Origin of the sequence: Bradyrhizobium sp. NBAIM01 (assembly GCF_020194115.1) — a bacterium.
Classification (GTDB): domain Bacteria; phylum Pseudomonadota; class Alphaproteobacteria; order Rhizobiales; family Xanthobacteraceae; genus Bradyrhizobium; species Bradyrhizobium yuanmingense.
Genome location: NZ_JADYVU010000001.1, coordinates 791921 through 847193, shown reverse-complemented (window position 1 = coordinate 847193; position 55273 = coordinate 791921). Strand labels below are relative to the sequence as shown.

The 55273-nt window shown below is 65.0% G+C and carries 59 protein-coding genes (2 of these 59 cut by a window edge); 48 read left to right on the top strand and 11 right to left on the bottom strand.

Annotated elements, in window-relative coordinates:
• Window positions 1-403, bottom strand: partial view of a peptide ABC transporter substrate-binding protein gene (locus I6F31_RS03915; RefSeq protein WP_225146801.1) — the start only. 1385 nt of this gene lie to the left of the window's left edge; 403 of the gene's 1788 nt are visible here — the first part of the coding sequence; the start codon lies at window positions 401-403; the stop codon falls past the left edge of the window.
• 333 nt (window positions 404-736) lie between these two features.
• Here I6F31_RS03915 and I6F31_RS03910 point away from each other — a divergent pair, with 333 nt between their 5' ends.
• From I6F31_RS03910 to I6F31_RS03875, 8 genes are all read left to right on the top strand, one after another.
• Window positions 737-1519: a MetQ/NlpA family ABC transporter substrate-binding protein gene (locus I6F31_RS03910; RefSeq protein ID WP_036027487.1), complete on the top strand. Its 783-nt coding sequence runs from the start codon at window positions 737-739 to the stop codon at window positions 1517-1519.
• A 160-nt stretch (window positions 1520-1679) separates the two neighbouring features.
• A complete protein-coding gene (locus I6F31_RS03905; RefSeq protein ID WP_225184709.1) occupies window positions 1680-2717 on the top strand; it encodes a putative FMN-dependent luciferase-like monooxygenase in 1038 nt (345 codons plus the stop codon).
• 38 nt (window positions 2718-2755) lie between these two features.
• Window positions 2756-3355, top strand: a complete 600-nt coding sequence (locus I6F31_RS03900) for a CMD domain protein (protein WP_225185128.1) — start codon at window positions 2756-2758, stop codon at window positions 3353-3355.
• Between the two features lie 11 nt (window positions 3356-3366).
• Window positions 3367-3942 (top strand): alkylhydroperoxidase domain protein, encoded by a 576-nt coding sequence (locus I6F31_RS03895; RefSeq protein WP_225184708.1) that lies wholly within the window; start codon window positions 3367-3369, stop codon window positions 3940-3942.
• Between the two features lie 57 nt (window positions 3943-3999).
• Window positions 4000-5157 (top strand): ABC transporter substrate-binding protein, encoded by a 1158-nt coding sequence (locus tag I6F31_RS03890; RefSeq protein WP_225184707.1) that lies wholly within the window; start codon window positions 4000-4002, stop codon window positions 5155-5157.
• A 54-nt stretch (window positions 5158-5211) separates the two neighbouring features.
• Window positions 5212-7035, top strand: a complete 1824-nt coding sequence (locus I6F31_RS03885; protein WP_225184706.1) for an ABC transporter permease — start codon at window positions 5212-5214, stop codon at window positions 7033-7035.
• Entirely contained in the window at window positions 7035-7883 is an 849-nt protein-coding gene (locus I6F31_RS03880; RefSeq protein ID WP_225184705.1) for an ABC transporter ATP-binding protein, read from the top strand. The genes I6F31_RS03885 and I6F31_RS03880 overlap by 1 nt, the downstream gene beginning before the upstream one ends.
• The gene (locus tag I6F31_RS03875) at window positions 7880-8617 is read left to right on the top strand and encodes an ABC transporter ATP-binding protein (protein ID WP_225184704.1); all 738 of its coding nucleotides are present in this window, start codon (window positions 7880-7882) and stop codon (window positions 8615-8617) included. The genes I6F31_RS03880 and I6F31_RS03875 overlap by 4 nt, the downstream gene beginning before the upstream one ends.
• 261 nt (window positions 8618-8878) lie before the next feature.
• Here the strand turns inward: I6F31_RS03875 and I6F31_RS03870 are convergent, their stop codons facing one another.
• On the bottom strand, window positions 8879-10393 hold the full coding sequence (locus I6F31_RS03870; protein ID WP_225146806.1) for an ATP-binding protein: 1515 nt from the start codon (window positions 10391-10393) through the stop codon (window positions 8879-8881).
• 240 nt (window positions 10394-10633) lie between these two features.
• Here I6F31_RS03870 and I6F31_RS03865 point away from each other — a divergent pair, with 240 nt between their 5' ends.
• Window positions 10634-11218 carry a LysE family transporter gene (locus I6F31_RS03865; RefSeq protein WP_128263913.1) on the top strand — a complete coding sequence of 195 codons (585 nt, stop codon included), beginning with the start codon at window positions 10634-10636 and terminating at the stop codon, window positions 11216-11218.
• Between the two features lie 22 nt (window positions 11219-11240).
• Here the strand turns inward: I6F31_RS03865 and I6F31_RS03860 are convergent, their stop codons facing one another.
• The 5 genes from I6F31_RS03860 to I6F31_RS03840 all read right to left on the bottom strand — a co-directional run bounded on the left by I6F31_RS03860 (window position 11241) and on the right by I6F31_RS03840 (window position 17666).
• Window positions 11241-12305: a 2-dehydropantoate 2-reductase N-terminal domain-containing protein gene (locus tag I6F31_RS03860; protein ID WP_036006955.1), complete on the bottom strand. Its 1065-nt coding sequence runs from the start codon at window positions 12303-12305 to the stop codon at window positions 11241-11243.
• Between the two features lie 1024 nt (window positions 12306-13329).
• Window positions 13330-13965, bottom strand: coding sequence for a MarR family transcriptional regulator (locus I6F31_RS03855; RefSeq protein WP_036006959.1), 636 nt, complete (start codon window positions 13963-13965; stop codon window positions 13330-13332).
• An 814-nt stretch (window positions 13966-14779) separates the two neighbouring features.
• Window positions 14780-16105 carry a flagellar protein export ATPase FliI gene (gene fliI, locus I6F31_RS03850; RefSeq protein ID WP_225146807.1) on the bottom strand — a complete coding sequence of 442 codons (1326 nt, stop codon included), beginning with the start codon at window positions 16103-16105 and terminating at the stop codon, window positions 14780-14782.
• Between the two features lie 40 nt (window positions 16106-16145).
• On the bottom strand, window positions 16146-16874 hold the full coding sequence (gene flgF / locus I6F31_RS03845) for a flagellar basal-body rod protein FlgF (RefSeq protein ID WP_225134438.1): 729 nt from the start codon (window positions 16872-16874) through the stop codon (window positions 16146-16148).
• A gap of 3 nt (window positions 16875-16877) precedes the next feature.
• Window positions 16878-17666, bottom strand: coding sequence for a DUF1217 domain-containing protein (locus I6F31_RS03840; RefSeq protein ID WP_036006968.1), 789 nt, complete (start codon window positions 17664-17666; stop codon window positions 16878-16880).
• 143 nt (window positions 17667-17809) lie between these two features.
• On the opposite strand from I6F31_RS03840, the gene motA reads away from it, so the two are divergent.
• The 37 genes from motA to I6F31_RS03655 all read left to right on the top strand — a co-directional run bounded on the left by motA (window position 17810) and on the right by I6F31_RS03655 (window position 48494).
• The gene (motA, locus tag I6F31_RS03835; protein WP_225184703.1) at window positions 17810-18706 is read left to right on the top strand and encodes a flagellar motor stator protein MotA; all 897 of its coding nucleotides are present in this window, start codon (window positions 17810-17812) and stop codon (window positions 18704-18706) included.
• On the top strand, window positions 18703-19644 hold the full coding sequence (locus I6F31_RS03830; RefSeq protein WP_036006973.1) for a FliM/FliN family flagellar motor switch protein: 942 nt from the start codon (window positions 18703-18705) through the stop codon (window positions 19642-19644). The genes motA and I6F31_RS03830 overlap by 4 nt, the downstream gene beginning before the upstream one ends.
• Complete coding sequence (locus I6F31_RS03825; RefSeq protein ID WP_036006976.1) at window positions 19625-19939, top strand: hypothetical protein; 315 nt, start codon at window positions 19625-19627, stop codon at window positions 19937-19939. Before I6F31_RS03830 ends, I6F31_RS03825 begins: the two co-directional genes overlap by 20 nt.
• A gap of 76 nt (window positions 19940-20015) precedes the next feature.
• Complete coding sequence (gene fliN, locus I6F31_RS03820; RefSeq protein WP_036006979.1) at window positions 20016-20390, top strand: flagellar motor switch protein FliN; 375 nt, start codon at window positions 20016-20018, stop codon at window positions 20388-20390.
• A gap of 2 nt (window positions 20391-20392) precedes the next feature.
• Window positions 20393-21433, top strand: coding sequence for a flagellar motor switch protein FliG (locus I6F31_RS03815; protein WP_036027431.1), 1041 nt, complete (start codon window positions 20393-20395; stop codon window positions 21431-21433).
• A gap of 13 nt (window positions 21434-21446) precedes the next feature.
• Window positions 21447-22532, top strand: coding sequence for a flagellar biosynthesis protein FlhB (gene flhB, locus I6F31_RS03810; RefSeq protein ID WP_036027429.1), 1086 nt, complete (start codon window positions 21447-21449; stop codon window positions 22530-22532).
• Window positions 22533-22596: 64 nt separating this feature from the next.
• Entirely contained in the window at window positions 22597-22998 is a 402-nt protein-coding gene (flgB, locus tag I6F31_RS03805; protein ID WP_225146808.1) for a flagellar basal body rod protein FlgB, read from the top strand.
• Window positions 22999-23009: 11 nt separating this feature from the next.
• Window positions 23010-23426, top strand: coding sequence for a flagellar basal body rod protein FlgC (gene flgC / locus I6F31_RS03800; protein WP_036006988.1), 417 nt, complete (start codon window positions 23010-23012; stop codon window positions 23424-23426).
• A 2-nt stretch (window positions 23427-23428) separates the two neighbouring features.
• Window positions 23429-23758, top strand: a complete 330-nt coding sequence (locus I6F31_RS03795; protein ID WP_036006990.1) for a flagellar hook-basal body complex protein FliE — start codon at window positions 23429-23431, stop codon at window positions 23756-23758.
• Between the two features lie 18 nt (window positions 23759-23776).
• Window positions 23777-24565 carry a flagellar basal-body rod protein FlgG gene (gene flgG / locus I6F31_RS03790; protein ID WP_036006992.1) on the top strand — a complete coding sequence of 263 codons (789 nt, stop codon included), beginning with the start codon at window positions 23777-23779 and terminating at the stop codon, window positions 24563-24565.
• 13 nt (window positions 24566-24578) lie between these two features.
• Window positions 24579-25055, top strand: coding sequence for a flagellar basal body P-ring formation chaperone FlgA (flgA, locus tag I6F31_RS03785; RefSeq protein WP_225146809.1), 477 nt, complete (start codon window positions 24579-24581; stop codon window positions 25053-25055).
• Entirely contained in the window at window positions 25052-26182 is a 1131-nt protein-coding gene (gene flgI / locus I6F31_RS03780) for a flagellar basal body P-ring protein FlgI (protein WP_036007006.1), read from the top strand. Before flgA ends, flgI begins: the two co-directional genes overlap by 4 nt.
• A 67-nt stretch (window positions 26183-26249) precedes the next feature.
• Window positions 26250-26996 carry a MotE family protein gene (locus tag I6F31_RS03775; RefSeq protein WP_225146810.1) on the top strand — a complete coding sequence of 249 codons (747 nt, stop codon included), beginning with the start codon at window positions 26250-26252 and terminating at the stop codon, window positions 26994-26996.
• A complete protein-coding gene (gene flgH / locus I6F31_RS03770; RefSeq protein ID WP_057030122.1) occupies window positions 26997-27704 on the top strand; it encodes a flagellar basal body L-ring protein FlgH in 708 nt (235 codons plus the stop codon).
• 42 nt (window positions 27705-27746) lie between these two features.
• A complete protein-coding gene (locus tag I6F31_RS03765) occupies window positions 27747-28190 on the top strand; it encodes a flagellar basal body-associated FliL family protein (RefSeq protein WP_225146811.1) in 444 nt (147 codons plus the stop codon).
• Window positions 28187-28927 carry a flagellar type III secretion system pore protein FliP gene (gene fliP / locus I6F31_RS03760; RefSeq protein ID WP_225112060.1) on the top strand — a complete coding sequence of 247 codons (741 nt, stop codon included), beginning with the start codon at window positions 28187-28189 and terminating at the stop codon, window positions 28925-28927. The genes I6F31_RS03765 and fliP overlap by 4 nt, the downstream gene beginning before the upstream one ends.
• Window positions 28928-29182: 255 nt before the next feature.
• Window positions 29183-30091 (top strand): flagellin, encoded by a 909-nt coding sequence (locus tag I6F31_RS03755; protein WP_057030125.1) that lies wholly within the window; start codon window positions 29183-29185, stop codon window positions 30089-30091.
• Between the two features lie 271 nt (window positions 30092-30362).
• Complete coding sequence (locus tag I6F31_RS03750) at window positions 30363-31277, top strand: flagellin (protein ID WP_057030126.1); 915 nt, start codon at window positions 30363-30365, stop codon at window positions 31275-31277.
• Between the two features lie 296 nt (window positions 31278-31573).
• Window positions 31574-33199 (top strand): flagellar basal-body MS-ring/collar protein FliF, encoded by a 1626-nt coding sequence (gene fliF, locus I6F31_RS03745; RefSeq protein WP_225134443.1) that lies wholly within the window; start codon window positions 31574-31576, stop codon window positions 33197-33199.
• The gene (locus I6F31_RS03740; RefSeq protein WP_036027422.1) at window positions 33196-33891 is read left to right on the top strand and encodes a hypothetical protein; all 696 of its coding nucleotides are present in this window, start codon (window positions 33196-33198) and stop codon (window positions 33889-33891) included. The genes fliF and I6F31_RS03740 overlap by 4 nt, the downstream gene beginning before the upstream one ends.
• Before the next feature lie 6 nt (window positions 33892-33897).
• Window positions 33898-35211 (top strand): MotB family protein, encoded by a 1314-nt coding sequence (locus tag I6F31_RS03735; protein WP_225146812.1) that lies wholly within the window; start codon window positions 33898-33900, stop codon window positions 35209-35211.
• Entirely contained in the window at window positions 35208-36386 is a 1179-nt protein-coding gene (locus I6F31_RS03730; RefSeq protein WP_225146813.1) for a chemotaxis protein, read from the top strand. The genes I6F31_RS03735 and I6F31_RS03730 overlap by 4 nt, the downstream gene beginning before the upstream one ends.
• Entirely contained in the window at window positions 36383-37726 is a 1344-nt protein-coding gene (locus I6F31_RS03725; RefSeq protein WP_225146814.1) for a flagellar hook-length control protein FliK, read from the top strand. Before I6F31_RS03730 ends, I6F31_RS03725 begins: the two co-directional genes overlap by 4 nt.
• Complete coding sequence (locus I6F31_RS03720) at window positions 37677-38258, top strand: transglycosylase SLT domain-containing protein (protein WP_057030130.1); 582 nt, start codon at window positions 37677-37679, stop codon at window positions 38256-38258. The genes I6F31_RS03725 and I6F31_RS03720 overlap by 50 nt, the downstream gene beginning before the upstream one ends.
• Window positions 38259-38364: 106 nt before the next feature.
• Window positions 38365-39597 (top strand): flagellar hook protein FlgE, encoded by a 1233-nt coding sequence (locus I6F31_RS03715; RefSeq protein ID WP_225146815.1) that lies wholly within the window; start codon window positions 38365-38367, stop codon window positions 39595-39597.
• Between the two features lie 34 nt (window positions 39598-39631).
• Window positions 39632-41107 carry a flagellar hook-associated protein FlgK gene (gene flgK, locus I6F31_RS03710; protein WP_057030131.1) on the top strand — a complete coding sequence of 492 codons (1476 nt, stop codon included), beginning with the start codon at window positions 39632-39634 and terminating at the stop codon, window positions 41105-41107.
• 3 nt (window positions 41108-41110) lie between these two features.
• The gene (locus I6F31_RS03705) at window positions 41111-42157 is read left to right on the top strand and encodes a flagellar hook-associated family protein (RefSeq protein ID WP_225146816.1); all 1047 of its coding nucleotides are present in this window, start codon (window positions 41111-41113) and stop codon (window positions 42155-42157) included.
• A gap of 68 nt (window positions 42158-42225) precedes the next feature.
• On the top strand, window positions 42226-42570 hold the full coding sequence (gene flaF, locus I6F31_RS03700) for a flagellar biosynthesis regulator FlaF (protein WP_036007043.1): 345 nt from the start codon (window positions 42226-42228) through the stop codon (window positions 42568-42570).
• Entirely contained in the window at window positions 42570-42980 is a 411-nt protein-coding gene (flbT, locus tag I6F31_RS03695; RefSeq protein ID WP_036007045.1) for a flagellar biosynthesis repressor FlbT, read from the top strand. The genes flaF and flbT overlap by 1 nt, the downstream gene beginning before the upstream one ends.
• A gap of 15 nt (window positions 42981-42995) precedes the next feature.
• Entirely contained in the window at window positions 42996-43415 is a 420-nt protein-coding gene (flgD, locus tag I6F31_RS03690) for a flagellar hook assembly protein FlgD (RefSeq protein WP_036007048.1), read from the top strand.
• Window positions 43412-43678 carry a flagellar biosynthesis protein FliQ gene (gene fliQ / locus I6F31_RS03685; protein ID WP_025034323.1) on the top strand — a complete coding sequence of 89 codons (267 nt, stop codon included), beginning with the start codon at window positions 43412-43414 and terminating at the stop codon, window positions 43676-43678. Before flgD ends, fliQ begins: the two co-directional genes overlap by 4 nt.
• Window positions 43679-43753: 75 nt before the next feature.
• A complete protein-coding gene (gene flhA, locus I6F31_RS03680) occupies window positions 43754-45835 on the top strand; it encodes a flagellar biosynthesis protein FlhA (RefSeq protein ID WP_225146817.1) in 2082 nt (693 codons plus the stop codon).
• Window positions 45832-46584, top strand: a complete 753-nt coding sequence (fliR, locus tag I6F31_RS03675) for a flagellar biosynthesis protein FliR (protein ID WP_036007054.1) — start codon at window positions 45832-45834, stop codon at window positions 46582-46584. The genes flhA and fliR overlap by 4 nt, the downstream gene beginning before the upstream one ends.
• A 7-nt stretch (window positions 46585-46591) precedes the next feature.
• Window positions 46592-47011: a hypothetical protein gene (locus tag I6F31_RS03670; protein ID WP_036007058.1), complete on the top strand. Its 420-nt coding sequence runs from the start codon at window positions 46592-46594 to the stop codon at window positions 47009-47011.
• On the top strand, window positions 47008-47487 hold the full coding sequence (locus I6F31_RS03665; RefSeq protein WP_225146818.1) for a rod-binding protein: 480 nt from the start codon (window positions 47008-47010) through the stop codon (window positions 47485-47487). The genes I6F31_RS03670 and I6F31_RS03665 overlap by 4 nt, the downstream gene beginning before the upstream one ends.
• A gap of 39 nt (window positions 47488-47526) precedes the next feature.
• Window positions 47527-48039 carry a flagellar biosynthesis protein FlgN gene (locus I6F31_RS03660; RefSeq protein WP_225146819.1) on the top strand — a complete coding sequence of 171 codons (513 nt, stop codon included), beginning with the start codon at window positions 47527-47529 and terminating at the stop codon, window positions 48037-48039.
• Window positions 48036-48494 carry a hypothetical protein gene (locus tag I6F31_RS03655; protein WP_225146820.1) on the top strand — a complete coding sequence of 153 codons (459 nt, stop codon included), beginning with the start codon at window positions 48036-48038 and terminating at the stop codon, window positions 48492-48494. The genes I6F31_RS03660 and I6F31_RS03655 overlap by 4 nt, the downstream gene beginning before the upstream one ends.
• Before the next feature lie 233 nt (window positions 48495-48727).
• Here the strand turns inward: I6F31_RS03655 and I6F31_RS03650 are convergent, their stop codons facing one another.
• Entirely contained in the window at window positions 48728-49498 is a 771-nt protein-coding gene (locus I6F31_RS03650; protein ID WP_192893304.1) for a response regulator transcription factor, read from the bottom strand.
• 820 nt (window positions 49499-50318) lie between these two features.
• On the opposite strand from I6F31_RS03650, the gene I6F31_RS03645 reads away from it, so the two are divergent.
• Window positions 50319-51275: a hypothetical protein gene (locus I6F31_RS03645; protein ID WP_225146821.1), complete on the top strand. Its 957-nt coding sequence runs from the start codon at window positions 50319-50321 to the stop codon at window positions 51273-51275.
• Window positions 51276-51287: 12 nt separating this feature from the next.
• Here the strand turns inward: I6F31_RS03645 and I6F31_RS03640 are convergent, their stop codons facing one another.
• Window positions 51288-51866, bottom strand: coding sequence for a MarR family transcriptional regulator (locus I6F31_RS03640; RefSeq protein ID WP_036007089.1), 579 nt, complete (start codon window positions 51864-51866; stop codon window positions 51288-51290).
• Window positions 51867-52482: 616 nt separating this feature from the next.
• Here I6F31_RS03640 and I6F31_RS03635 point away from each other — a divergent pair.
• Complete coding sequence (locus I6F31_RS03635; protein WP_225151329.1) at window positions 52483-53370, top strand: dienelactone hydrolase family protein; 888 nt, start codon at window positions 52483-52485, stop codon at window positions 53368-53370.
• Between the two features lie 55 nt (window positions 53371-53425).
• Here I6F31_RS03635 and I6F31_RS03630 read toward each other — a convergent pair whose 3' ends face one another.
• Together I6F31_RS03630 and I6F31_RS03625 are read right to left on the bottom strand one after the other, a co-directional pair.
• The gene (locus I6F31_RS03630) at window positions 53426-54694 is read right to left on the bottom strand and encodes a serine hydrolase domain-containing protein (protein ID WP_225146823.1); all 1269 of its coding nucleotides are present in this window, start codon (window positions 54692-54694) and stop codon (window positions 53426-53428) included.
• Window positions 54695-54816: 122 nt separating this feature from the next.
• Window positions 54817-55273, bottom strand: partial view of an SDR family oxidoreductase gene (locus tag I6F31_RS03625; RefSeq protein WP_225146824.1) — the 3' portion only. The gene runs 392 nt beyond the window's last position; only the last 457 of its 849 coding nucleotides appear in the window; the start codon falls outside the window, past its right edge; its stop codon occupies window positions 54817-54819.

The window sequence follows — 55273 nt, the reverse complement described above, 5'->3', positions numbered from 1 at the left end:
TCAGCTTCCAGATCACGCTCATGCCGTCGGCCGCAAGGCCGCCGTTCGCCTTGGTCGGCGCCTCGGCGGCGAGGCAGGGGATGAGGTTGCCCTCCTTGTCCCAGCCGGCGAGCGGCTCGAAGAAGATGCGCGAGGCGATCTGGTCCTTGGTGCCGAGCGCGAAATGCGGATTGAGCAGGGTGGGCGCCTGCCAGAGCAGCATCTTGAGCGTGCCGCCGCCGCCGGCCTTGGCCGGCTTGTACGGCAACGTGGCGTCAGCCATCGCCACATCGTGCCAGACCAGGATTTGGCTGGCGATCGGCGCCGCGATTCCGACCGCGGCCATTGTCCTGATGAATGAGCGCCGCGACAGCGTGCCTTGCTTCACTTCTGCGACCAGATTGCGGATTTCGTTCTCGTTCATTGGATGATCCCCACTTCGTCGCCACCGGCTCAGTGCGCGCTAACTCAGCACGTCGGGCGTGGTGGAGTCAAAGAGAAGGACGCTGGCCCGGCTGCGGATGGAACGAAAGTGCAATCCGGGATTCTTGCCACGAGCGGCAGCAGCCCTGCTTGCGCGGCGCTTCATCCGGGTTACGCGCGCGCACTTTGTCGCACTCTGCATTCGTTTTCCGTTTGCGGCCGAATGGAGAAAGGCTGGCCCCGAGCCGCGGACAATATGGATTTCCATTTCATTGATTTCGCACCGCAGAAAAGGGAATACGGGTCCGTTGCCGCAAGACCCAAGGAGACCAAGATGCCGTTTCGCCTTCCCCTGATTCTCTCTGCCGTGCTGGCCGCATGGTCCGCCGCAGCCGCGGCCGAGACCATCAAGATCGGCGTGACGCCGGGGCCGCATGCGCAGATCCTCGAAGCGGTGAAGCCGATCGCCGCCAAGCAGGGCCTCGACATCCAGCTCCTGGAGTTCTCCGATTACGTGGTGCCGAACGCCGCGCTCGATGCCGGCGAGATCCAGGCCAATTCGTTTCAGAACCAGCCTTACCTGGACAACCAGAAGGCCGACCGCGGCTACAAGATCGAATCCGTCGGCCTGACCGTGAACTTCCCGATCGGCGTCTATTCGAAGAAGCACAAGGCCTTCGGCGATATCCCCGCGGGCGGCAAGGTCTCGATCCCGAACGATCCGACCAATGGCGGCCGCGTGCTGCTGCTGCTGCGCGACAAGGGCGTGATCAAGCTGAAGGACGGCACCGGCTTCAAGCCGACCGTGCTCGACATCACCGACAATCCCAAGAAGCTGAAGTTCATCGAGGTCGACGCGGCGCAGGCCCCGCGCGCGCTCGACGACGTCGATGCCGCCGCGATCAACACCAACTATGCAACCCAGGCGGGCCTCGATCCGGTCAAGGATCCGATCCTGCGCGAGGACCCGAAGGGGCCCTATGTCAACCTGATCGCGGTGCGCAGCGCCGACAAGGACAAGCCTTGGGTCAAGATCCTCGTGGACAGTTACCACACGCCTGAGGTCAAGGAGTTCGTCCTGACCAAGTTCAAGGGCGCGGTGCTGCCGAGCTGGTAGGCAATCTGCCCGCCCAGAGTCCACATCAAGGCGATCCGGCGGGCAGCCTTGCGATCAGCCTTGCGCAGGAATCTTGCGTATGTGCCCTGCGTAATGCCCGCTTGTCGGGAACTGCGGCAACCGACATCATCGGGGCCCATCCTCGCCCGACAGGGATCGTATGAAACGCTTTGCCAACCTGAAACGCCTGGGCTTCTTCACGCGGCTGCTCGACGAGGCGCCGGCGGCGGACCGCTATCGCTTCGCCGCCGAGCAGATCGTGCGCGCCGAGAAGGCCGGGCTCGATTCCGCGTGGATCGCGCAGCATCATTTCCATGAGCGCGAGGGCGGCCTGCCGTCGCCCTTCACGTTCCTGGGTTATGTCGCCGCGCAGACCTCGCGCATCCGCCTCGGCACCGGCATCGTCACGCTGCCGCTGGAGAACGCGGTGCGGGTGGCGGAGGATGCCGCGGTGCTCGATCTCCTCTGCAACGGCCGCTTCGAGCTCGGCGTCGGCACCGGCGGCAACCCGTCCGCCTTCGCCGCTTTCGGCCTCGACAGCGCCCAGCGCAACGAGATCTTTGCCCGCAATTTGGACATCGTCCGCAAGGCCTTGACCGGCAAGCCGCTCGAGGGCGGCGATACGCTTTATCCGCAGCGGCCGCAACTGGATAAGCGCATCTGGCAGGCGACGTTCTCCGTTGCCGGCGGCGCCCGCGCCGGCAAGGCCGGCGACGGCCTCCTGCTCTCGCGCACGCAGCCACGGGCCAAGGACGCGCCGAACGCGACGCTCGCCGAGATCCAGAACCCGATCATCGATGCCTATCTCGCCGCGCTGCCGCCGGGCTGCGAGCCGCGCATCATGGCCTCGCGCAGCATCTTCGTTGCCGACGACCATCGCGAGGCGCTGCGCCTCGCCGATATCGGACTGCGCCGCGCGCTGCCGCAATTCATGAAGGGCGGACATCCCCCTCCGGGCGAGACGCTGGAGGAGATGATCACCGCGTTCGACACCCATGTCGGCGATGCCGACCACGTCATTGCCTCGCTCCGCACCGACGCCACGCTGGAACGGGTGACCGATCTCGTCTTCCAGGTGCATTCGGTCGATGCGCCGCATCCTGACGTCCTGCGCTCCATCGAGCTCGTCGCCGACAAGGTCGCCCCAGTGCTGGGCTGGACCCGGACGGCCGCCAAAGACATTGCCCTCGCAGGTTAGCCGGAATGAACGAAAAACGCGTTGCACGAGGCTGAATGATGGGAACGCAAGACATCATCGACACGCTCGCCGGCATCGAGCCCGGCTCCACGCTCGACGCCATCCGCGCGCGCCGCCTGCAGGCGCGCGAGAATGCGCAGAAGAGCTATCTCGCTTTGGTCGAGCCGATCGAGGCCGGCGATTTTTCGCTTGCCGAGCGCGCGGTGGTCGCGGCCTTCGCGACCGGGCTCCATGGCGAGTCCCCCGTCGCCGCCTTCTATCGCGACAAGCTTGCCGCGACTGCGGATGGCGCGCCTCTGCTCGATGCGATCAACGCCGAGATCGAGCGCGGCAAGACCTCCGGCCCATACGGCGCCTATCCGGCCGGTCCGTTGTCGATCGAGAACAAGGCCGGCTTGATCTATCGCGTCAGCGCGGAGCGCAAGCCTGTCCTCGGCGCCAGGCTGGTCGCAGCATTGGAGCACGCGCATCTGCTTCTCTTCCACCCGCGCGATGCCGCGTCCGCCGACATGAAGGCGCTACTGGCTGCCGGCTGGTCATCCACCGGCATCGTCACGTTGTCCCAGCTCGTTGCGTTCCTGTCGTTCCAGGTGCGCGTCGTCAGCGGCCTGCGCACGCTCGCCGCAGCGAACGCGTAGGAGGTCCAATCATGAGCACCGTCAATCCGCCCGTCGCCTTCACCCAGGACGAGCTCGGCTGGGTCTCGTGGATCGACCCTCTGCCCGAGGCCGAGCTGACCGAGCGGCACTACGCCGGCCTCGTCGACCGCGCCCGCGCCAAGTCGGAATATTTTCGTCTCTTGGTGCGCGATCCCGAAGTTCTGGAGGCCCGCACCAAGACCGACAAGGACATCTTCTACAACGTCGCCGACGGCCTGCCGCGCGCCGAGCGCGAGCTCGCCGCTGCCGCGACCTCGCGCTACAACGGCTGCATCTATTGCGCCTCCGTGCATGCGCGCTTCGCCAGCACCTATTCCAAGCGCCGCGACGACGTGCAGCGTCTGCTTGACGAGGGCGTTGGGGCCGATCTCGGTGAGCGCTGGAATGCGGTGGTCAAGGCCTCGGTGGCGTTGGCCGCAACGCCGATCGCATTCGGGCCTGACAATATCGCCGAGCTGCGCCGCGCCGGTCTCGACGACGCCGAGATCGTCGACGTCATCAACGGCGCCTCGTTCTTCAACTGGGCGAACCGGCTGATGCTGTCGCTCGGCGAGCCCTCGAAATAGGCAATCTCACCGGCACGAGAATTGCTGCTGTATCAACATGAATGGATGGAGCCGTGAATGAGCAACATCGATCGCCGTACCTTGGTCAAAGGTTCGCTCGCCGCCATGATGGCGGGCACGGCCCTCTCGCGCGCCGCACTGGCGCAATCCGCCGAGCCGATCCTGCTCGGGGTCAGCGGCCCCCTCACGGGACCGAACGCGCAATATGGCGCGCAATGGAAGCAGGGCTTTGATCTCGCGCTCGACGAGATTCACGCCGCCGGCGGCATCAACGGCCGCAAGCTCGCCTACCAGTTCGAGGACAGCCAGAGCGATCCGCGCCAGTCGGTCGCGATCGCCCAGAAATTCGTCTCCGATCCCCGCATCGTCATGGAGCTCGGCGATTTCTCCAGTCCCGCCTCGATGGCGGCCTCCCCGATCTATCAGCGCGGCGGCCTGGTGCAGTTCGGCTTCACCAATTCGCACCCCGACTTCACCAAGGGCGGTGACTTCATGTGGAGCACGTCCGTGAGCCAGGCCGACGAGCAGCCGCTGCTGGCGTCCTACGCCGTCAGGCGGCTCGGCCTGAAGAAGCTTGCGGTGCTGCACCTCAACACCGATTGGGGCCGCACCAGCCGCGACCATTTCGTCAAGGCGGCCAAGGAATACGGCGCCGAGGTCGCGATCACCGAGGGCTACATCGCCGAGGAACGCGACTTCCGCTCCACCTTGGTGCGCGTGCGCGACGCCAGCCCGGACGGGCTGATCCTGATCTCCTATTATTCCGACGGCGCGCTGATCGCGCGCCAGGCCCGCCAGGTCGGCCTGAAGCAGACGATCTGCGCGGCCAGCTCGGTGTACTCGCCGAAATTCCTGGAGCTCGGGGGCGAGGCGGTCGAGGACGTCCATCTCGGCACGCGCTATTTCCCGCAAGATCCGCGGCCCGAGGTGAGGAAGTTCATCGACGGCTTCAAGGCCAAGTATAACGGGCAGGAGCCCGACGCCTTCAACGCCTATTCGTATGACGCGATGAACATGGCCGCTGCCGTGGTGAAGATCGGCGGCACCGACCGCCGCGCCATCCGCGATGCCTTCGCCAAGGTGAAGGACGTCTCCAGCGTCATCTTCGGTCAGGCGACGTTCGACGTCGAGAGCCGCCGCGTCAAGGGCGCCATGAACGCCGAGCTCGTCGTGCGCAAGGGTCAGTTCGCGCTGTGGGACGGCAAGCCGACCTGATGTGATGGCCGAAGCGATCGCTCCGGCCGCTTTCTCCCTGATTAGGAATACTGCGTGTCCTCCTGGCTCGACCACACCATCAACGGGCTGATCGTCGGCAATGTCTACGCGCTCGTTGCAGTCGGGCTCGCGCTGATCTTCGGCGTCAGCCGGCTGATCAACTTCGCGCAAGGCTCGATCTATCTGGTCGGCGCCTATATCGGCTGGATCGCGGTGGTGCAGCTGCACACGCCGCTGCCTCTCACCATCATCGTGGTCGCCGTGGCCGCGGCGATCGTCGGTCTGATCATCGAGCGGTTCGGTCTGCGGCCGCTGCAAAACTCGGTGCGCATCGCGCCGCTGCTCGCGACCATCGGCATCAGCTTTGTGCTCGACCAGCTGGTGATGCTGATCTTCTCGCCCAATCCGCGGGCGCTGCCGAGCCAGTTGCCGGATGTCCGCTTCCAGGTCGGTGGCGGGACGATCGGGTCGCTTGATCTGCTCATTGCCGGCGTCGGCCTCAGCAGTGCGCTGCTGCTGTTCGTGTTCCTGCGTTACACCAAGCTCGGCTGGGCCGTGCGTGCCACCGCGCAGGATCGCGACGCCGCCATGCAGATGGGCGTCGACGTCAACCGGGTCAATCAAGCGGTGTTCGGTATCGCCGCCGCGCTCGGCGGCGTCTCCGGCATGCTGGTCGGCATGTACTACAACCAGATCGACCCGGCGATGAGCCTTCAGGCGACGCTCAAGGGCGTCGTCGCGGAAGTCGTCGGCGGCGCCGGCAACGTGCCGGGCGCGGTGATCGGCAGCCTGCTGCTGGGTCTCGTCGAGAGCTATGGCGTCGCCGTGCTCGGCACCAGCTACCGCAACCTGTTCGCCTTTCTGCTGCTGGTGCTCGTGCTGGTGCTGCGGCCGAACGGCCTGTTCGTCAGTCCCCGGCAGGCGCCGCCCGAGCCGCTCACCGGCACCTTCATCGCGCCGAGCCGCCCAGTGAACATTCCGCGCTGGGCGCTGTTGGCCGCCGTTGCCGGCTTTGCGATCCTGCCGCTGTTTCCGGTGTCCTTCTACGTGCTCCAGACCCTGGTCAATGCCTGGCTGCTCGGCATGCTCGGGCTAAGCCTGACGCTGGTTGCGGGCACCATGGGACAGGTTTCGCTCGGTCATGCCGCGCTGCTTGCGATCGGCGCCTACACCTCCGCATTGCTGTCGCTGACGCTGGCCGTTCCGGCCGGACTTGCCGTCATCGGCGGTGGCCTGATGAGCGCCGCGCTCGGCACGCTCCTGATCTCGCCGTCCTTCCGCCTGCGCGGGCATTACGTGTCGATCGCGACGCTCGCGATCGGCGAGATCGTGGCGCTTGTGATCCTGAACTGGGAGAGCGTGACGCGCGGCCCGATCGGCATCTCCGGCATTCCGCCGCTGGCTCTATTCGGCTATGAACTGATCAGCCCGTCCTCGGTCTACTGGTTCAGCCTTCTCGTAATGGTCGTGCTGGCGCTGCTGCAGGGGCGGCTGCTCACCTCGCATCTCGGCCGCAGCTTTCGCGCCATCCGCGACGACGACATCGCCGCGCGCGCCTATGGCCTCAGCCTGAACCGCTACAAATCGCTTGCCTTCATCTTCGGCGGCTTCGCCGCAGGAATCAGCGGCGGCATCGCCGCGCATCTCTACTCCTACATCAACCATGAGACCTTCAACACGCAGCAATCCATCCTGGCGCTGACGGTCGTCATCCTCGGCGGTCTCGGCAACGTCGTCGGCGCGATCGTCGGGTCGGTGGCGCTGGTCGGTCTGCCCGAAGTCTTCCGGGTCGCGGCGGAGTACCGCATCCTGATTTACGGCATCGTTCTGCTGTTGCTGGTGCGGTTTAGGCCGCAGGGCCTGCTGGGGACGGTCTGATGGCGGAGCAGCTTCACTCCATGCTGTCCCTGCGCGGCCTGACGCGCCGCTTCGGCGGCCTCACCGCGGTCGATACGATCGACCTCGATCTTGCCAAGGGCGAGCTGATCAGCATCATCGGCCCGAACGGCGCCGGCAAGACGACGCTGTTCAATCTCGTCACCGGGCTCGACCGGCCAGATGCCGGCACCGTCAGCTTCGAAGGGCAGGACATCACTGGCCTGTCGCCGGAGCGGCTCGCGGCCGAAGGCATCGCGCGCACCTTCCAGCTCGGCCGCGTGTTCGGCAATCTCAGCGTCATGGACAACGTCCTGATCGGCGCGCATACGCGGCTGCGCGTGGTGAAGCCGGCGGTGCCGGTGATCGGCCCGCTGCTGGAATTGGGGCTGGCCTTGCTGCGTCCCTCGCGCGTCAGGGCCGAGGAAGAGCAACTGCGTGAGGAAGTGAAGGTCATCCTCGCGCGTTTCGGCGAACGGCTGCTGCCGCGGGTCGATCAGCCCGCCTATAGCCTCTCCTACGCCAACCGCCGCCGCGTCGAGATCGCGCGCGCGCTGGCGCTGAAGCCGCGGCTGCTTCTGCTCGACGAGCCCACTGCCGGCATGAACCCGACCGAGACGGCGGAGATGCAGGGGCTCGTCGCCGAATTGAAAGCCGAAGGGCTGACCATCCTGCTGATCGAGCACAAGCTGGAGATGGTGATGCGCCTGTCCGACCGCGTCATCGTCATGGACGAGGGCAAGAAGATCGCGGAAGGACCGGGCGAGCAGGTGCGGACCGATCCGAAGGTGATCGAGGCCTATCTCGGCCACGGTCTGTCAGGGACGACCGAGCAGGAGAGCGCGGCATGACGAGCGTACCCGAAGCATTGCTGGCCTTATCGAACGTCAACACCTTCTACGGCCAGGCCCAGGTGCATTTCGACCTGTCGATCACAGTCGGGCGCGGCCACATCGTCTGCCTGCTTGGCGGCAACGCGAGCGGCAAGTCGACCACCATGAAGATCATCTTAGGACTGGTGAAGCCGCGCTCGGGCGAGGTGACGTTCGACGGGGCTTCGCTGATCGGGCTTTCCACGCCGCAGATCATCCGCCGCGGCATCGCCTCGGTACCGGAGGCGCGGCGGCTGTTCGCCGACATGAACGTGCGCGAGAACATCCTGATGGGCGCGTTCGTGCGCAACGACCGCGACGCCATTGCGCAGGATCTCGACAAGATGCTGACGCTGTTCCCGAAGCTCGGCCAGCGGCTGGCGCAGCGTGCCGGCTCGCTCTCAGGCGGCGAGCAGCAGATGGTGGCGATGGCGCGCGCGCTGATGAGCCGCCCCCGCATGATCGTGATGGACGAGCCGACCATGGGCCTGTCGCCGCTCTATGTCGATCGCGTGCTGGAACTGATCCGCAGCATCAACCAGGAGGGCGTCTCGGTCTTCATGGTCGAGCAGAACGCCAGCCTCGCGCTCGAGATCGCGCACGAGGCCTATGTGCTGCAGACCGGCAAGATCGTGCTGTCAGGGCCGGCCCGCGCGCTGAAGGACGACCCGCGTATCCGCGACGCCTATCTCGGCGGCTCCGAGGCGGCGTAAGCGTCTCAACGCAGGCAGGGCTATCGCATATGGCTTGTGGCGGCGGCCTGCGTGCACGCCTCGTCCTTCGAGACGGCGCTGACGCGCCTCCTCAGGATGAGGCTCATTAACGTTCTGTGCCCGTTGACACTGCTGCCGCGCACTCCGTCCTCATCCTGAGGAGCCCGCCTCAAGCGGGCGTCTCGAAGGATGGCCGGAGGAAAGAATTCTCAAATATGATAGCCGTGCGCAAGCGGGAGCGCATCTCATTCGTAGTACCGATCAAGCCGACGCCACGCTTGCGACCTGCTCCGCGGGCTGATCATCCCCGTTGGGATCGCCCGGCGCGGTTGCCCAGGCCAGCTCCACCAGCGTCACGATCCTCCGTCCGCCGCCGTCGAGCTGCACCACGATGAGGCCCTGCTCCTCCATATAGCCGAGCAGCCGCTGCGCCCTTCGCAGCGAATGCGAGCCGTAGGCGCGGGCGATCGCGGCATCGCCGGGGCAGGGCCAGCCCTCCTTCGCCGCGCGCGCGATCATCATGAAGACGCCCTGCATGTCGTCGGGCAAAATGGATGCGCGCAACGAGACGTCCTGCCAGGCATCGTCATCAGCGATGTCTGCACCGAGGCCAGCGCGCGCATGCGTGAGCATGCGCCGGAATTCGTTGAGATCGGGCACCGCCGCCCCTAACCCCTCGATGCGGCAGCGGACCACGAACTCCTGATAGAGCACGCCGATGGCGCGGAAGCCGGCATCGGGCTCGGCCATCACGGCACGCAGCGTGCGATCCACGCGCTCGCGCCGCTCGGCGAGCTCTTCGGCACTGACGGGAGCCTCGACCACTTCGGCCCGAATCTCCGGCACCGGGGCGGCCTTCGCCGCGCGAAGCTGCTCGAGCAGATCCGGCGCCGGCCGTCGCTGCGGCCGGCTGGCATCGGGCGGCGGTGCGGCGAGGATGACCGCGCGGGCATCTTCAAGCGTGGCTTCCGGCAGCGGCATCAGCCGCGGTGTCGAATTGCGCGGGCTGGTCTCGGTCGGGCCGATGTTGAGGCGCAGCGGCCGGCGCGACAACGCAGGTCCCAGCGCCATGAACTGACCGCGCTCGAGATCGCGGAAGGCTTCCGCCTGCCGCCGCTCCATGCCGAGCAGGTCGGCGGCGCGGGCCATGTCGATGTCGAGGAAGGTCCGCCCCATCAGGAAGTTCGAGGCTTCGGCCGCGACGTTCTTGGCGAGCTTGGCCAGGCGCTGGGTTGCGATGATGCCGGCAAGCCCGCGCTTGCGGCCGCGGCACATCAGATTGGTCATGGCGCCGAGCGAGAGCTTGCGTGCTTCGTCCGAGACTTCGCCCGCCACCGCCGGCGCAAACAGCTGCGCCTCGTCCACGACCACCAGCATCGGGTACCAATGATCGCGGTCGACGTCGAACATCCCGCCGAGGAAGGCAGCCGCGCGCCGCATCTGGTTCTCGGCATCCAGCCCTTCGAGATTGAGCACGGTGGAGACGCGATGCAGCCGCGCGCGCTCGCCCGCGACCTGGAGGCCGCGCTCGGTGTGATCCTCGGCCTCGATCACCAGATGGCCGAAGCGCTCGGCCAGCGTGACGAAGTCGCCCTCGGGATCGATGATGGCCTGCTGCACCCAGGGTGCGCTCTGTTCCAGCAGCCGCCGCAGCAGATGCGACTTGCCGGAGCCCGAATTGCCCTGCACCAGGAGACGGGTCGCCAGCAGTTCCTCGAGGTCCATGGCGGCCGCGGCGCCTGCCGTGGTCTGCCCCATCTCGATCGCAACCGTCATGTCCCCGACTCAAAGTCCCGTCATTCGCGGACAGCGGCTTATCAATCCAGCCGCGGCGCGTCGAGCGCTCCAGCGCGAATCAGGTGGTGTTGCCCACGCCAAAACCGGAAAGCATCCGCCGTGAGCGGCAGGAACCCGGTGCCGAAAGGCCTCGGCTCGGGGAAGATGGTGCAGACCGCCATCGCTCGGCCAAATGACGCAGATCAAGATCGACGGGTTCGAGAGCTGCTATCTGGCAGTATGACCTTTCTGACCTTCTTCACGGCGACCTATTTCCTGCTGGCGGTGCCGGGGCCGACCAACACCCTGCTGGCGACATCGGGGGCCGGAGCGGGCATCTCGCGCTCCCTTCATCTGCTTGCGGCGGAACTGTGCGGCTATCTGCTGGCGATCGCGGTGCTGCGGCTGGCGCTCGGTCCAATCATCAGCGACATCCCGATTGCGGCGCTGCTGCTCCGCGTCGCCGTGACCATCTACATCCTGTGCCTCGCCGTCATGCTCTGGCGCGTCAATACGCGTGAGCTGCGCGACGGCGCTGCGGTGACTTTCGGCCAGGTGTTGCTGACGACGCTGCTCAACCCGAAAGCACTGGTCTTCGCGTTCCTGCTGCTGCCGCTTGGGGCCGGGCCGCTCGAACTGCTGCCGTGGCTCGGCGTGATCGCGCTGCAGATTCTCACCGCCGGCGCCGCGTGGATCATTCTCGGCGCAACGCTCGGCCGCGGCGCCCGTCGCCTCGGGCGCCCTGACCTCGTCACGCGCACCGGCGCGGTTACGCTGGTCGCCGTGACCGGCCTGATCTGGCTGCAATCCTTCCTGGTTGCCTGAGCGGACCTCGGTGGGAGCGGCGCTACTGCGCGCCGGAGCCGCCCTGCACGATCTTCTCGTTCAGCTTCTGGTCCACGGTGTCGACGGTGCGGTCGATCTCGGCGTTGGGCACGCCGAGCTGATGCGAGATCAGCTTCACCAGCAGGTCGACGCGTTCGATGAAGGGCGCACCGCTCGCGACCGCGCGCGCCGCCGATGACGGCTTGAGCAGGCTCTCCGCGGCCTTGGCGTACTTCGCGAACGGCACCTGGTCCTGCGGATCGGCGCCGAGGCGGCGGGCGATCGCATCGACATGGTCGTAGATTGTCTGCGAACGATTGAGATCGCCGTGCACGGCGTCGCGGATCGACTGCGGCTCGTTCGGCGTGATGCAGCGGTAATTGCCGGTCAGCAGCATCGACCATTTCGCCAGCGGCACGAACAGGGAATCGAACACTTTCAGCTTCACCGGCACGTCGTGGCCGTCGAGCGTCACCGCGTCGATGTCGGCCTCCAGCTCGCGCAGCAGCTTGTTGTGCTTCTCGTCGGCGAAGACCGACGCCTTGAAGTTGGTGGGCAGGCCGACATGCAGCACGTTGGCGGCCTCTTCCGGCGGCCGGAAGGCCTGCGGGTCGGGCGAGCACAGCGTCACCAGCCCGGGCTCAAACCGCTCCCACACCTGCGCATTGGTGTAGGCCTCCTCGAGATCCATGTCGGCGAGTGCCGGAATCCGCTTCAGGTAGGGCAGGGGCGGCATGTTCATGATCGACAGGCACGGCAGCTTCGCCGCGGCAATCTTGACCATGAGGACGCGCACCGTGTGGTTGGTGTATTGCGGCTCCTGCATCGCGAGGCCGACCAGATCGTAGCGGGAGAGGTCGACATTGGCCGGCGTCACCGCGTCGAGCTTGCCAGGGAGGTTGCGGGAGAAGATCGCCCGGTGCACCGCCTCGTCGCGTAGCTTGATGCGCACCTCGGTACCGTCGCGGTTGATCAGCTCCGCTGTCTTGGCACGGCAGACCAGGGTCACGTTGTGGCCGGCCATGAGCAGCTTCGTGCCCAGCAGGGAGCCGTAAGAAGCCCCAAGAATCAATATGTTGCGCGCCATGCTCCGTCCCCTTGGCAATTTGCATGATTTTTCAGCCCCGGCCGTTCCGCGGGACAGTTGGGGGCATGTAAAGCGAAGCGCAGGGGAATGGCAACTGGGATAATGCATACAAGGGTGCGTCTGGTCCCTGCGGGTTCGAGGGCCAGCCTGGCGGCCTGTTTCGGCCTCGTGTCAATCCCGTGAAGCAAAGATATTCTTCTTTACCGAAATTCGGATTTGTCGTATGTGTCGGTCATCCCGGCTCAATCTCGAGGGGCGATCATGAGGTCGTCATTGTCGCGAGCCGGGCTTGCGGTGGACGCGGCAGCGTCGGGCGCGAAAGGTAGCGGGCAGGGAGGGTAGTCCCCGGTGAGCTCGCGGCCGCGCGCGGACGAACGGCGCTGCTAGGTCTCGTCTCGTCTGTAAGTTTCCGGCGCTGTCGACGGTGCCAGGGAAAACTGCGGCGAAATGGCGGGCCGTGCGTACGGCAAAACCGTGTGGTCCTGGCCGTCGTTGCTACGGTCAAGCTCTCGCGAATGCGGCATTGGCGTCAACCGGCGCGGTGCCGGTGACTTTTGCGAGGGTGAGGGAGGCCAGAAGGAACTCGGCTCCCGGGAGAGCACGGCATAAGCCGTCCGACCATCGCGCAGGGAAGGCCGAGTGATTGGCACCACCTGTATGCTGCTGTGCGGTTTTCTGCGTGTGCGTTTTGCGCAGCGGACCGCGGGTGCGATGTCAGCACCCGGTCTTCCCTGCGCCCTCTTGGCTCAAGAGGGTGGAGTGACCAGGCAAAGCTCGGGCGAAATCAGTCGCGAGAATGAATATGCACGTCTGCGACCACACACTCGCTGTCATCGCCCGGCTTGACCGGGCGATCCAGTACTCCGAGACGACAGTTGTTCAATGCAGAGGCCGCGGCGTACTGGATTCCCCGCCTTCGCGGGGAATGACAGCCGTCACTCGGAGAGCGAGCTATCGCCTCATACTCCGTCATTGCTTCGCTTCGCTCGCAATGACGTTGATGGAGCGCCGCTTCTTGGCGGCCTCAGCCCTGGCTCGCCATGCGCTCGCGGTCGAGATGCTGCTCGATCTTGGGGCGGTCACGCGTGCGCTCGAAGCTGGTGCAGAGCAGCTCGGTCTCCTCGAGCGAGATCGGAGCACGATAGAGCCGGCACATGAATTCGGCGTTTCCACGCCCCTTACCGGTGCCCGGCCCGCGCTCTGCGAGAAACATGCAGTCCCGGCAGATGCTCGCTTCGAGCCGCTGATGGGCAGCATCGAGGTGATTGAGGATCTCGCGGAGAGAGTCGCGCAGCCTGATGCACTCCTCGGTCCCGAGCGACGTCACCGCGTTGACCACGTGATTGATCGGGTCGTGCTGGCTCAGGCATTTCTCGCCCTGCGGCGTGACGTGCAGGACGACGGAACGCTTGTCCTCATGCGACGGCTTTCGCACCAGGAACGACTTGCTCTCCAGAGTCTTCACGATCTGCGACGCCGTCGCGCGTGTGGCGCCGATGAAGCCGGCCAGTGCGGACGGCGTGCGCGAAAACCTGTTGGCGCGCCCGAGAAAGCGCAGCGCCATCCATTCCCGATCGCGCAATCCATGCTGATTGCCTTCGAAATACCAAGCCCGCGCCGCCTGAACCAGCAGCTCGACGGCTTCCCGCGCCAATGGCATGAATCTACCTCGTCCCCGGAACTTCGTCTGCGGCGTCCCGAAGCCGCTTTGCGCCCTGAGTGTCAGACGAGCATGCCCTGTCGAACTCTCGCACAATGGCGCGGATCGCACCGCGCCCGACCTCGGCCGATGAGCGTCGCATCGTCCGCAGCGAGAAGCCGTATCGCTGATGGCATGCCAACGGCGTGGTCGTCGCGCGGGAGCTCGGGTTGCCGTCGCCGGCAAACGGTGGATCGGAGTAGCTCAACCGAAGCCCCCAAAGTTCAAGTCACAAGCAGACGTTTCTTATACTCAACCAAAACGATGGATGAGCTTCTCAACAAAATCAAGTAGAGACCCTCTCACAGGCTGGATGTCGTCGCAGGCGAATGTAACGTTCAAGGGCAATCTCGTTGTTCGGGACACATGATGGTGAACGCAATACATGGCGCGGCGAGTAATATGCACTCGATATTGTGAGAGTTTGATTGCACGCGCGTTGTTGTCTTGCGTTGATGCAAACTGATCGAAGCTTGTGCATCACGATGACGTTTGGCGGCACGTCATCCACAACTTGTGCGTTCTGCCGCGGAATCGTCGAGGGAACTCATTGGAATTGCACGCGGCGGTTGTTCCCGTCGTGTTTGCAGAATAGACTCTTCGATTGCTTGCACAGCGCTTGCCAGCTCGTGCACACCCGAGCGGCGAATTCGCTCACGACGAAAATGGGTGAGCCGGTGTGCACGCGCATGCGCTGGAAGCGTAGCGACATGCGCAATCTCTTGTCGAAAACCACGGGCAGGGCGGACGGCAGGCGCCTCACCCTCTCCACCCGTCAGTCGCCCTTGAGCATGTCCCGAAGCTCGCGGAACGGATCGGCGCTCGGCGGGGCCGATGCGCCCTGTCGCATCGCGTTGTAGATTCGCGGAACCATCTCGACCGCCTGGTCGAGGCCCGAATCACGTCCCGGCTGATAGCCGCCCATCAGGCGAAGGTCGCGCGTGTCCTCGTATTTCGCGATCATGGCGCGCAGCTTGCTCACCAATTCGCGCTCCTCGGGGTCCCAGACGTTGTGGGCGAGGCGGGAGACCGAGGCCAGAACATCGACGGCCGGATAGCGCGCCTGGTCGGCGATGTGCCTTGAGAGCACGATGTGCCCATCGAGCGTGCCGCGGATGGTGTCGGCGATCGGCTCGTTGTGATCGTCGCCGTCGACCAGCACGGAGAAGATCCCGGTGATGGTGCCGGATCCCTCCTCGCCCGGACCGGCGCGCTCGAGCAGGCGCGGCAGATCGGTGAAGACCGTCGGCGCGTAGCCGCGCGCCACCGCGGGCTCGCCGGCGGCGAGCGCGACCTCGCGGGCGGCGTGGGCAAAACGGGTGATCGAATCCACCATCAGCAGGACCGATTCGCCGCGGTCGCGGAAATATTCGGCGACCGCCATCGCCGTCTTCGGCGCCAGTCGCCGCATCATCGGGCTTTCGTCGCCCGTCGAGACGATTGTGACAGCGCGATGACGGTCGTTGCCCAGCACGTCCTCGATGAACTCGCGCACCTCGCGGCCGCGCTCGCCGACCAGGGCCAGCACGACCGTATCGAAGCCCTGGCTGCGGGCGAGCATCGCGAGCAGCGTCGATTTGCCGACGCCCGATCCGGCAAAGATGCCGACGCGCTGGCCGGCGCAGACCGGCGCGAACAGGTCGATGACGCGTACGCCGGTGCGCAGCGGCTTGTGCACGCGCGCACGCTTCATGGCCGACGGCGCCTCCGCCTCCGCCGAGACCGCCTGCGCCCCTTGCGTGAGCGGCCCCTGTCCGTCCAGCGGCGCGCCGAGAGCGTTGATGACGCGGCCCTTCCAGCTCGGATCGGGCGCGAAGGACAGCGGCGGCATCCGGTAGGCCGCCGAGCCGAGCCCGCCGCCAAATTGCCGGTCGAACGGCTTGGCGATGATGCCGTCGCTGTCGATCCGCACCACCTCGCCGATCTGGCGCTTACCGCCGCAATCGACGCCGATGAGCTCGCCGAGCCTGACGAAGCGCGACAGGCCGGAGACGCGGAAATGCGTCGGCGCGATCTCGGAGATCGCGCCACTGACGCTTGCCAGGGGAGTGCTCTGCTGAAGCTCCAGCAGCGCCCACTCGAGTTGCCGAAGAGCGTTCAAGGAAACCGTCCAACCTCATCCTGCGCGCTTGGCGCGCAATCTACTTGCCGGGTTCGCCGAGGGTCCGGATCGCGTTCTGCAGCGAGCTCTCGGTGCCCTCGATCATCGAGTTGGTGCCATCGAAAGCGCGCGATGCCGAGATCAGCCGCGTCAGTTCGAGCATCGGATTGGCGCCGGAGCCTTCGACATAGCCCTGCTTGAAGCCGTCCCGGGAGAAGTCCGCGATGGCGGTCGCAGGCCGGTCGGGCGTCACGCCTGAATTGCCGTAGCGTTCGAGATTGGCGTCGGCCGGAATGCTGAACAGGCCGATGGTGCCGATCTCGTTGTTGTCCTGGATGATCGCGCCGCTGCGCGCGATCGAGATCGGTCCGCCGTTCGGGTCGAGCGTGATCTGCGCGCCCCCGGAATCGACGATCGGAAAGCCGCTCACGGTCTGAAGATCGCCGTTGGGGGCGATCTGGAGCCGGCCGTCGCGCGTGTAGACCGTGCCGTTCGGACCGGCGAAGGCGATCCAGCCCTGGCCGACCACGGCGACGTCGAGCGGGTTGCCGCTCTCGGTGATGTTGCCCATCTCGCGCGAGATGACGTTGTCGCCGGGCGAGGAGAACGCCACCGGCGTCGGACCGGCCTTGGACAGCACGGTCTCGAACTTCACCACGTCGGTGCGGAACGCGGCCGTGTTGACGTTGGCGACGTTGTTGGCGATCGTCTGGAGGCGCTTTTCGAGGGCGACCTGCGCCGACAATCCCACATAGAGAGCCGATTGCATGACTTACCTGTTGAACTTGATGTTCTGAAGCGTCGTGAGCACGTTGGTATCCATGCTGACCGACGTCGCGGCGCCGGCGATCAGGACCAGCGCGGGATTGGTCGAGCTGTCGTTCCGGGCCTGGGTCGCATCCCACATCGCCGCAAAGCGCTGCACGAACTTGGTCACCTTGGCCGGATCCTGGAAGTCGGTGAGCTTGATCTTGTCCGCGATCATCTTGGCCTGGGCGTCGATGTTCGCCGCGCTGATCGTCGACGGCAGGCCGAGCGCGGTCTGCACCACCTGCGTCAGCGCCTTGTCGGCCAGGATCTGGTAGGCGGTCGTGATCGTGGAAGCCTTGCGGGTGAAATACAGCGCCAAACGCAGGCCTTCGTTCTGATCGCCGGCCTTCTCCTCCATCGTCTGCGTGACGTACTGGGTCGCGGTGCCGGTCGTGGCCGCGGCGGTCTGGGTCGCCTTGTCGCCGAGTGCGGCGAAATTGAAGGCGGTCGCGAATTGCCGGTAGCGGGTGTCGGTCAGCTTGTTGGCGAAGGCGTCCTTGCTCGTGACCCCCTCGGTCAGCACCTTGCGCATGAACGCCTTGGCGTAGGTCATGTCGCTGAGGCCATAGGCCTTCATCGCATAGGAATAGAGACGATAGTCCTTCAGGAAATCGTCGATCGTCTTCACTTTGCCGATATGGCCGAGGAAATAGTCGGTGTCGCGGCTGACGTCCGGCTGCTTCGCGACCTGCGTCAGCGACTTGCCCATGTCCTTGGTCAGCCTGGTGTAGTCCGCGATGGTGGATAGCATGACACGCGCCCCTCTGGCCGCAGGTCGCGACCCCGCTTCAAGCTGCCGCCAATTGCTTGCGCGGGGCTGGCGACCTCGAAGCCAGCTTCGCGCAAGCGTCGCCGACTAGGTATTCCAGGTGGGATCGGCGATGGAGCGGCGCGTTGGGCAGTTTCGTGGGGATTTTCATCACGGTAGCCGCGCTGCTCGGCGGCTTTGCCGCCATGGGCGGGCACCTGGCCGTGCTCATGCAGCCGTGGGAGTTCGTGATCATCATGGGAACCGCGGTCGGCACCTTTATCGTGGCCAATCCATGGAAGACGGTGGTGGACACGGGCGTCGCCTGCATGCAGGCCATCACCGGCGCGGTGCCCGGCCAGCGCTACTACCTTGACCTGCTCGGCGCGCTCCACGCTCTGATGCGCGAGCTGCGCGGCAAGGGGCGCAACGAAGTCGAGGCGCATATCGACGATCCCGCCTCCTCCGAAATCTTCAAGGCGTTCCCCAGCGTGCTCGGAGATCCCTCGCTGCTCCAGTTCATCTGCGACTATGTCCGCCTGATCATCATGGGCAATGCGCGCACGCACGAGATCGAGGCGCTGATGGACGAGGAGATCCATACCATCGTGAAAGGCAAGCTGGCGCCCTATCATGCGCTGGTGACGGTGTCCGAGGCGCTGCCGGCGCTCGGCATCGTCGCCGCCGTGCTTGGCGTCATCAAGGCGATGGGCGCGCTCGACCAGTCGCCGAAGCTATTGGGCGGCTTTATCGGTGCAGCCCTGGTAGGCACCTTCGCAGGCATCTTCCTGTCCTATGGCGTGCTTTCGCCCTTCGCGATCAAGATCAAGATGACGCGCGAGAAGAAGTGTCGGCCCTACATCATCGTCAAGCAGACGCTGCTGGCATTCATGAACGGTGCCATGCCGCAGATCGCCGTCGAGCACGGCCGCAAGATGATCTCCAGCAGCGAGCGTCCCTCGATCGACGTCGTCGAAAACGAGACGATCGCAGGTCCCAAGCCCATCGCTGCCGACGCTGAACCCAAGGCGGCGCGCGCATGATGATGGAAGACGCAGAAGTCGACCAGCGCAAGCAGCTGCCGAACTACCTGCTGGACGCTGCCGGCATATCGATCGAGCGTATGCCGATGCTCAATGTGATCTTCGATCGCATGGCGGCATCGTGCACCGACAGCCTGCAGCCGATGGCCGGAACGCCCTGCTATTTCTCGGTCAACGGCATCACCAACGATCCGCTCGGCGACATCATCAAGGACTACGAGGGCAACGCGGTCGCGGCCGTGCTCTATGCCGAGCAGTGGGATTCGCGCGTCATTATCATGCTCGACCGCGACTTCGTATTCACGATGGTCGAGGCGATGTTCGGCTCTGACGGAGCGGAACCGCCGCTTGACGTCGAACGGACGTTCTCGAACATTGAGATACGGCTGGTCCAGGCGCTGTTCGAGCGGTTCGCCAAGGCGCTGCAAGGCGCCTTCGCCGGAACGTCCAACGTCACCTTCCGCGTCGAGCGTGTCGAGACCGCGATGGCGTCGCTGGCGATCGGACGCGCCAGCAACATGTCGATCTGCGCGAACATGATGGTGCAGGCACTCTACCGCGGCGGTCAGATGTTCCTGATCATTCCGCACTCCGCGCTCAACCCGCTGCGTCAGAAGCTCGCTCACGTGGTCGTCAGCGACGGTCGCGCCGCCGACCCACGCTGGCGCGAACAGATGGAAAGCGAGGTGCAGCGGACCGAGGTGACCCTCAGCGCCGTCCTCGACGAGAAGATGGTGACGCTCGGCGACGTCGTGAAGTTCGAGGTCGGGCAGGTGCTCGAGCTCGAGGCCACGCCGCGCACGCTGGCCCGTCTCGAAAGCAACAATCAGGTGTTGTTCTGGTGTCAGATCGGCCAGCTCGACGGCTATTACGCCATGCAGGTGGCAGATCCCGTCGATCAGAAGCGGGAGTTCGTCGATGATATCCTATCTCGTTGATATCGTGCTGCTGGTTGCGCTCGCCTTCACCAGCCTGCGGGTGACCAGGATGCATCGCGAGCTGGCGCGGCTGCGCAGCTATCAGGGCGAATTCTCAACCATCATGCACGAGACCGCGGGTGCCTTCGACACGGTCATCACCGCGGCGCACGATTCCACGGCGAATCTCGGACGCCTCGCCAACGTGCTGAGCACGAAGATCGACCAGGCTCACGAGGCGATCGCAGCGCTCGATGCGCGCAGCGGGCTCGCACCCGCGGCGACGGCCGCGACCGCCGAGCTGAACAAGCACTGAATGCCGGCACCGGCAGAGCAATACGGCCGGAACGCCACGGCGCTCCGGCAGCGGAAGTACCAAGAGGCGATACCATATGGCGCAATCATTCGACTACGAGTCTGCACCTGCATCGGCTGAGACCGAGACGTCACCGCTGGAACGCCTGGCCGAGATCGCCCAGCGCACGGCCGAGGAGACCGGCAAGTTCGCCAATGTCGACGCCATCTTGCGCATTCCCGTCACCATGCAGGTGGTGCTGGGATCGGCGACCATTCCGGTGGCGAACCTGATGAAGCTCGGACGCGGCGCGGTGGTTCCGCTCGATCACCGGGTCGGGGAGCCCGTCGACGTCGTCGTCAACGGCCGCATCGTCGCCCGCGGCGAGGTGGTCGTCGTCGAAGAGGACAATTCCCGCTTCGGCGTCTCACTCACGGAGATCGTCGGACCGCTGGGGCAGGGTGATACCTGACCATGGCGGCACCGGTCGGCATCGCTCCCGTCAAGCAGCGAGGCGTTACCACGCTGGGCGGCACGGAAAAGGTCGCCGCGCTCCTGCTGGCCATGGGCCGGCAGGCGGCGGCGAGCGTGCTTCAGCAGTTCGAGCCGCAGGAGATCCGCATCGTCACCAAGGCGGCGGCGGAGCTGCGGCCGATCACCGCGCAGGAGCTCGAGGGGATCGTCGAGGAGTTCGCCCAGCAGTTCTCGATGGGCGCGAACATTCTCGGCACCCTCGGTGGCCTGGAAGCGGTGCTCGGCGACGTGCTTCCGGCCGATCAGGTTTCGGCGATCATGACGGACCTACTCGGCAATTCGAGCCGCTCTGTGTGGGACCGCGTCTCGTCGGTGTCGGAAAATTCGCTGGCCACCTACCTGTCCAAGGAGCATCCGCAGACCGCGGCGCTCATCCTGTCCAAAGTCAAGCCGTCCTGCGCCGCCAAGGTCATGAGCCAGCTGCCGTCGAGTCTGCGCAACGAGTTGATGCGGCGCGTGCTCAGCCTCAAGCCGATCGTTGATGACGCGATGAAGGTCCTCGAGAAGACGCTGCACGAAGATCTGACGCTGAATTTCGCCCGCAACCTCGGCGCCGACACCTACGCCCGCGTCGCCGACATCATCAACAAGATGGAGCGCGGCCACATCGAGGACATCCTGAAGAGCCTGTCGGAGAAGCGTCCGAAGTCGGCCGAGGTGCTAAAGGAGCTGTTGTTCACCTTCGACGACGTCATCAACCTGGCGCCGAAGGCGCGCACCATGATCTTCGACCAGGTTCCGACCGACCGCATCGTGGTCGCACTGAAGGGCACCGACAAGCATTTCCGCGAGGTGATCCTGTCCGCGGTCGCCTCGCGCGTCCGCCGCGTCGTCGAGGCCGAGCTCGCGATCGGCGAGCCGTCGAACCAGCGCGACGTGCTCGAGGCGCGCCGTGTGATCACCGACCTTGCACTCGACCTCGCGGAGAAGGGCGAAATCGAGCTCAACCCCGAGCAGGAGGATGGGCTGGTCTTCCGCTGACCGCTGAACGGGCATGGCAGAAACATCCGATCAGGAGAGCAAGACAGAAGAGCCGACCGAGAAGAAAGTCCGCGATGCGCTCGAACAGGGCAAGATTCCGGTCTCTCGGGAGGCCTCCATTTTCGCCTCGATGGCCGCGCTGATGGTGATCCAGGCATTCCTGATCGGCCAGGGCGTGCAGCAATTGACGCCGACGCTGAAGAGCCTGCTCGACGATCCCGAGGGCTTCCCGCTCTCGACCGGTGCGGACGCGCAGAACCTGCTCACCGTGGTCGGCCTGCAGGCGCTGCGGTTCCTGGTGCCCTTGGTGGTCATCCTGGTGGTGTTCGGGCTCGCGGCCTCGCTGCTGCAGAACGCGCCGCGCCTGGTGCTCGAGCGGATCAAGCCTGACATGTCGCGAATCTCTCCAGTCAGCGGCTGGAAGCGGTTGTTCGGGACGCAGGGCCTGATCGAGTTCGCCAAGTCGTTGTTCAAGCTCGCCGCGGTGACCGCCGTGGTCGCCTTCGTGCTGCGCGCGTCCGAAGCGAGGGCGTTCGAGGCCATGTACACCGACCCGGTCGCGCTGCCGGAGATGATCCTCAACATCGCGATGCGCATCGTCTCGGCGATCTGCATCGCCACCATCGTGCTGGTGGCGATCGATCTCGCCTGGGCGCGCTTCCACTGGCGGCGCGAGCTGCGCATGACCAAGCAGGAGATCAAGGACGAGCACAAGCAGGCGGAAGGCGATCCCCTGATCAAGGCGCGCCTGCGCTCGCTGGCGCGCGACCGTTCGCGCCAGCGCATGATCGCCTCGGCCTCGCGCGCGACGCTGGTGATTGCCAATCCGACGCACTTCGCGATCGCGCTGCGCTACAAGCGCGAGGAAAACGCCGCGCCGCTGGTCGTGGCCAAGGGCATGGACGTGATCGCGCTGAAGATCCGCGAGATTGCCGAGCAGAACCGAATCCCCGTCATCGAAAACAAGGCGCTGGCGCGCGCGCTCTACGAGGCAGTCCAGGTCGATCAGGTGATTCCGGCGGAATTCTTCCGGCCCGTTGCCGAGATCATCTACTTCCTCCAATCCAAGCAGGCGCCACGGCCCGAGAACGTCCGATAGATTTCCGAGGATGGTACTTCGCGCAACAGCTTGACGAAAGCTTAACGCCCTAGGCTCGTCCCGAATGGATCAGAATGGGGCCGTCGTGGGACCGCTTTATCTCTTCGAACTCGCATCGTCGCAGGCGCGCTATCTCGAGCTGCGTCAGTCGACCATCGCCACCAACGTCGCCAACGCCAACACGCCGGGATTCCGGGCGCGCGACGTCGAGCCGTTCAGCAAGGTGCTCGACGGCATGCCGGTGAGGTTCGCGACGACGTCGCCTTCGCACATGCAATTGGCCGCAGCCGAGACCGACACGCGGGCGACGGCGAAGAAGGACAGCTGGGAAGTGGTTCACTCCGGCAACTCCGTCAGCCTCGAGCAGGAAATGATCAAGGGCAGTGACGTCAATCGCGACTATTCGATGAACGCGGCGATCGTGCGGTCGTTTCACCGCATGGTGCTGTCGAGTGCAAAGGCCTGAGGTGATTTGACATGCTGGACTCATTGAGCGCCTCGCTGACGGTCGCAAGCTCCGGGCTCGAAGCGCAGTCGACGCGCATGCGCATCGTCTCGGAGAATCTCGCGAACGCCACCTCGACGGGGCGCGCCGCCGGCGCCGATCCGTATCAGCGCAAGACCATCACCTTCGATGCGGCGATGGATCGCGCCTCGGGCGCGCAGCTCGCGAAGGTCAAGGAGATCGGGGTCGACACCACGCCTTACCGGGTGGAATACGATCCGGGGCATCCCGCCGCCGACAAGGCGGGCTACGTCAAGCTGCCGAACGTGAACATGATGATCGAGATGGCCGACATGCGGGAGGTCAACCGCTCCTATGAGGCCAATCTCCAGGTCGTGAAGCAGGTGAGGTCCATGCTCGGCATGACCATCGATCTCTTGAGGAGTTGACCATGCTTGAGGCGATTTCATCCACCGCGATTTCCGCAGGGCAAGCCGCGAGCCGTGCGACCGAGACGCAGGCCGTCTCGCCGGCGGCGACCACCGCGATCCAGACCAGTGACGACGTTGGCTTCGAATCGGTGATGAAGCAGGTGACGTCGGATGCGATCGGGACGCTGAAGGCGGGCGAGGCGGCATCGATCTCGGCAATGCAGGGCAAGGAATCGACGCGCCGCGTCGTGGAGGCGCTGATGTCGGCCGAGCAGGCCCTGCAGACGGCGGTCGCGGTTCGCGACAAGGTCGTCCAGGCCTACCAGGAAGTCGTTCGGATGTCGATTTGATCTGAAGGAGTGGGACCAGTGAAATCGCTCGCCATTGCGGCCACGGGCATGAACGCCCAGCAGACCAACATCGAAGTCATCGCGAACAACATCGCCAACATCAACTCGACCTCCTACAAGCGGGCGCGCGCGGAGTTCACCGATCTGTTCTACCAGATGGACCGCATGCAGGGCGTCGCGAACACCAACGGCTCCTCGCCGATTCCGGAAGGTGCCAATCTCGGCCTCGGCGTCAAGTCGGCGGCGATCCGCAAGCTGCACATCCAGGGCGCGCTGACGCAGACCGGCAATCCCTATGATCTCGCGATCAACGGACGTGGCTGGTTTCAGGTGCTCGGCCCCAACAACGAGGTGCAATACACCCGTGCGGGCTCGTTCAACGTCAACGCCAACGCTCAGCTGGTCACGATCGACGGTTACCTGCTGGATCCCGCGATCACCATCCCGCAGGGGACGGTCGAGGTCACGGTCAACCAGACCGGCCAGGTGTTTGCCAAGCTCGACACGGAAGTGAATCCGCGGCAGATCGGCCAGCTCAACCTCGCCAACTTCGCTAACGAAGCGGGTCTCGAGCCGCTGGGCAGCAATCTCTACAAGGAGACCACGGCGTCCGGCACGCCGGTCGTCGGTCTGCCGGGCGATGCCGGCTATGGCAAGATCAACCAGAAATGGCTCGAAGCCTCGAACGTCGACCCGGTCAAGGAAATCACCGAGTTGATCTCGGCCCAGCGTGCCTACGAAATGAATGCCAAGGTCATCCAGGCCTCGGATGAAATGGCCCAGACGGTCTCGAAGGGCATGCGCTAGTTCCGGTGTCTCGATGTTGAACAGGGTGGGCCTGATCGTGCGCGGGTTGGCCGCCGTGCTGCTGGTTCTCGCCGCGGCGCGGGCCGCCGCGGCCGAGGAGAAGCGGCTTCCCGTACCGGCCGTCTCGATCCGCGCCGGCGAGATAATCCGCGAGGAGATGATCACCGAGCGCGCCTTCGCGCCGAGCCTGCTCGGCGTCGCAATGTTCATCGAGGGACGCCAGATCCTGGTCGGTCGCATGGCGCGGCGCGCGCTGTTGCCGGGCCAGCCCATTCCAACCAATGCGGTGGAGGACCCCTGGACCGTCGCGCGCGGCGCCATGGTCAAGGTCGTGGTCGAGGACAGCGGCCTGTCCATCGTCACTTACGGCTCGGCCATGCAGTCGGGTGCGGCCGGCGCGCTGATCCCCGTGCGCAACACGGACACCGGCGTGATCATCAGGGGCGTCGTCCAGCCGGACGGCAGCGTCAAGGTCATGGACGGGTCATGACCAGGCTCCTGCTTGCGCTCATGCTGCTGGTGTCGGCCGCCGGCGCCCAGGCCGCCGTCCGCATCAAGGACATCGCGGACATCAAGGGTTTGCGCGAGAACCAGATCGTCGGCTACGGCCTCGTCATCGGCCTCAACGGTACCGGCGACACGCTGCGCAACGCTCCGTTCACCGAACAGTCCCTGCAGTCGATGCTCGAGAACATGGGCATCAACGTCAGGAACGAGACCACGAGCACCAACAATCCCCCGCGTCCGACCACGCTGCGCACGCGCAACGTCGCAGCGGTGATGGTGACGGCGGACCTGCCGCCTTCGATCGGGCCCGGCGAGCGCATGGACGTCACCGTGTCCTCGCTCGGCGATGCGACGTCGCTGCTCGGCGGCACATTGGTGATGACGTCGCTGCGCGCGGCGGACGGCGCCGTCTATGCGGTGGCACAGGGCGCGATCACGGTTGCCGGCTACAGCGTCGGAGGCCAGGCGCAGAACGTCAGCCAGGGCACGCCGACGGCCGGGCGCATCCCGAACGGTGCGCTGGTCGAACGCGAGGTGCAGGGAAGTCTCCACGAGATGGAGTTCCTGGTGCTACAGCTGAAGAACCCGGACTTCGTCACCGCAACGCGCATCCTCGACGCTGTCAACCGCTACGCCGGCGGTCGCTACCGCGCGCAGATCGCCTTCGAGCGCGACTACCGCACCATCGTGCTGTCGAAGCCGCGTCATGTCGGCCCTGTTCGCTTCCTCGCCGAGATTGGCGAATTGGTGGTCGAGCCGGATACGCCGGCGCGGGTCGTGATCAACGAGCGCACCGGCACGGTCGTGATCGGGCGCGACGTGCGGATATCCACCGTCGCCGTGACCCACGGCAATCTGACGGTTCGCGTCACGGAGATGCCGGTTGTGTCGCAGCCGGCGCCGTTCTCGCGGGGACAGACGGTGGTCGTCCCGCAGACCGTGGTCGAAGCCAACGAGGCCGGATCGCAGGTGGCGATCCTGAGCGGGGTCGATCTCCAGCGCCTGGTGCGCGGGCTGAACCAGATTGGCCTGAAGCCATCGGGGATTATCGCGATCCTGCAGGCGATCAAGACGGCAGGCGCGCTCCAGGCCGACGTCATCGTGCAATGATGCGCAAGCGTCGTGCAAGCTTGGTCGCTCAATGCTCAGGTCTGAAGCGAGAATCGCACGCGGCCCGATGCTGAAGCTGGATCACAAAGGCAAACTCCTCCTGCTGGCCGCGGCAGCAATGCTCGCGAGCGCCTCGCCCGCGCTCGCCTTGGACGAGGCCAAGCCGTCGAAACCGCTCAACCTGCTCTCCTTCGCCCGCGCCCGCGCTGGCGGACCGCAGAAGCCGCAGCCGTCGGCCACCGCGACACCTGTCGACAATGCGTCGGTCCGGGCCACGGCATGGGCGGCCGAAGATTCGGGCCCCGCGGTCACCGGTGCGGTGCCGGAGACACCGGCGCCTGCCCGTCCGGCTAAGCCTGGCAGCGTCACGGCGCCGCCGACGCCTGCACCGCCGCAGGCTGCGCCGCCCCCGGACAACGAAATCGCGCTGTTCTGCAGCAACGTCGCCGATCCCGCCGTCGATGCCAGGCTGGCCTGGCAGCTCAAGGAGCTCGAGAAGGCCGAGAGCCTGCTGCGCGAGCGCATCGCCGAGGTCGAGGCCAAGCGCGCCGAATACGAGAAGTGGATGGCGCTGCGCGACGACTTCCTGAAGAAGGCCGAAGCGAGCGTCGTCGAGATCTATTCGCGCATGAAGCCCGAAGCTGCGGCGACGCAGATCGCCGGCATGGCCGACGAGACCGCCGCCGCAGTGCTCGCCAAGCTCAGCCCGCGCAGCTCGAGCGCGATCTTCAACGAGATGGACACGGCACGCGCGGCGCACCTCGCAGACCTGCTCGGCGGCATGCGTCGCGTGGACGACGGAAAGAGCAAATAGATGACCAAGCCGATCCTCATCCTCTCGCTGCTCGCGGCGTCCGTACTTCTGGCCGGTTGCTTCCATGATCCGGCCGAAGTCCTGACCGGTCCGCAGATGTCGCCCGTCGGCAGCGGCCTGCGGATGCAGGCCGATCCGATCCCGGTGACGCCGCGCATGCGCACGCCCGTCAGCTATCGCTCGACCTGGGACGACGGCACCGATCTCTACCGCGATCCGCGCGCCCGCCGCACCGGCGACGTCGTGACGGTGATCATCTCGATGCAGGACAAGGCCAAGCTCGACAACAAGACTGGCCGTTCGCGCGATTCGCAGGTCAAGTTCGGGCTCGACTGGCTGATGGACATCGCTGGATGGAACGACACGGGTTCGGCCAACGCCAATCTCAGCACCAATACCCAGATCAAGGGCAACGGCCAGATCGACCGCACCGAGGACATCAGGCTCTCGATCGCGGCCGTCGTCACCGACGTGCTGCCGAACGGCAATATGATGATCAGCGGCTCGCAGGAATTTCGCGTCAACACGGAGATGCGCGTGCTCAAGGTCGGCGGCATCGTGCGTCCGCGCGATATCTCGCGAGCCAACACCATCTCCTACGACAAGATCGCCGAGGCGCGCGTGTCCTATGGCGGGCGCGGAAATCTGTCGGACGTGCAGCAGCCTGGATGGGGACACCGGATCTATGACGCCGTGGCACCATTCTGAGGCCCGAGCCGGCTGGATCGCGCCGCGATGGCAGGAGACGCCATGCGCCTGATCGCTGCCATCGTCGTGCTGACCCTGATCGCGATCGGCGCGGGCGCGATTGCCGGTCTGCATCTGATCGCGACCGCCGAGCGGGTTGCCGACGCGAAGAAGAACGCCACGTCCCCGCCGATCGCGTCGAGCTACACCGGCAGTGCGCGGCTCCGGAAATTGTCCCCGATCGTGACCAATCTCGCCGCGCCGGCCAACAATTGGGCGCGCATCGAAGCCTCTATGGTGACCGACAGCATGAGCGACGAGGATGCCGGCATTCTGGCCGCCCACATCAGCGAGGACATCGTGACCTATCTGCGGTCGGCGACAGTGGCGCAGTTCGAAGGATCGCGCGGGCTCCAGCATCTGCGCGACGACCTGACCGAGCGCGCCAGTATCCGCTCGTCAGGCAAGGTCCGCGAATTGATCATCGAAACGCTGGTGATCCAGTGAGGGTGAAAGTCCTGCTGCTCGCGCTGGTTCTGGTCGTGCTGCCCGAAGCGGCGCTGGCCCAGATTCCCGACCTGAATTCGCTGCTGCCGCCCGGAAACGGCTCGACAAGCGGCCGGATCATCCAACTGATGGCGCTGATCACGGTGCTGTCGGTGGCGCCGGGGTTGCTGATCATGGTGACGAGCTTCACGCGATTTGCGGTGGCGTTGTCGTTCCTGCGCGCAGGTCTCGGCCTCCAGACCACGCCTGCCAACCTGGTGCTGATCAGTCTCGCGCTGTTCATGACCTTCTATGTCATGGCGCCGACCTTCGACCGGGCCTGGGAAACCGGCGTCCAGCCGCTGATGAAGAACGAGATCTCGGAAGAGGAAGCCTATCTGAAGATCACCGATCCGTTCCGCGAGTTCATGCTGGCCCATGTCCGCGACAAGGATCTCCAGACCTTCGAAGCGCTCGCCGCCGAAAGCTTCCGCAGGAAGTTCGACGACAAGCGGGTCGATCTGCGCGTCATCATTCCGGCCTTCATGATCTCCGAGCTCCGGCGCTCGTTCGAGATCGGATTCCTCATCATCCTGCCGTTCCTGGTGATCGACATGATCGTGGCGACGCTGACCATGTCGATGGGCATGATGATGATGCCGCCGACGATCCTCGCGCTGCCGTTCAAGATGCTGTTCTTCGTGCTGATCGACGGCTGGAATCTGCTGGCCTCCGGGCTGGTCCGCTCGTTCTCGTGAGCACTGGCCGGCCGGTTATGGTTAAGCGAAAGGTGCTGGATTTGGTTAGCGGCGCGTTATTTTAACCATATGATTCTACTGCGGAATTCAAGCTCGTCTTAATCCGGAAGCAAGATTCGGCGTGCTAGCAATGCGGCACGGCGGGTTGGACCCACACAGATCGGTCCAAAGGCATGATGCCGCCCTTCCGTACCGGTGAAAGCCCGGTATGTCCCCTCGTGAAAATGTAAACGCGTACATAAAGGGACATTCGCAATGTCAAGCCTGCTTACGAACTCGACTGCCATGACCGCACTCCAGACCCTGCGGTCTGTGGGTTCGCAACTCTCCACCACGCAGAACCGGATCTCGACCGGCCAGCGCGTCGCCACCGCGTCGGACAACGCCGCCTATTGGTCGATCGCAACGTCGATGCGCTCCGACAACGCCGCGCTCTCTGCCGTCTCCGACTCGCTCGGCCTGTCGGCCGCGACCGTCGACACCGAATATACCGCTCTGACCTCGGTGATCGGCGACAAGGACTCGGGTCTGACCAAGCTCCAGGCGCTGCTGGTCCAGTCCAAGACCGCAGGTATCGATCGCACCAAGATCCAGGCGGACATCACCCAGATCCAGCAGGACATGAAGCTGAAGGCCAACTCGGCGACCTTCAACGGCATCAACTGGCTGAGCACCACGACGGGTACCACCCCGACGAGCTTCAGCCTCGTGTCATCCTACTCGCGCGTCGGCGGCACGCCCACCATCGGCTCGATCACGGTGACGACGGCCAACTACACGCTCTACTCGACCACGCAGACCGGCATTCTGGATACTGTGGCTGGCAGTGCGTCGGTCGACACGATCAACATCGCCGCGCTGACCGACTCGGCGGCCGACCAGACCACGCTCGATGGCTACATCGCGCAGGTCACGACTGCGATCAACTCGGTGGCCTCGGCCGCCGCCAATCTCGGTGCCGTCAAGAACCGTATCTCAACCAACACGAACTTCGTGAAGTCGCTGATGGACTCGGTTGACCGCGGTGTCGGTCAGCTCGTCGACGCCGACATGAACGCGGAATCCACCCGCCTGGCCGCCCTTCAGGTCCAGCAGCAGCTCGGCGTGCAGGCGCTCTCGATCGCCAACAACAGCAGCCAGAGCATCCTGTCGCTGTTCCGCTAAGACGGAGGTCATCGGAGGAGGGCCGCGCTTCTCGCGAAGCGCGGCCCTTTCGCTTGGGTATGGCCACGCGTGCCCAAGTCCGGCCGCCTGTTGCGGCCGGAACACAAGGCCACAAGCCCCGCACAAGCTTCGCTCGCTAACCTCGCCGCTACGACAGATTGGGCCTTGAACCCGCGTTTGCGGCACGCCCAAAGGCATGACGCCGCCCTGTCGTACCGGTGCAAGCCCGGTATGTCCCCAACTCAAGTCAATCTTCAAAGGGACATCAAAAATGGGTTCTAGTCTTCTCACCAACTCCTCCGCCATGACCGCGCTGCAGACCCTGCGGTCTGTCAGCACGCAACTCGCCACCACGCAGAACCGGATTTCCACCGGTCAGCGCGTGTCCACCGCTTCGGACAACGCCGCCTATTGGTCGATCGCAACGTCGATGCGCTCCGACAACGCCGCGCTGTCCGCTGTCTCCGACTCGCTCGGCCTGTCGGCTGCGACCGTGGACACCGAATACACCGCTCTGACCTCGGTGATCGGCGACAAGGAATCCGGCCTGACCAAGCTCCAGGCGCTGCTGGTCGAAGCCAAGACCGCGGGTATCGACCGCACCAAGATCCAGGCGGACATCACCCAGATCCAGCAGGACATGAAGCTGAAGGCCAATTCGGCGACCTTCAACGGCATCAACTGGCTGAGCACGACGACGGGTACCACCCCGACGAGCTTCAACCTCGTCTCGTCCTACTCCCGCGTCGGCGGTACGCCCACCATCGGCTCGATCACGGTGACGACCGCCAACTACACGCTCTACTCGACGACGCAGACCGGCATCCTGGACACCGTGGCCGGCAGCGCCTCGGTCGACACGATCAACATCTCCGCGCTGACCGATTCGGCGGCCGACCAGACCACGCTCGATGCCTACATCGCGCAGGTCACCGCCGCCATCAACTCGGTGGCCTCGGCAGCTGCCGATCTCGGCGCGGTCAAGAACCGCATCTCGACTAACACGGAATTCGTCAAGACCCTGATGGACTCCGTGGATCGCGGCGTCGGCCAGCTCGTCGACGCGGACATGAACGCGGAATCGACCCGCCTTCAGGCCCTGCAGACCCAGCAGCAGCTCGGCGTTCAGGCGCTGTCGATCGCCAACCAGAACAGCCAGAGCATCCTGTCGCTGTTCCGCGGCTAAGCGGCGCTCTCGAAAACGACCGTGCTCCCCCAGGGAGCACGGTCTCCGCCGTGATGGTGGGCGCCGACACGCGATATGCCGGCAATCGAACCTTCGTCATACGTCTTGCGACACGCCGCAGCCGGTCGGGCTGCAATGCGCCCGAGCGCTCGCTCGCGGCTGCCAAACCGATTGCGTCGCCTCGTCTTGCATAATTGCAACGCCTCGCCAGCGAACCCACACCTTCGCGCCTCGCGCAACCTTCAGACAAGGTTGGCAGCTGAGTGTCGTCACCATTCGCATTGGTACGAGGTCATATGCTCAGTCGTGCGCAGGTACAGCAACTGCTCAACAATCTGCTGGAGCTTGGGCCGCGACGCCTGATGGCCTTGGGACTGATCGGTTTTGCGGTTCTCGTCACCGTCGTCGGCGGCGCCTATTATCTCAGCCGCCCCGAGTTCGAAACGCTCTACACCGGCCTCACCCGCGAAGACGTGACGCGCATCGGCGCGGCGCTGCGCGAGCAGAACATCACCTTCGACGTCAATTCCGCCGGCGATGCGATCTCGGTGCGTCCGAGCCAGACCATGCAGGCGCGGATGCTGCTGGCCGAGAAGGGGCTGCCGACCAGCGCCAATTCGGGCTACGAGCTGTTCGACAAGATCGGTTCGCTCGGGCTGACCTCGTTCATGCAGGAGGTCACCAAGCTGCGCGCGCTCGAAGGCGAGATCGCCCGCACCGTCCAGCTGATGAAGGGCGTGAAGGCGGCGCGCGTGCATATCGTGCTGCCGGTGCGCGGCTCGTTCCGCGCCACGCAGCAGCCGCCTTCGGCATCGGTCGTGCTGCGCACCGACGGCGCGATCGAGGCGCGCACGGCGCAGTCAATCCGGCATCTCGTCGCCGCCGCCATTCCCGGCATGAGCCGCGACAAGGTGACGGTGCTCGATGCCGACGGCTCGATGCTGCTCGCCGAAGAGGACGAGGCCAGCGCCGCGCCGACCAAGATGGCGAGCCTGCAGAAGACGGTCAGCGGCATGGTGCAGGAGAGCATTCGCAAGGCGCTGACGCCGTATCTGGGCCTCGACAACTTCGAGGTGAGCGTCGCTCCGCAGCTGTCCACCGACAAGCGGCAGATCAACGAGACGGTCTACGATCCCGAGAACCGCGCCGAGCGCTCGGTGCGGGCCGTACGCGAGAAGGAATCCTCGCAGAACGCCGACCGCTCGTCGCCGACCACGGTGCAGCAGAATCTCCCCGACCAGCAGGTGAATGCGGGCGGCGGCAAGAACTCCAGCGAGGACAAGACCCGCCGCGAGGACGTCACCAATTTCGAGGTCTCCTCCAAGACCACAACGACGGTCAGCGACGGCTATTCCGTCAAGAAGCTGTTCATCGCCGTCCTGGTGAATCGCGCTCGGCTGGTCGCCGATCTCGGCGACAAGAGCAACCAGGCCATCATCGACAGCAAGCTCGCCGAGATCAGCCAGCTCGCGGCGACCGCGGGCGGATTGGACAAGGCGCGCGGCGATCAGATCCAGGTGACGGCCGTCGATTTCATCGAGGGCTCGCGTGAGCTGGCGCCGGTGCCGCCGATCAGCTTCGTCGAGATGATCAACAAGCAGCTCGGCAGCGTCATCAACGCGATCACGATCCTGGCCGTGGCTTCGATGCTGGTCTGGTTCGGGCTGCGGCCGGCGGTCAACGGCATCCTGACCCATCGCGCGGAGCAGGAGCAGGCCGAGGCGGCCGAGGCCGCCCAGCTCGAGGCCTCGGCGGCCCTTGCGCTGCCCGACGGCGAGGAGGCCGAGCTCAACCTCGTCGAAGACCTCGAAGGCAAGATGCAGCGAACGCCGCAGAAGCGGCTCGAGCAGATCGTCCGGCTCGATCAGACGCAGGCGGCGGCGATCCTTAAAGACTGGATGCGACGCGAGGAGGCGGCATGAACGCGGCAATCGGAAAACTCCTGACGCAGTTCGATGCGAACGGCCGGGTCAAGTCGTCGCCGCCGCCCCCGCCTCCAAAAATCCAGGACGTGCTGACCAGGCCAAAGGAGGCGAGGCGCGATCCGCAGCCTCAATCGCAGCCGCAGGCCCACACGCAGCTTCAGGCTCAGTCCCCTGCGCCCGCGACGGAAGCGCCGCCGGTCAATCTCCTGGACGATGCCTATCGGCGCGGCCATGCCGCGGGCGTCGCGGAAGGCGACGCCAAATTGGCCGAGGAGCGCGTCCGCAGTGCGATCCGGCTCGGCGAAGAGCGGGCCAAATGGTCCGACCAGCAGGCGGTCGCGATCGTCAGCGGCTTCGAGGCGGCCTGCCGCGAGATCGAGACCAACATCGCAAGCTCCGTGGCGCGGATCCTGCTGCCGTTCCTCGCCGATGCGGTGCGCGACAAGGCGATCGGATCGCTGGTCGAGCAGATCGCGGCGCTGACCGGCAGCTCGTCGGCGCCCGCCTTCAAGGTCACCGGCCCGAGCGAGCTGCTGGACCTCGTGAAGACGCAGCTCGAGGCGTCCAGGCGAACGGGCATCGCATACGTGGCCGCCGAGACGCTCGAGGTGCGCGTCGTGGCCGACCAGACCGTGATCGAGACGCAGATCTCCGCCTGGAGTGAACGCCTCAAGGAAGCGCGCCGGTAGTCCGCCATGGAGGAGGTCAAGCATGAGATCGTGATCGTCCGCCGCCGCAGCGCCTTCGCCGAGGAGGCGCATCACGGCGGCGTCTGGAAGATCGCCTATGCGGACTTCATGACCGCGATGATGGCGTTCTTCCTGGTCATGTGGCTGCTCAACGCGCTCAACCAGGACCAGAAGCAGGTCGTCGCGAGCTATTTCAATCCGATCAAGCTCGCTGAGAACTCACCTGCCCCAAAGGGCCTCAAGGATCTCTCCAACAAGGAGCCGTCGTCGTTCGAAGGCCAGGACGGCAAGCGTCAGCCGGCCGGTACGAACGAGGAAAGGCGCGGCGATTCTCCGACGGCTGAGAAGCCGGCCTCTTTCGAGGAGAAGGTCCTGTTCCGTGACCCCTATGCGACGCTCGCCGAGATCGCCAACAGCGCGAACCAGTCGACGGGCCAGCGGCGCGCCGGCGCTCTGACCTCCGCTGAAGAGGACGGCCTCAAGGGGGGCGATGCCTATCGCGATCCATTCGATCCGGGCTATTGGAAGCTGGCGCCACAGGCGTCCAAGGACGCCGATCGCTTCATCGAGAGCGAGCCGAAGCCGAATGCCTCCGCGCGAGACGGCGCAGCCGGAGCAAATCCGGGCGAGGTGCAGGCGCGCCGGAGCAGGACGGATGATGCCGGCGGCAACGTGGCTCCGGGCCCGGAGAGCTCGTCCGCAAGCCTATCGCCGCTGATGCCGCCGGGCGCCGCACCGACGCAGTCGCCGCGCGAGGGCAGCGCCCAAGCTGGCGTCCAGGTGAGCACCGCCCCGCAGGCTCGTCCCAACGATGCGGCGAAGGAGCCGGAGGCGCGCGACGCGGCGCAAACACAGCAGCCCACCCTCAAGCAGCTTCAGTCCGCGGTCGCGGAGGCGCTGTCGGACATCAAAGCAGGGGCGGGGCCGGCGGCCGAGGTGCGTCAGGTCGAGGAAGGGCTCCTGGTCAGCCTCACCGACGATGCGAGCTTCGGCATGTTCGCGGTCGGCTCGGCGGAGCCGCGGCCCGAGCTGATCCGCGTGATCGACAAGATCGGGCCGCTGCTGATGAAGCGCCAGGGCATGATCATCGTCCGCGGGCATACCGACAATCGGCCGTACCGGTCGGAAACTTACGACAATTGGCGGCTGTCGACTGCTCGTGCGCAGATGGCCTATTACATGCTGGTCCGCTCCGGCGTCGATGCGCGGCGGATCGAGCACATCGAAGGCTACGCCGATCGGCGGCCGAAGTTCCCCAACGACCCGGCGGCCGCCCAGAACCGCCGGATCGAAATCCTGATCCGGGAGAAGCGCCCTTGATCAGGCTGCTGCGCCGCGCCGTCTTGCTGCTGCTGCCGTTCATCGCGGCAAATGCGCTTGCCCAGCCTGCGCCTCAGGGCAGCGAACCCTATGAGCTCGTCCGCGCGCTGCAAGCGGTGCAGGACGGCATCGCCAATGGCGACACCGCCGCACATGGCAGTCATATCGCGCTGATCCGGCAAATCGGCGAGAAGTTTCTCGCGGCCGATCCCGCAGTGTGGAGCAATCCGCGGAACGGCCAGGCGGTCGTTATCTACCTGCTCAGCGGCGGTGCGCCGCAAATCGTCCGCAAACTGCCGCGCGACAAGTTGACCGTCGACGAGCGGCTGTTCAACGGTGCGCTCGCCTATGTCGAGGGTCGCCAAGAGGAAGCACGGGAGCTGCTCAAGGAGATCAAGCCGCGGACGATTCCTTCGGGACTGGGCGGACAGGTCGCGCTGGTTCAGGGCGCGCTGTTCGCGCGCGCCGAGGCCTCGCTCGCGATCGAGCGCCTGGACGATGCGCGCCTGCTGTTGCCCGGCACGCTGGTCGAGGAGGCGGCCCTGCGGCGCGAGATCCTGCTGGTGGGGCAGGCGGAGGATTTCGAGAAGTTCGAGTTCCTGACGCTGGCCTATATCCGCCATTACCGCAACTCGATCTATGCGGGCGATTTCTGGCAGCGCTTCTCCGCGGGGCTGACGCAATCGAGCCTGGCACTCGACGAGCGCCGCTTTGCGCGGATCTCAGCCTTGCTCGAGCAGATCGATCGCGCCAGCCGCCTCAAGCTCTATCTCATGATGGCGCGCGCCGCGATGGTGCGCGGACGGCTGACCGTGACCCGGCTGGCCGGCGAGCGGGCATTGACCCTCAGCGCGGATACATCGGCGGAACGCGAGCGCGCCCATTTCCTCCGCGGCGCCTCGCGCGTGCTCACCGACGAATATGACGGCGGTCTCGCCGAACTGAAGGCGCTCGACCGGTCGAAGCTGCCCGAACGCGACGTCCCCCTTCTCAATGCCACGGTGCAGCTCGCGCTCGACGTCCGCAAGCCGTTCGCGGGCGGATCCGCCGCGGCGGCGGATAAGCCCCCGGCAACGCCGGCGCGACTCGATCTGGCGTCATCGACCGCGACGCTCGCACGCGCGCAGAAGCAGCTCGGGGAGCTCGAACTCCTGACCAAGGATCGCCGGCCATGACCAAGCTCAGCGGAACCTCCGGACAGCTCTTCAACGGTCTCGCCGAGAGTCTCAACATGCGCGGGTCGCGCGCGGCAAAGGGTGCCGCGACCAAACCACAGGCGAACTCGTCCTTCAACGATCTGCTCCACACCGTCTCGAATCTCGCCAAGCAGGCGCTGAGCGAAGACGGCAGCGAGGCGGCCGCGAAGACCGGAACGCTGCGCACGCGTTCGATCCATCCGGCCGAGCAGGAGCAGCCGAAGGAGGCGGCGCCGCGCGAACGCGTCGCGACCATTGCTGATCCAAAGTCCATGGACGAGACCTCCGACACCAAGTCCGACAAGCTGGCGGAGCAACCACGTCCGGTCGATCATCTCACCGGGACAGATCGCCAGGATCAATCCGGCATCGCTGTGATGGTCGGGCAGGAGATCGCTGCTGTGTCTGCCGTGAAACCGCAGATGCAAGTGCCCTCCGCAGACAAGGACGCGCCCGCGCGTGACGAGCGGTCGCCCTCGGCGAAGCACGAGGCACCGGGCGCGGTGAAGGCGGCGACCGGCGATGCCGGTCCATCCAGTCCTGCCCCGGCCGGCGCGCGCTCGCAGGCGGCGGCTTCGCAAGCGATGGCGGCGTCGCAATCTGCGCTGACGCAAGGTGCGGAAGCCTCGAGCGCAAGGCCGGCATCACCCGGCTTCGAGGCGGTTACGGCCGATGTCGAGCGCGCTGCCAAGGCTTCGGCGCGCGCCGCGCTACCCGAGACAACCAAGGTCACCGTGGTCCAGCAGGAAACCCATCTGCCACCGGCGCAGTTCAACGCCCCGCAGCAGGTTGCCAATGCAGTCGTCGCCGAGCTGAAGGAGTCCTCGGCACCGGCTGCGTCCGCGGCACCCGATCTCGCCGCATCCCAGACCAACGCACCGGATCAGCCGCTCAGGATCCTGACGGTCAATCTCGAACCGCCCGCCCTCGGCAACGTCACGGTGCGCCTGCGTCTCGTCGGCACCGAAGTGTCCGTCCAGCTCGCGGCCGAGCGCAAGGACACGAGCCAGATGCTCGACCAGCAGCGCGACCAGATCCGCGAGCTCATGCAGTCGGCCGGCTACGTCGCCGACGTCGCGCCGGTCCAGCACGGCTCGCTGGACGGATTCCAGAGCGGCTCCGGCCAGTCCCAGCCCCAGCTCTCGGGCCAGCAACAATCCTCGCCGCAGTCGCAAGGCGCGTTCGGCGGTGCCGGCACGTCGTCGGGGCAATCCGACGGCGGCGCGAAACAGGCTCGCCAGGAGCGCCAGTTCAACCAGGAGACGCGTCATGAGCAGGACGTGGCGCCGCATCACCGTCGCGGCCCTGTTTATCTGTAACGCGAGCGCTTCGGAAGCCGCCGCCGAGACTGCGCGCCCCTGCGAGCGCGAGATGACGCGCGCGGCCCGGCAGCATGGGATTCCGCTCGGCATTCTCTATGCGGTGGGCCTCACCGAGACCGGCCGGCGCGGCGCGCTCCATCCTTACGCGCTCGGGGCCGACGGCCAGACCGTGTTCGCCAAGGACATCAACGATGCAATCGCGAATTTCGAGGCGATGCGCAGCAAAGGCATCAAGCTGATCGATCTCGGCTGCATGCAGATCAACCATTATTATCACGGCGACAAGTTCGCTTCGGTCCGGGCGATGTTCGATCCCGCGGGGAACGTCGAATACGCCGCGCGGTTCCTGAAGGAGTTGAAGCAGCGCGAGGGCAGCTGGACCATGGCTGTCGCGCGCTACAACGCGGGTCCCAACAATCAGCCGGCGCAGAAGCGCTATGTCTGTCACATCGTTGCGCATCTCGTCTCGAGCGGTTTCGGCGCGTGGACGGACAAGGCGCGCTCGTTCTGCCAGCCCAAGACGAGCTGAAGCAGAGCTGACCGGACCACGACAAGTTGTGCATCGCGCCCAATCATCAGCCCCGCGCAAGCAAGAACCCCCATTGTAGCTGCAACCTACCAAAGGAGCCCAATTCATGAGCCTGTATGGTGTTATGCGCACCGGCGTTTCCGGGATGAACGCGCAGTCCAACAAGCTGTCGACGGTCTCGGACAACATCGCCAACGTCAACACGACGGGCTACAAGCGGGCTTCCACGGAATTCTCCTCGCTGATCCTGAAGAGCGGCTCCGGCAATTACGATTCCGGCGCGGTCGAAACCAAGGTCCGCTATGCCATCAGCGACGGCGGCAATACGCAGTATACCACGTCGACCACGGACCTCCGCGTCCAGGGCAATGGCTTCTTCGTGGTGTCGAACGCCAACAACACGCAGCAATATCTGACGCGGGCCGGCTCGTTCGTGCCCGACAGCCAGGGCAATCTGGTCAACGCGGCCGGCTTTTATCTTCTCGGCCAGCCCGGCAACGTGACCAACTTCTCGCAGAACAGCCTGTCCGGGATGCAGATCGTCAACATCGCCCAGGTCTCGCAGATGCCGGTGCCGTCAACGGCGGGAACGCTCACGACCGGCAACCTGGATCCGAAAGCGGCTGTCATTGCTGGCCCGCCCGGCCCGGCGTCATATTCATCGAAGAGCTCGATCGTGGCCTACAACAATATCGGCCAGGCCGTTACGCTCGACGTCTATATGTCCCACACGGCGACGGCTGTCGGCTCGGATACCTGGCAGATCGGGGTCTACGACTCCGCGACGGGCACCTCGCTCGGCGCCGCCACCACTTTCACCTTCGACACCACGGCGGCCGGCAGGGGCGCGCTCGCCGCGGCGAGCCCGACCGGTCTCGCCTTCACCGTTCCCGGAGGTGCGGCGATGACCTTTGACCTGTCGAACTTGACCCAGGTCGGCACCGACTTCAGCTTCAAGGCCACTGTCAATGGCAGCGTTCCCTCGGCGATCGACAAGGTCGATATCGACGATGCCGGCCATGTGACGGCGATCCTCAAGAACGGGCAGCAGCTGACGCTCTACACCATCATGCTCGCCGACGTCGCGAGCCCCGACAATCTGACGCCCGAGCCCGGCAACGTCTATTCGACCAACATGAATTCCGGCAACGCGCAGGTCGGAAATGCCGGCACGGGTGGGCTCGGCACGATCCAGTCCAGTGCCCTGGAGGACTCCAACGTCGACCTTGCGGACGAACTCACCGGCATGATCGAGGCCCAGCGCGGCTTCACGGCGAACTCGAAATCGTTCCAGACCGGCTCGGATCTGCTGGATGTCGTCGTCAACTTGAAGCGCTGAATTCCTCGGCGCTCGTTTCGGGCAAGAGCACGCCATGTCGCTTACCGCCGCTCTCAACTCGGCTCGCTCCTCGCTCATGGCGTCGAGCGTTCAGTCGTCGGTCATCTCGCGCAACATCGCCGGTGCCAGCGCCACCGGCTATTCGCGCAAGCTCACCGTGCTGGACAATCTGCCCGGCGCCGGCGTCTATGTCGCGGCGATCCAGCGCGCCGCCAGCTCGGGCCTCTACAACAACGTCCTGATCGCGACCTCGTCGTCCGCCAAGCAGACCGCGATCTATGACGGCCTGCAGAAGATCGCCACCGCGACGGTGGACGATCCGGAGCTCGACCAGTCGCCGACGGCGCAGCTCAACGCGCTGAAGCAGGCGTTGCAGAAATATGCCAACGCCCCTGACAACGCCACCCTGGCGCAGGCGGCCGTCGCGTCCGCCAAGGACATGGCGACCGCGCTCAACCAGGCGACCCGGACCGTGCAGTCGGTCCGCGAAAGCGCCGATGCCGACATGAAGACGTCGGTTCAGAATATCAACCAGTTGCTCTCCCGGTTCGAGACCGTGAACACCGCGATCGTGAAAGGCACGATCTCCGGCGACGACATCACCGACTATCTCGATCAGCGCGACAGCATCGTCTCGCAGCTGTCGCAGGAGGTCGGCGTCAACATGTCGATCCGCCCCAACGGCGACGCGGCGCTCTACGCCGATAGCGGCGTGGTGCTGTTCGACAAGACGGCGCGGACGGTGAGCTTTGCGCCGACGAATGCCTACACCGCCGGCACCACGGGCAACGCCGTCTACATCGACGGGGTCCCGGTGACCGGCGCCAATTCGGTGATGCCGCTGAAGTCGGGCAAGCTCGCAGGCCTCGCCCAGCTGCGCGACCAGGACACCGTCACCTATCAGGGCCAGCTCGACGAAATCGCGCGCGGCCTGATCAATACGTTCAGGGAAAGCGATCAGACCGCCGCGGCGCTGCCCGACGTTCCCGGTCTCTTCACCTATCCGGGCGCGCCGGCGATGCCGGCGAGCGCGACCGTTTCGGTGGGCCTCGCCGGCACGATCTCGGTCGCGGCCTCGGTCGATCCGAGCCTGGGCGGCAACCCGAATTTGCTACGCGACGGCGCGATCAGCGGCAACCCCGCCTACCAATACAACACCGCCGGCAACGGCGGCTATTCGGCCCGACTGCAGCAGCTCATCGGCGGCATGGATGCCGCGCAGCCGTTCGATGCAACGACGCAAGGCAAGCCGAGCGGCAGCCTGATCGACTTCGCATCATCATCGGCGAGCTGGATCGAAAACCAGCGCAAGACCGCCGACGCCAACTCCGAGTACCAGAGCACATTGCTCAACCGCAGCATCACGGCGTTGTCAAACGTCAACGGCGTCAACATGGACGACGAAATGGCCTTGATGCTCCAGGTCGAGCGAACCTATTCGGCCTCGTCGAAGATCATCTCGACCGTCGATGAAATGCTGCAGAGCCTGCTGGCCGCCGTGGGGAACTGAGCCATGATGAGCGCGAATTACGTTTCCACCCTGATGCTGTCCTCGTCGTTGAGGTATTCGATCACGAACAACCAGGCGGCGCTGAGCAAGGCCTCGACCGAAGCGACCACCGGCCGCTTCTACGACGTTGGTCTGGAACTCGGTGCGACGACGGGAAGCGACCTCACGCTGCGGGCGGACTGGAGCTTTGCCGACCAGCTCGTCGACACCAACGGTCTCGTCTCGGGACGCCTGGACGTGACGCAGAACAGGATCACCCAGCTCAACAAGACCGCGACCGACTTCCTCAAGGATCTGATCGCGGCCCGCAGCACCGACGGCGGCGGGCGGGTCATCCTGCCGCCTGCATCCTCCAATCTCCAGGACCTGATCGGCGCGTTGAATGTCTCCTATAACGGCTCGTCGCTGTTCTCGGGCATCAACACGCAGAACGCGCCCATCACGCCGTACGCCGCGGGCTCGGCCAGCAAGAACCAGGTCGATGCCGATTTTCTCGCGGCCTTCGGCTTCCCGCAATCCTCGCCCGCCGTGGCCACCATTACGCCGGCCCAGATGCAGACCTTCCTGGACACCACCTTCGATGCCGAGTTCGCGAGCCCGGCCTGGAACACCAACTGGTCGTCGGCGACTGACCAGACCATGCAAAGCCGAATCTCCACCACCGAGATCGCGGACACGTCAGTGAGCGCCAACGAGATCGGCTTCCGCAGGCTCGCCGAGGCCTACACCATGATGGCCGATCTCGGGAATGTGAACCTGAGCCAGGAGACGTTCCAGGTCGTCGTGGACAAGGCCATCGGCCTCGTCGGCAACGCCATCAACGATCTCGCTGCGCTCGGCGGCAGCGTCGGCACGGTCCAGCAGCGGGTCACCACCGCAACCGCCAAGCTCAAGACGCAGCAGGACATTCTGAACAATCAGATCGTCGGAATGGAAGCGGTCGATCCGACCGAAGCCTCGGTCCGGGTCAATACGCTGCAGGCGCAGATCCAGACTGCACTGGCGCTCACCTCGCAGCTCCAGAAGATCAGCCTCATCAATTATCTCTGAGCCAAGGCTGCGCTGTCAGGCTCGTAACCTTTGTCCAGTTGTTCGGTTTTCTGCGAAGAGTGGTCCTGATGACGTTTGAAGCCTATGAAGCGGTCGTTGACGATAGTGGCTATGAGGCGCGCAGCCGTGAGCGGCAGGCACTCAGCCTTGGCATCGACCGGCTCGAGCGGATCCAGAAGGGACGTTTCAGCCCCGAGGATCAGGTCGAGAGCCTGCTCTATGTGCGGCGGCTGTGGACGATCTTCATCGAGGATCTCGCGCACCCGGACAACGGCCTGCCGGACAAGCTGCGTGCCGACATCATCTCGATCGGCCTGTGGGTGGTCAAGGAAGCCGATCGTCTCCGCGAGCAGCGGTCCAGCGACGTGGTGCAGCTCATCGAAATCAACCGCCTGATCCGAGACGCGCTTTAATGAAGATCTCCTTGCGCGCGGGCGAACGGGTCTACATCAACGGCGCGGTGCTCCGCGTCGACCGCAAGGTCTCCGTCGAGCTCGTCAACGACGTGATGTTCCTGCTCGAAGGGCAGGTCATGCAGGCGTCCGACGCCACCACGGCCCTGCGGCAGCTCTATTTCATCGTCCAGCTCATGCTGATGAACCCGACCGACGTTCGCGACGCTGCGGCGCTCTACGCCCAGCATCACGCGGCCCTGTGTGCCGTTTGCGAGAACCGCGAGATGCTCGATGGGCTCGGCGCGATCCACGAACTGGTTGGGGCGACCCGCTATTTCGAGGCGCTCAAGCGGATTCGCGCGTTGTTTCCGGTGGAGCAGGCCATCCTGGCCGGCGCCGCCGCCGTTTCCCCAGTCGAAGCTGCCTGACAGCGGAGAGACAAGATGAACGTCACCAGCGCGACCGACAGCACCAGCAGATCCAGTTCGACCGACACCAACTCGACGACGTCGAGCAACAGCGTGGACTACAACACGTTTCTCCAGCTCCTCATCGCCCAGATGAAGAACCAGGATCCGACCAATCCCATGGACACCGCGCAGTATATGAGCCAGTTCGCCCAGCTCTCGACGGTCGAGCAGGCGATGCAGACGAATGCGAAGCTGGACGCGCTGCTGTCCTCGCAGTCCTTGTCGCAGGCCAACGGGCTGATCGGGAAGACGGTCAGCTTCACCGACTCGACCGGCGCGACCTTTAGCGGCAAGGTCGTCTCGGTCTCCATCAACAGCGACGGCTCCATCGCGACGCTTCAGGACGGCACCAAGGTCGCGGTCGGACCGGGCCTCACGATCAGCCAGTCATGAACGAGCGGGACGCCCTCGATATCGTCCAGGCGGCGATCTGGACCATCATCGTCGCCTCCGGGCCCGCGGTCGGCGCTGCCATGCTGGTCGGCACCGTCATCGCGCTGATCCAGGCGTTGACCCAGATCCAGGAGGTGACGCTGACCTTCGTTCCGAAGATCATTGTCATTCTCCTGGTCGTTGCCGTCTCCGGCTCCTTCATCGGCGCGCATCTGTCGACCTTCACTGAGATGGTCTATTCCAGGATCGAGCGCGGCTTCTGATCCGGACGGCCCCGGCACCATCCCCGCGTAAGCTTTGCGCGGCAGATTGCGACCGGACCCCTCTGCCGGTGACCCATGGCCGATACGTTAGCTGCTAGCCCGCCCAATCCGCGTCGCCTCGGAACGGATGCCTTCTTTGCCGCCGGCATCGTGACCATGCTCACGATCCTGTTCCTGCCGATTCCTCCGATCCTGATCGACCTCGGCCTCGCGTTCTCGATCGCGTTGTCGGCCCTGATCCTGATGGTGGCGCTGTGGATTCAGCGCCCGCTCGACTTTTCGGCCTTCCCGACCGTGCTGCTGATCGCGACGATCCTGCGCCTCGCGCTGAACATCGCGACGACGCGCCTGATCCTGTCACGGGGCGGGGAGGGTGAACATGCGGCCGGTCACGTCGTTGCCGGCTTCTCGAAATTTGTCATGGGCGGCGACTTCGTCATCGGCCTCATCATCTTCGCGATCCTGGTGACGGTGAATTTCGTCGTGATCACCAAGGGCGCGACGCGTATCGCCGAAGTCGGCGCCCGTTTCACCCTGGACGCCATCCCGGGCAAGCAGATGGCGATCGATGCGGACCTGTCCGCCGGCTTGATCGACGACAAGGAAGCGCAGCGACGGCGCCGCGAGCTCGAAGAGGAGAGCGCGTTCTTCGGCGCCATGGACGGCGCCTCGAAATTCGTCCGTGGCGACGCCATTGCCGGTCTCATCATCACCGCGATCAACATCTTCGGCGGCATCGTCATCGGCGTCACCCATCACGGATTGACTCTGTCCCGCGCGGCCGACGTCTACACCAAGCTCTCCGTCGGCGATGGTCTGGTGTCGCAGATGCCGGCGCTGATCGTGTCGCTGTCGGCGGGCCTCCTGGTCTCCAAGGGCGGCACCACGGGCTCGGCGGAGCAGGCGGTGCTGCGGCAGCTCGGCGGCTATCCGCGCGCGGTGTCGGCCGCCGCGCTGATGATGTTCGTGCTCGCTTTGATGCCGGGACTGCCGATGGCGCCGTTTGTGCTGCTTGGGGGTGTCATGGCCTTCGTCGGCTATTCGTTGCCGAAGCGGCAAGCTGCGCTGAAGCAGAAGGAGGAGGCCCGCAAGGCCGACGAGCGCGCGCAGGCTGAGGCCAAGGAGTCCGTCAAGGAGCAGCTCAAGACCGCCGAGATCGAGCTGGCGCTCGGCGGCCACCTTTCAATCCATCTGTTGGGCTCGCGCACCGAGCTTGCCCACCGCGTGGCCAAGATCCGCAAGAAATTCGCCAAGCAGTACGGCTTCGTCATTCCCGAGATCAAGCTCACGGACAATCTGTCGATCGATCCTAAGAGCTACCAGATAAGGATTCACGACACGCGCGTTGCCCATGGCGAGCTCAGGCTCGGCGAGGTGCTGGTGCTGGTCGACAAGGACGGCAAGCCCGACGTGCCGGGCGACGAGGTGATCGAGCCTGCGTTCGGCATGAAGGCGCTGTGGGTGACGGAAGCCTTCACCGACGAAGTCAAGCGGCAGGGCTGCAAGCCGGTCGACAATCTGTCGGTGCTGCTCACGCATTTGAGCGAAGTGATCAGGGCGAACCTTGCCCAGCTGCTGTCCTACAAGGACATGCGTGCCCTGCTCGACCGGCTCGATCCCGAATACAAGCGCCTGGTCGAGGATCTCTGCCCGTCGCAGATCTCCTATTCGGGCCTGCTGGCGATCCTGAAGATCCTGCTTGCCGAGCGAGTCTCCATTCGCAATCTTCACCTGATCCTCGAGGCGATCGCCGAGATCGCGCCCCATGTGCGGCGCTCCGAGCAGGTGGCGGAGCACGTTCGGACCCGGCTCGCCCAGCAGATCTGCGGCGATCTCTCCGACAATGGCGTGCTCAACGTGGTTCGTCTCGGTAACCGCTGGGACCTCGCTTTCCACCAGAGCCTGAAGCGCGATGCCAAGGGGGACGTCGTCGAGTTCGACGCAGACCCGCGCCTGATCGAGCAGTTCGCGACCGAAGCCAGCGCCGCGATCCGGAAATTCACCGACAGCGGCACCAGCGTGGTGCTGGCAGTGACGCCGGAAGCGCGCCCCTATGTCCGGATGATCCTGGAGCGGGTGTTCCCGACTTTGCCGATCCTGTCGCATGTCGAAGTCGCGCGCAGCGCCGAGATCAGGGCGCTCGGAGCCATATCGTGATCTCAGGGCTCGCCGACAGCGTGCTGGTGACGTTCATCGTGTTTTGCCGCATCGGCGCCTGCCTGATGCTGGTGCCCGGCTATTCCAGCGTCAACGTTCCGCCCCAGGTGCGCCTGTTCGTCGCACTGGTCACGACGTTTGCACTGACGCCGATCCTGATTGCCGTCCTGAAGCCGCTCACGGACAACGCGGCTCCCCTGACGCTCGCGCTCCTGATCTGCTCCGAGCTCGTGGTCGGCAGCGTCATCGGGCTCGGCGGGCGCGTGTTCTTCCTCGCCCTCCAGACCATGGCGACCATGATGGCGAGCGCGATCGGGCTGAGCAACATCCCGGGCACACCGATCGCCGACACCGATCCGGCGCCGGCCCTGGTGCCGCTGATCATGGCGGCCGTCACCACGCTGTTCTTCATGACCGACCAGCACTGGCAGGTGCTGCGGGGGCTGATGAACTCCTACGACGTCTGGAAGCCCGGCAGCAGGCTGGGCGGCAGCGTCGCGCTCGAGCTGCTCGTCGGCCGCCTTTCGGAAGCGTTCGTGCTGACGCTGCGGATCTCGAGCCCTTTCATCGTCTATTCGGTCATCGTCAACCTGGCGGTCGGCCTGATCAACAAGCTGACGCCGGCCATTCCGGTCTATTTCATCTCGGTGCCCTTCGTGCTGTTCGGCGGCTTCCTGCTGCTCTACCTCACCAGCGACGAGCTGCTGACGCAGTTCATGCTGGGCGTGTCGTCGTGGCTGGCGGAGTGACCGGGTCATGACATCGCGCGCGGACAAGCTCGGCCGGATGGTCTCGCTGGTGAAGCTGCAGCTCCGGCTCTCCGAATGGCAGCTCGCGCAATTGCGGCAGCAGGAGCGCAGCCTGCAGGACGAGCAGGAATGGCTGGTCGGAGCCTTGAACGATGGAAAGCCGCCGGCGGGATCGTCGAACGAATCGATCGCGCGGCGTCTCAACAGGGCGAGCGTCGGCGCCCGTGCGGTGCAGGCGCAGGCCGCGCAGCAGCTCGACCAGGTTCGCCGGGAGACCCGCCGCGTGAAACAGCTGGAGGAGGTCGCCAAGGCCGCACTCGCAGACAAGCTCCGCGATGCCGAGAAGCGCTCGCTCGAGGACATGACGGGAACGAGCCTTACCGTGCACGCCTGGACGCCACAGCCAGCCAACCGGAACAAGACATGATCGTGACAGCGACGCCCGACCTCGTCCTCGACGTCCTCGAAGCCGCGGACCCCGCGACGCAGCGCGCCGCGACCGCGAAGCTCGACGCGCTGAAATCGTCGGACGCCGATTTCGCCGCCACGATGGAGGCGGAAGTCGGCAAGGCCAAAGCGGCGACCGCCGATCAAGCCGCGGCGAAAGTCGCGGAAGCGCAGTCGGGTGCCGTGAATGGCGCGCCGGTGCAGGTGATCAAGGCGCCGGCATCCGGCGAGGTTTACCGGAAGTTCGAAGCCTTCATCCTCCAGACCTTCGTCGAGACGATGTTGCCGAAGGAGTCGGAGGAGGTCTTCGGCAAGGGCACGGCTGGCGGCGTCTGGAAGTCGATGCTTGCAGAGCAGCTCGGCAGTCAGCTGGCAAAGGGCAACGGTGTCGGCATCGCCCGGCAGCTCGCCGCCGCGCATCAGGCTGGACCGGACGCTGCGAAGGCCAAATCATGATCCGCGAATGGGTGACAGAAGTTGATAGGTGAATTTCCAATGCAGGCACAAGAAGGCGCGGTGGCCGTGGCGATGGACCAGGCGGTCGCGGACACCGAGATGGTGACGACGGAAGCCGCAGCGAGCGATGCGCTGCTGCCCGTGCTGCTGCCGATCGGGGGTGACGAGGCAAGGGTCGACGCCGCGGACACGGTGAGATCGGACGAAATGCGTGGCCTGCTGGCCGCAATCCGCCGGCTTGCGACTATCGTCGAGGAGGAGACGACCGCACTCGCGACCGGTCAAAAGATCGATTTCGACGATTTCAGCGCGCGGAAGAGCCGGAGCATGCTCGAGTTCGTCCGCCTGATGCGGGCGCGGATGCACCTCGGCGGCGAAGTCGAGATCACCGAGGAGATTCAGCGGCTGCGCGAGAAGCTCGAGCGGAATCGCTCCATTCTGGAAATGCACTACGACGCGGTCCGCGAAGTCGCGGGCATCATCGTCAAGGCGGTCAAGGACGCCGAGTCCGACGGCACCTATACCGGTCGCACGGCGCAGGACGGAAAATGATCAGGCTGGTGCTGGCCGGGCTTTGGGTATGCATCCTCACGGCAGGCACGAGCTATGCCGTTGCCTATTGGAAGGAGAAGGGCAGCCTGCTGCCGGCGAAGGACGAATATCTCGAAGGGCTGCAATATCAGAAGACGCGGGCGCTGAGCGTGCCGATGGTCGAGAACGGCAATGTCCAGGGCTACATCGTCGCGCGCTTCGTCTACACCATGGAGGCGCGGACCATGCACCAGCTGAACGTCCCGCCGGAGCCGTTCGTCGTCGACGAGGCCTTCCGCAGGATCTACGCCGACGATCGTCTCGACTTCAGGAAGCTCGCCCGTTACGACCTCGCCATCCTGACGACGGCCATCAAGCAGCGCGTCAACGAACGGATGCAGGGTGACATCGTCCAGGACGTCCTGGTCGAGGACTTCAACTACGTCTCCAAGGAGGAATTTCAGCAGAAGCCGTAGCTCTTTTCTGCGGCCATCCTTCGAGAGGCCGCTACGCGGCTCCTCAGGATGAGGACGGAATGCGCGGCGCCAGTCTCAGCGCGCACCGCGGCCGATTAGCCTCATCCTGAGGAGGCGCGTCAGCGCCGTCTCGAAGGACGAGGCGTGCGCTCAGTTCGCTGCCAAAAGTGTAACGGCCTCCGCGAAGCTGCTTCGCAGAGGCCGTTGCCGGTTCGTGGCGCTGTCCTGCCCTGTCAGTTGCCGGCCGGGTATGCCGCGGGGGCGGCCTGCGCCCGGTTCAAGAGGATGCCGACGTCCTCGAGCTCCTGCACCGGCTCGTCGAGAGTTTCGCCCGCCGGGATGTTGAGGCGGTAGCCGACGTAACGCCTTGCCACGATCGCGTCGAAGCCGAGGCGGTCGCGGAGCTTCTTGCGCAGCTTGCTGACGTGGCTCTCGATCACGCTCTCGTCGAAAGTGGACTCGAAGATGCCGTAGACCGCATTGAAGATCTGCGTCTTGGTGATCCACTTGCCGTGATTGGCCACCATATATTCGAGAATGCGCAGTTCGCGGCGGGGCAGGGTGAGGGCGTGGCCCGCGATTTCGGGATCACGGCCGTTGAAGAAGACCTGGATCCTGCTCTCGCAGGGCCTCGGCAGCTCGCCCACCCGGCGGCGCGCGATCGCGGCCGTTCGTGCCAGGATCTCGCGCAGGTGGATCGGCACGTGCACGACGTCGTCCACGCCCGATTCGAACAGCTCCAGCGTGTTCTTGAGCATCTTCTGGCCGCTCATGGCAATGATGGGAGCCGAGGAGCGCTTGCGCATCGCCCGCGGCAGGCTTCCGCGGGCATCGCAATCGCCGAGGAGAAAAGCGTCCACCGCCGCCAGATCGGACTCGCTCGCAGATTGCAGCCAGTCCCAGAATTCTCCGGAGGAGAACCCGATCGACGATACGCCTTCGCGAACGAGCCCTCCGACATAGCTGTTCGCGACGCTCTCACGATCATCAACGATAATATACATCAGTCTTTCGCCCCTGTTTCGCACTTGTTGCGGCCGGTTGGTTGTTGTGATGCTCCGGCTCGGCAACGATGCTGTTTGACGACATTCCATCCCGCGAACCGTTGTTGTGGTTTCGATATTCGCGGGCAGCCCTACGCGTTCAGTGCCTGCGTCTCGCAGGCCTGTTACTTCAACTCGATACTGAAACGCTTACTGCGTGAGGCTCGGCGGGTGTCTTACTGATCACCTCGCGGAGCAGATTGAGAAACGACCTAGAACAGTTGCGCCAAGTTGCTCATCGCGTCCGAACACTGCTGAACCGTGTCGATCTCCTCGCCAACTGGCGAGAATCACTTGAGTAGAACCGTAGCGATTGCCGTTTTCCGATCAAGCGTGCGGAAGAAAGCGATTGCTAAATGCGCTTGATGCTGTTGATTCGTTTCGGGTTGTTTCTTGATGTATCCAAACGCATCAGTTGATTTTGTTACCAAACTAGTTCTGCACCGTGCTGGTTGTATAGTTCCGCATCCCCGTACAATTACAGCTATTTCGGGCGGTGCTCCCGAGTGCGCACATTGATGGGTTTTCAACCCCGGATTGACTCTGGAACTCGCTTTCCGAGATGCGGCAGTTCGACTCACGTCTGCGCCGCGACTCCAGCTTGATGAAATCTTGGCGAGTGTGTGTCTTTCGAGTCGCACTATCGCCACGTGTATGGCGCGATCGACTCATGCGACGTCGCATCGCGCGCGATGAAGGGGTTTCGACGCACACGTTTCAGGCAAGCTTCGGCAAGTAACGTCGTCGTTCGACAGACCGAAACCGAACGGAGCATTTTCATATGTTGTCCGATGGACAAGCTCGCCCCAACGCGACCGCGGATGCTTCCGCGGCGGCGAAGCCGGCGCTGGAGGCGAGCGATACAATGGACAACGCGGCGCGGACGACCAAGCCTGCCGCGAGCGCAAAGCGCGTATCGGCCGCGGCGAACGACGAGGCTCTCGCAAAGGAGGCACTCGACGGCTTGAAGCGGATTCGTGCCAAGGCCCGCCTCGACAAGATGGCGATCCCGAAGCCGGCGCCGGTCGTGATCAAGCCGGCCGTGATCGTGGCGAAGCCGCCGCCACCCCGTCCGACCTGGGTCGCGCCGCTCGCAACTCTGGCGGTCGCTGCCATGCTGGTGGTCTGCGCCTGCACCGGCGTGATCGCCTATCTCACCACCCAGCCCGCGCCAAACAACGTTGCGGCCAATGCAGAGATCAGGATTCTGCGCGAGACCGTCGCGCAACTGCGCAAGCAAGTGTCGGGCGTGTCTGAAAACCTCGATGGCTTGCGGACCGCGGTCGATCAATCCAGCAAGGTCACGAACGATCGCTTCGGCCGGTTTGCCGAGAATCTCGACCGGATCGAGCGGGTGAGCTCGTCGTCTACGGTGAAGCTCGACAAGCTCGCTCAGGTGCAAGCCCAAGCCCAAGCTCCCGCGCCGGCGACGGTGCAGACGCAGCCGGTGTCAGCGCAAGGGCCGATGATGGCCGCGGTCGCCGCGCCCGAATTCACGGGATCGGTGCCTGCACCCGAGCGTGCATTGGCGCCGCGCAAGGCGATCAAGGGCTGGTCGGTCCGCCAGGCCTATGAGGGAATTGCGATCCTGCAGGGCCCGAACGGTGTCATCGAAGCCGTGCTGGGACAACAGGTGCCCGGTCTTGGCCGCATCGAAGAGATCAGGAACGAGAACGGGCGCCTGGTGGTGGAATCAAGCGGCGGCGTCATCTATTCGTCGCGCAAGGCAACGCCCTGAACGAGCCGCCTTTTATTGGCGGTGATGCTCGAAGCTGGTGCACAGCAGATCGACCTCCGCTTCGGCGATCGGTGCGCGAAACAGGCGGCAGCTGAACTCGGCCGTCGTCTTGCTGTCGGTATTGGCGCGATCCTCCCGCAGGAAGATGCACCGCTTGCAGACGTCGGTGTGGTGCCGCTGCTCGGCGGCATCGGAGTGGTCCAGCACGTGCCGGAACGTGTCGCGGAAGCGGATCTTGACCTCGTCGTCCAGAACGCCAATCGCTTCGATGAGGACGTTGACGGGATCGCGCACCAGGAACTTCTTGCCCTGCTGGGTCACGCTCAACGTCACCGAACGCTTGTCCGTGGCCGAGCGCTTCCGCTCGAGATAACCGAGCCGCTCGAGCTCGCCGATGATGAACGAGGCGGTGCCGCGCGTGGTGCCGACGTAGCTCGCCAGCGCCGAGGGGGTTCGGGAAAATCGGTTGGCGCGGGAGAGGAAGCGCAGCGCCATCCATTCGCGGTCGCGCAAACCGTGCTTGGTGCCTTCGAACCACAGGATGCGTGCGGCCTGCTCCAACAGTTCAATCGATTCACGAGCCAAATTCATTTCAGTTCCAGGTCGCATAAACGTTTATTCAATTGGGCCTCGGGTAGCGCAATCGGGGCGGACGAGAATGAGACCCGCTCGCGCTCCGCCGTCCGTTGCGGGCGAGCATCGCGCGTCGCGGGAAGAAGCCTCTGCGTTTCCGAAGATGGAACTTCCGGCCGTGGAACTAGGGTGTCACAAAGAAAGACCGGGTAAATCGCGCGGCCAAGATCCTCCGAAAATTTCAATCAAATGACGGCGGTTCGCACGTGATTTGGTGATGATGAGCGATGCGCAAGCAGCATGATGTGTCACCATCGTCGCTGCGATTGCTATTTGTTGCGGCAGAGCCTGTCGGGTCTGCGCTCAGGCGCATTCTGCGCAAGGCCAAGCGGCCTGGCCGGCAGGCAAAGAACCATTCCTTTCGGTTAATGGATGTTGCGGTGCAGTGCAGCCAGACGGTTAAGTCCGGCACACGGCCCACTCTCCGGCGGGCGGCGGACACCGGCGCTCGCTAACGAAGGGATGAAGTGGTGAGCCGCGTGCTCGCAGGCTGGTGACTTGCGTTTATCTGGCAATTACTGGCGAATGCGGCGCCCGAGGGGCATCAGCATGGGAATCAGGAATGGGAAGATCGATGAGCTTTGAAACCACCATGACATCCGACGTCGTTGGACTGACGAAAGTCGCCCCGCTCTCGCGCCGCGGATTCATGAGCGCCACCGCGGCCGTCGCCGCTGGCTACACGCTCGCGGCCGGTCCGGTCCGGGCCGACATCGTCACGACGGACACAAGCGGCCTCCAGGCCGGCGATGCCAAGATCAAGGTCGGCGCCGAGGACATGCCCGCCTATTTCGCCCGCCCGGCCGGCAACACCAAGGCGCCGGTGATCATCGTGGCGATGGAGATCTTCGGACTGCACGAATACATCCGGGACGTGACGCGACGCCTCGCCAAGCTCGGCGCGTTCGCAGTGGCGCCCGACTATTATTTCCGCAAGGGCATCGACCTGACCAAGGTCACGGATATCAGGGAGCTGCTGCCGGTGGTGAATGCGAAGCCGGACGCGGAGCTGTTGTCTGATCTGGACGCGACGGTGGCCTGGGCAGGATCGCAAGGCGGCGACACGACGAGGCTCGGCATCATCGGCTTCTGCCGGGGTGGCCGCACGGTCTGGGAATATGCCGCCCACAGCGGTGCGCTCAAGGCGGGCGTTGCCTTCTACGGGACCTTGGTCGATCCAGCCAACCCGTTGTGGCCGAAGAGCCCGCTGCAGCTCGCGCCCGAGATGAAGGCGCCGGTGCTCGGCCTCTATGGTGGCGCCGATACCGGCATTCCCGTCGCGCAGGTCGAGCAGATGAAGGCCGCGCTCGAGCAGAGCAAGAAGACGGCCGACTTCAAGATCTACCCCGAAGCGCCGCACGGCTTCCATGCCGACTATCGCGGCAGCTACCGCAAGGACGCCGCGGAAGATGCCTGGAAGCAGGCAGAGGCCTGGTTCAAGAAACACGGCGTGTTGAGCTGACGGTCAATCAAGAGGGCGGCCCAAGTGGCCGCCCTTTCTCTTTCATGTGACGGTCTCACTTCGTCATCGCGCCGTAGACGATGTCCTGGACCTGCTCGCGATAATACTTCCTGAGCTCACCCGGTGCCGCCGTTCCCACCACGACGACGAGACGCTCCTTGGGATCGCAGAAGAACTGCGTCCCGTAGGCTCCGTTCCAGGTGAACTCGCCCGGATTGCCGGGGACCGACGACAATCCTTCGCTGGTCCGGACCGCCACCGAAAGGCCGAAGCCGAAGCCGCCGCGATGCGGCTCGACATTGGCGACGTTGTTCTTGATCTCGGGGCCGAGATGGTTCGCCGTCATGTGACGGACGGTCTTCGGACCGAGAATGCGCTGCCCATCGAGCTCGCCGCCGTTGAGCAACATCTGTCCGAAGCGGATGTAGTCGCCGACCGTCGCGAAGGAGCAGGCGCCGCCGCAGTCGAACTTGGTTGGAGTGTCCAGGAGCTTGATGGCCTGCGGCTTGCCCGTCAGCGGATCGTTCGGGAAGGGGCGGGCGAGGCGCGGGCGCTGCGCCTCGGTCGGATGGAAAGTCGCATCCTTCATGCCGAGCGGCTGCCAGACATTGGCAGCGAGATAGTCGCCAAGCTTCTGCTCGCTCACCTTCTCGACGACAGCGCCGAGCACATCGATCGAAAAGCCGTATTCGAACGCGGTCGAGGGCTGCTGCGCCAGCGGCAGCTTGGTGATGCGATCGATGAAAGCCTGGGTGTCGCCTTCGATCGCCGGCGCAATGCCATCGGGATATTGCCGCGCCACCGGGCTCGATGAGTCGGGGCGGCCGCCATATATCAGCCCCGACGTATGCCGGTAGAGATCGTGGATGAAGATCGGCGAGGCCTGCGGTTCGAGCTTGAGTGATCCATCCGCCTGAGGCACGCCGACCTTCATGTCGGCGAAGCCCGGGTAGTATTCGGACAGCTTGGCCTGGAGCGGCAGCCGTCCCTGCTCCATCAGCGTCAGGCCGGCGACCGCTGCCATCGGCTTGGTCATCGAGGCCAGCGCGAAGATCGCATCGAGCGGCATCGGCGTACCCTTGGCCGGATCGAGCAGGCCATAGGCCTTGTAGTGGACGAGCTTGCCGTCGCGCGCGATGGCGACCACTGCGCCGGGAACGCGCTTGGCCGCGATCTCGCGCGCGAAGAAATTATCGAGGCGTGCAAGGCCTTGCTTCGAAAATCCGACATCGTCGGGATTGGCTTCGGGCAGCGGCGCAGCGCGCGCGGCGCCGAGCGTGACGACAGCAATCGTTGCCGCGATCATGGCGATCGTCTTATTCATTGCATTCTCCCAAGACGCGAACTCGTTGTGCGGTGGCTCGCTCGATGCCTAGATCATGACCGCACAGGGACGAAGTCAAGCGTGGGGGCGGCATGTCTGGGACGCATCGGAGCGCAGGAACCCTAACGTCCTTCGCCTGCGCGCCAGAGAGCGTCGAGGCCGTGCCGATAGGTGGGGCAGGCCAGCGTGACGCCGAGCTCGCGCTTCAGTTTCTCGTTGGAGACGCGGGCGCTGCTGGCATAGAAGCTGCGCGCCATCGCCGACATCTCGGCGGTGACGAACGCTTCTTCCGGCGGCGGCGCCACGCCCATCAGCTGCGCGGCATAGCCGATCACGTCCTGCGGCGGCGCCGGCTCATCGTCGCAGACGTTCCAAACGCCGCCGCCCTGGTGACGAAGAGCGGCGATGATCGCGCTCGCGATGTCATCGACGTGGATGCGGTTGAACACCTGTCCCGGCTTGATGATGCGCCTCGCCGTTCCCGCGCGCAGTGTCGCCAGCGCGTTGCGGCCGGGACCGTAGATGCCCGCAAGCCGCAGGATCGCGGCATCGCCGTCCGTCGCATCCGTCCAGGCCTGC

What these genes read in the sequence shown, in the direction of transcription:
- I6F31_RS03725 (WP_225146814.1), top strand. Translation starts at nt 36,383, where the DNA reads ATGACCAAGCTCAGCGGAACCTCCGGACAGCTCTTCAACGGTCTCGCC.
- fliF (WP_225134443.1), top strand. Translation starts at nt 31,574, where the DNA reads ATGCTCAGTCGTGCGCAGGTACAGCAACTGCTCAACAATCTGCTGGAG.
- flgC (WP_036006988.1), top strand. Translation starts at nt 23,010, where the DNA reads ATGCTGGACTCATTGAGCGCCTCGCTGACGGTCGCAAGCTCCGGGCTC.
- I6F31_RS03750 (WP_057030126.1), top strand. Translation starts at nt 30,363, where the DNA reads ATGGGTTCTAGTCTTCTCACCAACTCCTCCGCCATGACCGCGCTGCAG.
- I6F31_RS03635 (WP_225151329.1), top strand. Translation starts at nt 52,483, where the DNA reads ATGAGCTTTGAAACCACCATGACATCCGACGTCGTTGGACTGACGAAA.
- I6F31_RS03870 (WP_225146806.1), bottom strand. Translation starts at nt 10,393, where the DNA reads ATGACGGTTGCGATCGAGATGGGGCAGACCACGGCAGGCGCCGCGGCC.
- I6F31_RS03910 (WP_036027487.1), top strand. Translation starts at nt 737, where the DNA reads ATGCCGTTTCGCCTTCCCCTGATTCTCTCTGCCGTGCTGGCCGCATGG.
- I6F31_RS03755 (WP_057030125.1), top strand. Translation starts at nt 29,183, where the DNA reads ATGTCAAGCCTGCTTACGAACTCGACTGCCATGACCGCACTCCAGACC.
- I6F31_RS03660 (WP_225146819.1), top strand. Translation starts at nt 47,527, where the DNA reads ATGCAGGCACAAGAAGGCGCGGTGGCCGTGGCGATGGACCAGGCGGTC.
- I6F31_RS03895 (WP_225184708.1), top strand. Translation starts at nt 3,367, where the DNA reads ATGAGCACCGTCAATCCGCCCGTCGCCTTCACCCAGGACGAGCTCGGC.
- flhB (WP_036027429.1), top strand. Translation starts at nt 21,447, where the DNA reads ATGGCAGAAACATCCGATCAGGAGAGCAAGACAGAAGAGCCGACCGAG.
- fliN (WP_036006979.1), top strand. Translation starts at nt 20,016, where the DNA reads ATGGCGCAATCATTCGACTACGAGTCTGCACCTGCATCGGCTGAGACC.
- fliQ (WP_025034323.1), top strand. Translation starts at nt 43,412, where the DNA reads ATGAACGAGCGGGACGCCCTCGATATCGTCCAGGCGGCGATCTGGACC.
- I6F31_RS03880 (WP_225184705.1), top strand. Translation starts at nt 7,035, where the DNA reads ATGGCGGAGCAGCTTCACTCCATGCTGTCCCTGCGCGGCCTGACGCGC.
- I6F31_RS03875 (WP_225184704.1), top strand. Translation starts at nt 7,880, where the DNA reads ATGACGAGCGTACCCGAAGCATTGCTGGCCTTATCGAACGTCAACACC.
- I6F31_RS03645 (WP_225146821.1), top strand. Translation starts at nt 50,319, where the DNA reads ATGTTGTCCGATGGACAAGCTCGCCCCAACGCGACCGCGGATGCTTCC.
- I6F31_RS03715 (WP_225146815.1), top strand. Translation starts at nt 38,365, where the DNA reads ATGAGCCTGTATGGTGTTATGCGCACCGGCGTTTCCGGGATGAACGCG.
- I6F31_RS03905 (WP_225184709.1), top strand. Translation starts at nt 1,680, where the DNA reads ATGAAACGCTTTGCCAACCTGAAACGCCTGGGCTTCTTCACGCGGCTG.
- I6F31_RS03655 (WP_225146820.1), top strand. Translation starts at nt 48,036, where the DNA reads ATGATCAGGCTGGTGCTGGCCGGGCTTTGGGTATGCATCCTCACGGCA.
- flgD (WP_036007048.1), top strand. Translation starts at nt 42,996, where the DNA reads ATGAACGTCACCAGCGCGACCGACAGCACCAGCAGATCCAGTTCGACC.
- flgB (WP_225146808.1), top strand. Translation starts at nt 22,597, where the DNA reads ATGGATCAGAATGGGGCCGTCGTGGGACCGCTTTATCTCTTCGAACTC.
- I6F31_RS03650 (WP_192893304.1), bottom strand. Translation starts at nt 49,498, where the DNA reads ATGTATATTATCGTTGATGATCGTGAGAGCGTCGCGAACAGCTATGTC.
- flgF (WP_225134438.1), bottom strand. Translation starts at nt 16,874, where the DNA reads ATGCAATCGGCTCTCTATGTGGGATTGTCGGCGCAGGTCGCCCTCGAA.
- flgK (WP_057030131.1), top strand. Translation starts at nt 39,632, where the DNA reads ATGTCGCTTACCGCCGCTCTCAACTCGGCTCGCTCCTCGCTCATGGCG.
- I6F31_RS03900 (WP_225185128.1), top strand. Translation starts at nt 2,756, where the DNA reads ATGGGAACGCAAGACATCATCGACACGCTCGCCGGCATCGAGCCCGGC.
- I6F31_RS03830 (WP_036006973.1), top strand. Translation starts at nt 18,703, where the DNA reads ATGATGATGGAAGACGCAGAAGTCGACCAGCGCAAGCAGCTGCCGAAC.
- flaF (WP_036007043.1), top strand. Translation starts at nt 42,226, where the DNA reads ATGACGTTTGAAGCCTATGAAGCGGTCGTTGACGATAGTGGCTATGAG.
- I6F31_RS03640 (WP_036007089.1), bottom strand. Translation starts at nt 51,866, where the DNA reads ATGAATTTGGCTCGTGAATCGATTGAACTGTTGGAGCAGGCCGCACGC.
- I6F31_RS03865 (WP_128263913.1), top strand. Translation starts at nt 10,634, where the DNA reads ATGACCTTTCTGACCTTCTTCACGGCGACCTATTTCCTGCTGGCGGTG.
- I6F31_RS03630 (WP_225146823.1), bottom strand. Translation starts at nt 54,694, where the DNA reads ATGAATAAGACGATCGCCATGATCGCGGCAACGATTGCTGTCGTCACG.
- I6F31_RS03720 (WP_057030130.1), top strand. Translation starts at nt 37,677, where the DNA reads ATGAGCAGGACGTGGCGCCGCATCACCGTCGCGGCCCTGTTTATCTGT.
- flhA (WP_225146817.1), top strand. Translation starts at nt 43,754, where the DNA reads ATGGCCGATACGTTAGCTGCTAGCCCGCCCAATCCGCGTCGCCTCGGA.
- I6F31_RS03860 (WP_036006955.1), bottom strand. Translation starts at nt 12,305, where the DNA reads ATGGCGCGCAACATATTGATTCTTGGGGCTTCTTACGGCTCCCTGCTG.
- flgI (WP_036007006.1), top strand. Translation starts at nt 25,052, where the DNA reads ATGACCAGGCTCCTGCTTGCGCTCATGCTGCTGGTGTCGGCCGCCGGC.
- I6F31_RS03855 (WP_036006959.1), bottom strand. Translation starts at nt 13,965, where the DNA reads ATGCCATTGGCGCGGGAAGCCGTCGAGCTGCTGGTTCAGGCGGCGCGG.
- I6F31_RS03765 (WP_225146811.1), top strand. Translation starts at nt 27,747, where the DNA reads ATGCGCCTGATCGCTGCCATCGTCGTGCTGACCCTGATCGCGATCGGC.
- flgA (WP_225146809.1), top strand. Translation starts at nt 24,579, where the DNA reads ATGTTGAACAGGGTGGGCCTGATCGTGCGCGGGTTGGCCGCCGTGCTG.
- I6F31_RS03840 (WP_036006968.1), bottom strand. Translation starts at nt 17,666, where the DNA reads ATGCTATCCACCATCGCGGACTACACCAGGCTGACCAAGGACATGGGC.
- flbT (WP_036007045.1), top strand. Translation starts at nt 42,570, where the DNA reads ATGAAGATCTCCTTGCGCGCGGGCGAACGGGTCTACATCAACGGCGCG.
- flgH (WP_057030122.1), top strand. Translation starts at nt 26,997, where the DNA reads ATGACCAAGCCGATCCTCATCCTCTCGCTGCTCGCGGCGTCCGTACTT.
- I6F31_RS03705 (WP_225146816.1), top strand. Translation starts at nt 41,111, where the DNA reads ATGATGAGCGCGAATTACGTTTCCACCCTGATGCTGTCCTCGTCGTTG.
- I6F31_RS03740 (WP_036027422.1), top strand. Translation starts at nt 33,196, where the DNA reads ATGAACGCGGCAATCGGAAAACTCCTGACGCAGTTCGATGCGAACGGC.
- I6F31_RS03890 (WP_225184707.1), top strand. Translation starts at nt 4,000, where the DNA reads ATGAGCAACATCGATCGCCGTACCTTGGTCAAAGGTTCGCTCGCCGCC.
- I6F31_RS03825 (WP_036006976.1), top strand. Translation starts at nt 19,625, where the DNA reads ATGATATCCTATCTCGTTGATATCGTGCTGCTGGTTGCGCTCGCCTTC.
- I6F31_RS03815 (WP_036027431.1), top strand. Translation starts at nt 20,393, where the DNA reads ATGGCGGCACCGGTCGGCATCGCTCCCGTCAAGCAGCGAGGCGTTACC.
- I6F31_RS03735 (WP_225146812.1), top strand. Translation starts at nt 33,898, where the DNA reads ATGGAGGAGGTCAAGCATGAGATCGTGATCGTCCGCCGCCGCAGCGCC.
- I6F31_RS03670 (WP_036007058.1), top strand. Translation starts at nt 46,592, where the DNA reads ATGACATCGCGCGCGGACAAGCTCGGCCGGATGGTCTCGCTGGTGAAG.
- I6F31_RS03665 (WP_225146818.1), top strand. Translation starts at nt 47,008, where the DNA reads ATGATCGTGACAGCGACGCCCGACCTCGTCCTCGACGTCCTCGAAGCC.
- I6F31_RS03795 (WP_036006990.1), top strand. Translation starts at nt 23,429, where the DNA reads ATGCTTGAGGCGATTTCATCCACCGCGATTTCCGCAGGGCAAGCCGCG.
- I6F31_RS03775 (WP_225146810.1), top strand. Translation starts at nt 26,250, where the DNA reads ATGCTGAAGCTGGATCACAAAGGCAAACTCCTCCTGCTGGCCGCGGCA.